This window comes from Streptomyces sp. NPDC001880, from assembly GCF_053594575.1.
In genome coordinates this window covers 1-56,933 of record NZ_JBSFET010000026.1, presented here as the reverse complement: position 1 = coordinate 56,933, position 56,933 = coordinate 1, and the positions used below count along the sequence as shown (strand labels likewise).

Genomic DNA, 56,933 nt, shown 5'->3' with positions numbered 1-56,933 from the left:
GGCATGCGCCGCGGTCTTGCCACCTTTCTGGTCTTCCTCGCGGTGCTGATTGCCGGGGTGGGCTTCGTCGTACTGCTGGGCTCGATGCTCGCGGGCCAGATCGTCGACATGGTCGAGGAGTTCCCGAATTATCTGGACTCACTGATCAACTGGGTCAACCAGACTTTCCACACCGAGCTCTCCAGGGTCGAGGTCCAGGACAGCCTGCTCCACTCCGACTGGCTGCAGAAGTACGTCCAGAACAGCGCGACCGGAGTGCTCGATGTCTCCACCACCGTGCTCGGCGGGCTGTTCCGGCTGCTGACGATCTTCCTGTTCTCCTTCTACTTCGCGGCCGACGGCCCCAGGCTGCGGCGCGCCCTGTGCTCCGTGCTGCCGCCCGCCAAGCAGGCAGAGGTCCTGCGGGCCTGGGAGATCGCGGTCGACAAGACCGGCGGCTACCTCTACTCGCGGGGTCTGATGGCCCTGATCTCCGGGGTCGCGCACTACATCCTGCTGGTGATCCTCGGCGTTCCGTACGCGCCCGCGCTGGCCGTCTGGGTCGGACTGGTCTCCCAGTTCATTCCCACGATCGGCACGTACCTGGCAGGCGCCCTGCCGATGCTGATCGCGTTCACCATCGACCCCTGGTACGCGGTGTGGGTGCTCGGCTTCGTCGTGGTCTACCAGCAGTTCGAGAACTACGCCCTGCAGCCCAAGCTCACCTCCCGGACCGTCGACATCCATCCGGCGGTCGCCTTCGGATCGGTCATCGCGGGCACGGCCCTGATGGGCGCCGTGGGCGCGCTGATCGCGATCCCGGCCGTCGCCACGCTCCAGGCGTTCCTCGGCGCGTACGTGAAGCGGTACGACGTGACGGACGACCCGCGGATGCACGGTCGGAGCCGTCGGCGCGGCGAGCCGGTGCTCACACGGCTGCGCAGTTTCTGGCGGGCTTCCGGCGCCGACGGGGGCGCGGGCGGAGTGGGAGGCGTCGGGGAGCGTGAAGAGCCGGGGCGTGCCTGACCCTCCCGTCTGCAGGGCTGTCCGGGACTGCTCGAGGCGTCGCGGCCCGTGCCGCCCCGGCGGCCGGAGCCACCATTTCCGGGGGTGCACGGGCTCGGTGTGGTGCGCTTGACACCAAAATCGAACATCCATTCTCATGGGATTCCGGCCGGGTTTTCCCGGGCCCGACCGTGGAGTTGTCCACAGGCCGGGAGGACGTCGAGGCCCATTGTCAGTGGCAGGGGTTAGCGTCTTTGACGTGAAGCGATCGACTCAAGCAAATCGGGTGGAACCCATGGCAGGAACCGACCGCGAGAAGGCGCTGGACGCCGCACTCGCACAGATTGAACGGCAATTCGGCAAGGGCGCGGTGATGCGCCTCGGTGAGCGGCCGAACGAGCCCATCGAAGTGATCCCCACCGGGTCGACCGCCCTCGACGTGGCCCTCGGAGTCGGCGGCCTGCCGCGCGGCCGTGTGGTGGAGGTGTACGGACCGGAGTCCTCCGGTAAGACGACGCTGACGCTGCACGCCGTGGCGAACGCGCAGAAGCTCGGCGGCTCGGTCGCCTTCATCGACGCGGAGCACGCTCTCGACCCCGAGTACGCGAAGAAGCTCGGCGTCGACATCGACAGCCTCATCCTGTCCCAGCCGGACAACGGCGAGCAGGCCCTTGAGATCGTGGACATGCTGGTCCGCTCCGGCGCCCTCGACCTGATCGTCATCGACTCCGTAGCGGCGCTCGTGCCGCGTGCGGAGATCGAGGGCGAGATGGGTGACTCGCACGTGGGTCTGCAGGCCCGTCTGATGAGCCAGGCGCTCCGCAAGATCACCAGCGCGCTCAACCAGTCCAAGACCACTGCGATCTTCATCAACCAGCTCCGCGAGAAGATCGGCGTGATGTTCGGCTCGCCGGAGACCACGACCGGTGGCCGGGCGCTCAAGTTCTACGCCTCGGTGCGCCTCGACATCCGCCGGATCGAGACGTTGAAGGACGGCACCGAAGCCGTCGGCAACCGCACCCGCGTCAAGGTCGTCAAGAACAAGGTCTCGCCGCCCTTCAAGCAGGCCGAGTTCGACATCCTCTACGGTCAGGGCATCAGCCGTGAGGGCGGCCTGATCGACATGGGAGTGGAGCACGGCTTCGTCCGCAAGGCGGGCGCCTGGTACACCTACGAGGGCGACCAGCTCGGCCAGGGCAAGGAGAACGCCCGCAACTTCCTCAAGGACAACCCCGATCTCGCCAACGAGATCGAGAAGAAGATCCTGGAGAAGCTGGGCATCGGCGTCCGGCCCGAGGACGGCGCCGCCGAGCCCGGTGCGGACGCGGCAGCCGGTGCCGCGGCACCGGCCGACAGCGCGAAGCCGGCGGCCGCTCCGGCCGGCAAGGCCAAGCCGGCCAAGACCGCGGCGGCCAAGAGCTAGACCGTGACGCGTCGTACGGAGTGGCCGGTCAGCGCCACTGACCATCACACCGGCCCCGGCCATGGATTCGCCGCCGGGCACATGGCCGAGTCCGAGGATGCGTACGAGCCGGAGGCCGAACCCGGTCGCGGCACGGGCGCGGGCGCCGGATTCGGCGAGGGGGCGGGCCGTGCCCACTCCCGCACCAGGAGCAGCGGTTCCCCCTCCTCGTCGAGGGCCGAGAAGGGGGAGCCGCGAGACCCGGTCGAGCAGGCGCGCAACATCTGCCTGCGGCTGCTCACCGGGACCCCGCGTACCAGGAAGCAGCTCGCGGACGCCCTGCGCAAACGGGAGATCCCGGACGAGGCGGCAGAGGAAGTGCTCTCGCGCTTCGAGGACGTCGGGTTGATCGACGATGCGGCATTCGCGGACGCCTGGGTGGAGTCCCGGCATCACGGACGCGGACTGGCTCGCCGCGCGCTCGTCCGTGAGCTGCGCACCAAGGGGGTGGACTCCGCGCTGATCGACGAGGCCGTGGGGCAGCTGGACTCCGAGCAGGAGGAGGCGACCGCCCGTGAGCTGGTCGCGCGCAAGCTGCGCTCCACTCGTGGCCTGGACCGCGACAAGCGGCTGCGCCGCCTCGCGGGCATGCTCGCACGCAAAGGGTACGGGGAGGGCATGGCCCTGCGCGTCGTGCGGCAGGCGCTGGAGGAAGAGGGGGAGGACACGGAGGGGCTGGACGAGCCCTTCTGACCGGGGTCGTACCGGGCAGCGGGCATGCGGGGCGCTTCCGGGAAAGCGCCGGTCGCAGGGGCGGACAGTACGGGGCGGTGCGATGCCGAGGGCTGGGGAGCCGGGGTGTGGGGAGTACCTCGGGTACGGCCGCCGGGTGTCGGGCGGGCTCTGGGGGAGGCACGGTGATCACTGCCCGGCGTGGGCGGCGCGGATGATGGTGGCGTCGATCAGGTCGAGCGCATCCGCGGCGGTGCGGCCGGGGCAGCGGTTCCAGGGGCCGATCAGCCCGGTCCAGCCCCGGGAGCGGAGCTCGGCGACCAGCCAGGCGCCGGCCCGGTCCACGGTGTCGAGGGAGCCGTAGCCCAGTCGGTGCGCGGTGAGGAGGGCGCCGCAGATGCACCGTGCGCCGCGGGCGTTGCGGAGCCGGTACGGCGTGTTCTGCCAGCCCCATTCGGTCAGGATCTGCCTCGCGTAGGCGAGATGAGTGGAGGGCCGCACCTCGGGCCGGCCGATGCGGCGCCAGGAGTGGAGCCGGTCCGGGAGGACCGCGCCCAGGCGCCCGGGAAGCGGCCGTTCGCGCGGCGCGGTCGCGGGCAGGGCGCGCACGGAGTCGGCGATGAGCTGGTCGACCGGCACGGACAGCAGGCCGCGCCAGTCGGCCGGCCGGCGGTCCGGCAGGTGCTCCGCGGCGCCGGCGGAGGAAGGCAGTCCCGGGGCGGGGGAGGAAGGCAGCACGGGGTCGGGGGCCGTGGTCTCCCAGCCGGTGATGATCTGCTGCCACGCCTCGGTGTCATGGAGACGAACGGCCTGGGCGTCCAGCTGGTCGGGGGTGAGGGTGGGGGTCGGCATGGGTGCGAGGCCTCCGTCACGTCGGTCCTTGGCGTTGAGGTGAATGTCCGTCGGCCAGGGGGATCGCTCCACCGGAGTGTGGCGTTCGGGTGTGTCGCGGCGGATTCGGGGGAACCGCCGGCGGCATCCGGGGGACAGCACCCGCACGGACACACAGGAACGCGCCAGTGCGTGGGCACTCATGCACAGAGCACTGCGTGACGCATGACGGAGCAGCCGAACACCCGCGCCCCGCCCGGGAGTCCGGCGCCGCCAGCGGCCGTGATGCCGAAGCGCGACCACAGAAGAGCCGGACGCGCGATGATGCTGCGCTGTGCCTTGCAGACGATCCGGGACCGCAAGGGCGGGTTCCTCGGTGCCTTCCTGGCCCTCCTGTGCGCCGCCGCTCTGATCACCGCCTGCGGCACGCTGCTGGAGACCGGTGCCTGCGCGGAAGGACCACCACCGAGCGCTACGCCGCCGCGTCGTCCGTGGTCTTTGCCGACCAGAACGTCCACCACACCACGGTCAAGCACAAGGGCAATGGAAAGACCGAGGTCAAGCACAAGGCGAAGCCGGGGCGCCGAGCGTGCCTGGCTCCCCGCCACCGTCGCCGACCGGGTCGGTGACCTGGAAGGCGCGGGCAGGGGCGTGCCCGAACCGACCTTCCTGGCCCGGTCTATGGCCCGGCCCCTGGGACCGGCCCGGCACACCGAGCCCCGTCCGTTCCCCGCTCGACCGGCAGTCCCGCGGCACGCCATGCCTGGAACCCGCCGATCAGATCCGTCGCCCGGTCCAGCCCCAACTGCCGCAAGGACGCGACCGCGAGGCTCGACGCGTAACCCTCGTCGCAGACCACCACGATCCGCAGATCGTGGCTCACGGCCTGCGGGACCCGGTGGCTTCCCTGCGGGTCGAGCCGCCACTCCAGTTCGTTGCGCTCGACGACCAGCGCCCCCGGGATCAGCCCGTCCCGTTCCCGCAGCTCCGCGTAACGGATGTCCACGAGCAGCGCACCGTCCGCAGCGGCGGCGGCCGCTTCCCGCGGACCGACCCTGACGAACCCCGCCCGGACCCGTTCCAGCAGCTTGTCGATCCCGACCGGCTCCGTACCGCCCCGACCGCCGGCGCTCAATTCCAGTCCTCCGGCCGCTCGACCTGTTCGAGGCGGAGCAGGCCGCCGGTGCGGCTGTAGCGCCGGATGCGCGGCAGCGGCGGGTAGTACGCGTGGACGGAGACGGCATGCTCCGTGGCGGACTCGTTCAGCACCTCGTGGACGTGGTGGCGGCCGAACGCCCGGCCCTGGCCGGTGGCCAACTCCCGGGACCGGTCGATGCCTTCGGTGAGTTCGAGGGTCTTCCAGCCGTCGGTGGGCAGCCGGGCCGCCAGCGACAGCTCCCTGAGGGCGCCGGCCGCGGTGGTGAAGGCGCCGATCGACTCGGCGTGGTCGTGCCAGCCGGTTCCGGTCCCCGGCGGCCAGCCGATCAGCCAGGTTTCGCTGCCGCCGGGGCCGTCGAGCCGGATCCAGGTGCGGCCCTCGGGATCGAGGGGGAGCGAGGCGACGATCTCGGCGTCGGCGGCGACGTGGCGCACGAAATCGAGCAGTTCCGCAGCCGTCGGACCGGAGCCGACGACGGAGGCAGCCCTCGGACCGGAGCCAACGGAGGGGGACGTGTTTGCGGACGCGGGCCCGGACTCGGGCGCAGGCGTGGGTACAGGAAGTGAAGCAGGGGTGGACACGGAGACCGTCCTGAGGGTTCGCGCGGATGGCCGTCCGTGCGACAGCGCGCACGGACGGGCAGGGGGGAGAGCGATTCAGCAGGACGGCCGACACACGCAGCCCGCATAGCGGACGAGGTCCATATGGACCCTCCGCCACAGGCGCACATCGGTGTCGGTCACGGTTCGGAGTACACCATGCACGTCCGCAGCGGTCAATTGATGCCAGCAGTCCGGTCGGAGCGTACGGCGGCGCGCACCGCACCGCCCCGCACCGCGTCCGCCGCCGCGAAGAGCTCCCGGGGCCGTACCCCGCCGAACGACGCCACGAGGTGCCCGTCCGGCCTGACCAGCAGCACGGTGTGGGCCGACGCCCCCGGGTAGCTCTCGGTCACCAGCAGCTCGCCCTTCACCGGCAGCGCGTCGACGGCCGCGGCGAGGCGGGGCATGACGCCGGCGGTCATCCAGTGCCGCCGGTCCCACACCCCCGTGCCGGGCGCCACCAGAACCACCAGCAGATTCCCCTGCCCCAGCCGCTCCCGGAGCCGCGCGGTCGTGCCGTCGGGCGCCGTCACCCGCACATCGGCCACCGGCGCACCGGGGGGCGTACCCACAGAGGTGTGCGCCTCGGTGGGTGGGGGCGCAAGGGGCGAATGCGAGTACGAGGGGGGCGCACCGAGGGGGCCGCAGCCCAGATGTCCGTCGGTGAGCAGCGAATCGTGCCCCCGTGCGCTCCCCGGGACCAGCGTCCGCAGCGCGCTGCCGCCCCGCAGTATCGGCAGCGACTGGTCCGCGGCGCGCAGCCGCGAGGCGACCGCGGCCCGGCGCTCGGCCTGGTAGCTGTCGAGCAGCACGTCGGAGGCGCCGTGGTGCCAGTCCTGGGCCAGCTTCCAGGCCAGGTTCTCGACGTCCCGCAGCCCCTCGTCCAGGCCCTGGGTGCCCAGTGCGCCCAGCAGATGCGCGGCGTCCCCGGCCAGGAAGGCACGGTCGACCCGCCAGCGCAGGGCGAGCCGGTGGTGCAGCGTGTACACGCCCGTGTCCAGCAGCTCGTACGGCGGCGTCTCGCCGCACCAGCCCGCCAGCGTGTCCCGGACCCGGGTGATCAGGGCGTCCGGGGTGACCAGTTCGCCGCGTGGCGGCAGCAGCCAGTCCAGCCGCCAGACGCCGTCCGGCAGCGGCCGCGCCGTCACCTCGGCGCCACCGGTGCGCCACGGCGGCAGCCGGTGCAGCACGGCCTGACCGGGCCAGGGAAGTTCGGCGCGCAGCGCCGCGACGGCATGCCGCTCCACCGCCGTACGCCCGGGGAACCGGATGTCGAGCAGCTTGCGCACGGTGGACCTGGCGCCGTCGCAGCCCACCAGGTAACTCCCCCTCCACCGGGTCGCGTTCGGCTCCCTGGTGTGCACGGTGACACCGGTGGGGTCCTGCTTCAGCGTGTCGATCCGGCCGTACGGGGCCACCCGCACCAGCTCCTGCGCGGCCACCGCGTCCCGCAGCCCGCGCGTCAGGACGTGCTGCGGCAGATGGACGGGGGCCGGCGACGCATCGCCCTCGGGGGAGTCCTCGCCGAGCGGCAGCTCACGCACCAGCTGCCTGCGCCGCATCGACCGCCACCCGGACCAACGCATCCCCTCGTGCCGGAGCGCCTTGCACCCCAGCCGCTCCACCATGGCCGCGGTGTCCTCGCGCAGCACCACGGTGCGGGCAGGACGTGTCTCGTCCTTGCCCGGGTCCTCGTCGAGCAGGACGGAGGGTACGCCCTGCGCCGCCAGGGCGAGCGACAGCGCCAGGCCGACGGGCCCGGCGCCGACGATGATCACCGGGTCCACGGGGCGGCTCCTCGCATCCGTGCGAACGAGGCCGAGTGCGCGAACGAGGAAGCGAACGAGGCCGAGGACGCGAACGGAACGAGCGCGCGGCTCGAAACGGGGGCAGGCGGCGGAGGAGGAAGTGTGGCGGCGGGGGCAGGGGGCGCGATCACAGAACGTATGCAACCTACTGCCGGTGCTTGCGTCAAGCGACACCGAAGAGCGGCGAGGGGCGGTGGCAGACCTGCCACCGCCCCTCGGGCGTTCGATGCGCTGAGCCGTCAGACGGCGCGCTTGTCGACGACGAGCGACGGCGTACCGGTGGGCTCCGGTGCGCCCCCGGGCGCGGTGCCCTTCCCCTTCTTGTTGCGCCGGAGCCACCGCTCCAGTCGACTGGCGAATGAGGTGAGCGCGAAGTTCAGCGCGACGAAGATCACGGCCACGATCGTGAAGCACGCGATGGTGTTGGCGCCGTAGTTGGCGCTCATCGGGCGGACCGACGCCAGCAGCTCGGGGAAGGTCATCATGGCGCCGCCGAGCGCGGTGTCCTTCACGATGACGACGAGCTGGCTGACGATCGCCGGCAGCATGGCGGTCACCGCCTGCGGCAGCAGCACGGACAGCATGATCTGGCCCTTGCGCATGCCGAGCGCCTTGGCCGCCTCCGCCTGGCCCTTCGGCAGGTTCTCGATTCCGGCCCGCACGATCTCGGCGAGGACCGAGAAGTTGTACAGCACCAGTCCGGTCACCACGGCGTACAGCGGACGCACTTCGGTGTCGATGGTGGTGTACTCCGCGTACACCGCGTTCGCGGTGATCATCAGGATCAGTACCGGGACGGCGCGGAAGAGCTCCACGACGAAGCCGGCCGGCATCCGCACCCAGCGGTGGTCCGAGAGCCTGCCGATACCGAACAGGGCGCCCAGCGGCAGCGCGATGATCAGGGCGAAGAACGCCGCCTTGAGCGTGTTCTGGAAGCCCGGCCAGATGTACGTCTCCCACGGCAGGGAACTGGTGAAGAAGGGCTTCCACTTGATCCAGTCGAGCTGGTGCTTCTCGGCCAGGCCGTCGTACACCCACCACACCACGGCGGCGGCGCACAGCACGAACAGCACCGTGTAGAGGATGTTGCGCTGCTTGGCACGGGGGCCCTGGGCGTCGTAGAGGACGGAACTCATCGCTTCACCGCCACCTTCTTGCTCACCCAGCCGAGGATCAGGCCGGTCGGGAGGGTCAGGACGACGAAGCCGAACGCAAAGACGGCGGAAATCAGGATCAGTTGGGCTTCGGCCTCGATCATGTCCTTCATCAGGTAGGAGGCCTCGACGACACCGATCGCGGAGGCGACCGTGGTGTTCTTCGTCAGTGCGATCAGCACGTTGGACAACGGGTTGACCACCGCACGGAACGCCTGAGGAAGGATGATCAGCCGCAGTACCTGCGTGAAGCTCAGCCCGAGTGCGCGCGCTGCCTCGGCCTGGCCGACCGGCACCGTGTTGATGCCGGAGCGCAGCGCCTCGCAGACGAAGGCGGCCGTGTAGGCGACCAGGGCGAGTACGGCCAGCCGGAAGTTGGCGTCGTCGATGACATCGGTGCCGAGCGAGATGTTCAGCGTCTGGTTCAGGCCCAGCGACGAGAACACGATGATCACGGTCAGCGGAATGTTCCGGACCACGTTCACGTACGCGGTGGCGAAGCCGCGCATCAGGGGGACCGGGCTGACCTTCATGCCGGCCAGCAGCGTTCCCCATATGAGGGAGCCGAGGGCGGAGCAGACGGTGAGCTGCACCGTCACCCAGAAGGCCCCCAGCAGGTCGTAACCTTCAAGAAAGTCGAACACGATCTCCCGCGCTTTCGCGTGTAGGAGGGCACGGCGCGCCGCCGTTCACGGACGGCGCGCCCGGTCAGCCCTGCTTCACTTGACGATGTTGCCGATCTTCGGGGCGGGCTCGTTCTTGTAGTTCGCCGGGCCGAAGTTGTCCTTCACGGCCTTGTCCCAGGAGCCGTCCGAGACCATCTTGGTGAGCGCGGCATCGACCTTCTTCTTGAGGTCGGCGTCGCCCTTCTTCAGACCGATGCCGTAGTTCTCGTTGGTCATCTTGAAGCCGGCCAGCTTGAACTTGCCCTGGAAGTTCGCTTGCGAGGCGTAGCCCGCCAGGATGCTGTCATCCGTGGTCAGCGCGTCGATGGCCTTGTTCTCCAGGCCGGTCAGGCACTCCGAGTAGCCGCCGTACGTCTGGAGGCCGGCCTTCGGGGCCAGCTTGTCCTTGACGTTCTTCGCCGAGGTCGAGCCGGCGACCGAACACAGCTTCTTGTTGTTCAGGTCGGCCGGGGACTTGATCGAGTCGTCGTCGGCGCGGACCAGGATGTCCTGGTGTGCCAGCAGGTACGGACCGGCGAAGTCGACCTTCTGCTGGCGCTCGTCGTTGATCGAGTAGGTGGCGGCGATGAACTTGACGTCACCGCGCTCGATCGCCGTCTCACGGTCCTGGCTCTTGGTCTCCTTGAAGACGATGTCCTTGGCGTCGTAGCCGAGTTCCTTGGCGACGTATGTGGCGACATCGACGTCGAAGCCGGTGTACTTGCCGTCCGGGGTCTTCAGGCCGAGGCCGGGCTGGTCGATCTTGATGCCGATCGTGATCTTCTTGCCGTCGCCCGAGCCGCCGTCCTCCTTGTCGGAACCACAGGCGGTGGCGGTGAGGGCGAGAGCGAGCACGGCGGCCGAGGCGGCGGTGACCTTACGAAGCTGCATGGTGGTTTTCCCTAGAGTTGACGCGATGTGAGTGATCAGCCGGTCCGGGGGCCGGCAGTGCAGGATCAATCAGTGGTGAAGGATCTTCGACAGGAAGTCCTTGGCCCGGTCACTGCGCGGGTTGCTGAAGAACTGGTCGGGCGTGGCCTCTTCGACGATCTTTCCGTCGGCCATGAAGACGACCCGGTTCGCGGCCGAGCGCGCGAAGCCCATCTCATGGGTGACGACGACCATCGTCATGCCGTCCCGGGCGAGCTGCTGCATGACCTCCAGCACCTCGTTGATCATCTCCGGGTCGAGCGCCGATGTCGGCTCGTCGAAGAGGATCACCTTCGGGTCCATCGCCAAGGCCCGTGCGATGGCCACGCGTTGCTGCTGACCGCCGGAGAGCTGGGCGGGGTACTTGTCGGCCTGCGTCGCCACGCCCACCCGGTCGAGCAGTGAACGGGCCTTGTCCTCGGCGGCCTTCTTGTCCGTCCTGCGGACCTTGATCTGACCCAGCATCACGTTCTCGAGCACCGTCTTGTGCGCGAAGAGATTGAACGACTGGAAGACCATGCCGACATCGGCGCGCAGCCTGGCCAGCTCCCTGCCCTCCTGGGGCAGCGGCTTGCCGTCGATCGAGATGGCGCCCGAGTCGATCGTCTCCAAGCGGTTGATCGTGCGGCACAGCGTGGACTTCCCGGACCCTGAGGGCCCGATGACGACCACGACCTCGCCACGGGCGATCGTCAGGTCGATGTCCTGGAGCACATGCAGCGCGCCGAAGTGCTTGTTGACGTTGCTCAGTACGACAAGGTCGTTCGCCGCGGGCGCGGCGTCCTCGGCGCCCTTGGTCACTGAAACTCCGCTCATCGGCTTCTTGCTCCGTCCTCCTCGGTTGGGAAGGACCCTAGTGACGGGGTGCTACCAGCGTCATTACATCTGAGCGGAAATTGAGGATAACGATCCGGCAGCAACCGGACACTCCGTGTGAACGGGGCGAGGGGCGTGACGCCTGTGGCGTACCGGGTGGATAACAGATGGCCGGATGCGGCGGGCGGGCCTTGACTGACCTGCCTCTCATCGGGATGGATGCCCTGGTACGCCATGACCTGAAACGCCTCGGTACGGGGAAGTGACGGGGGGCGTACGGGAGAGAGCACCGAACATCTGCTGCCGCGTACCGGCACCGCACGACGAAACCGACGGAGAACCGGAGAGGGAGGCCATGAGACTGCTGCTCGTCGAGGACGACAACCATGTCGCGGCCGCCCTCTCCGCGATCCTCGCCCGGCACGGCTTCCGGGTCGTGCACGCGCGCAGCGGCGAGGAGGCGCTGCAGGCGCTGCTGCCCGCGGACACGGAACCGTTCGGTGTGGTGCTCCTCGATCTCGGCCTGCCCGACCAGGACGGCTACGAGGTGTGCGGGAAGATCCGCAAGCGCACCTCCACCCCGGTGATCATGGTGACCGCGCGCGCCGACGTCCGGTCGCGGATCCACGGCCTCAACCTCGGCGCCGACGACTACGTGGTCAAGCCGTACGACACCGGCGAACTCCTCGCCCGTATCCACGCCGTCAGCCGGCGCAACGCGACCGGCGAGGACACCGTGTCCACGCCCGTCGCCGCACTGCGCCTCGGGCACGTCCACATCGAGCTGCCGACCCGCCGGGTCAGCGTCGACGGGGCGGAAGTCCAGCTCACCCGCAAGGAGTTCGACCTGCTCGCGCTGCTCGCCCAGCGCCCCGGAGTGGTGTTCCGCCGGGAACAGATCATCAGCGAGGTGTGGCGTACCAGCTGGGAGGGCACGGGGCGCACGCTCGAAGTGCACGTCGCGTCCCTGCGGTCCAAGCTGCGGCTGCCCGCACTGATCGAGACGGTGCGCGGGGTCGGCTACCGGCTCGTCGCCCCGTCCGCGTAGAGGCGTACGTCCCAGGTGCGCACCCGGCTGCTTCCCCTGCTCATCATTCTCATGGCGGGCGTGCTGCTCGCTCTCGGCTTCCCGCTGGCCGTCAGCGTGGCGGCGGCCCAGCAGCAACGCGTCGTCGTCGACCGCATCGACGACACGGCGCGCTTCGCCGCACTCGCGCAGTTCATCACCGAGCGGGAGGCCGGTTACGACGAGCGCCGGCGCACCCTGCGCAGCGAACTCGACACCTACGCGTCGGTGTACGGCATCCGCGCCGGTGTCTTCTACCGCGACGACAGCGCCATGGCGAAGGCCCCCGCCGCCTGGCAGCTCCCGATCGAGGGGGAGGGGCGCGAGGCCTTCAAGGAGGCCCTGCTCGGCCGGCGCAGCCATGATCCGCCGCAGGTCTGGCCGTGGCAGGACGGCAGGGTCGTCGTCGCCTCACCCGTCGTACGGGACGGCGATGTGGTCGCCGTCGTCGTTCTCGACTCGCCCACCGAGGAGATGCGCGCGCGCACGCTGCGCGGCTGGTTGCTGATCGCGGCCGGCGAAGCGGTCGCGATGCTGGTCGCGGTCGGCGCCGCGATCCGCCTCACCGGCTGGGTGCTGCTGCCCGTACGGACCCTGGACGCGGCCACCCACGACATCGCCAGCGGGCGGATGAGGTCGAGGGTCGCGGCCTCCGGCGGGCCGCCGGAACTGCGGCGCCTGGCCCGGTCGTTCAACGAGATGGCCGACAACGTCGAGGACGTGCTGGAACAGCAGCGCGCCTTCGTCGCCGACGCCTCGCACCAACTGCGCAACCCCCTCGCCGCGCTGCTGCTCCGCATTGAGCTCCTCGCACTGGAACTCCCCGAGGGCAACGAGGAGATCGCCTCCGTGCGCACGGAGGGCAAGCGTCTCGCGCAGGTTCTCGACGACCTGCTCGACCTGGCGCTGGCCGAACACGCCGCGGCCGATCTCCAGCTCACGGACATCGGCGCGCTCACCGCGGAGCGCGTCGCCTCCTGGCGGCCGCTCGCCGAGGAGAAGGGGGTACGGCTCAGGGCGGACGGCTCGTCCGCGGTGACCGCCTGGGCGGACCCCATCGCGCTGTCGAGCGCCCTGGACGCGATCATCGACAACGCCCTGAAGTTCACCCCTGCCGAGGAAGAGGTCGTCGTCACGGTCGCCTCCGGCCCCGACGACGTCACGGTCGTCGTCGCAGACCGCGGACCGGGCCTCACTCCGGCGGAGATGGAACGCGTCGGTGACCGCTTCTGGCGCAGCACCGGGCATCAGAACATCCGGGGATCCGGCCTCGGGCTCTCCATCTCGCAGGCGCTCCTGGCGGCCGGCGGCGGCTCCCTGAGCTACGCGGCCCATGAGCCGCACGGGCTGCAAGTGACGGTCTCGGTGCCGCGCAACAGCCCGCAGGGCTGAGCGCGACGGGACCGAGGCGGACGGTCAGGGCTTGACCGAGCGGTAGTAGCGGCTGGCCCCCTCGTGCAGTGGCAGCGGATCGGTGTAGATCGCCGTGCGCAGATCCACCAGCTGGGCCGCGTGCACCTCGCGCCCGATCCGGTCCCGGCTGTCGATCACGGTCCGGGTGAACGCCTCCGTCAGCGCCGGATCCGAACGGTCCGTGGTGACCAGCACATTGGCGACCGCGACCGTCGGCACCGCCTGGTCCTGCTGCGCGTTGCGGTAGGCGTCGGCGGGCATCAGCGCCGAGCGGTAGTAGCGGGCGGCCCCGCCCGCCGCCTGGAGCTCCTCGACCAGCGAAGCCTCCAGCGGCACCAGCCGGATCGCGAACCGGTCCGACAGTTCCTGCACGGCGGACGTGGGCAGCCCTCCGGACCAGAAGAAGGCGTCGAGCCGGTCCTCCTCCAGCTGCTTCGGCATGGTGTCGATACCGGAGGGCACCGGTTCCACGTCGTTGGCGGGGTCGAGACCCGCGGCCGTCATCAGCCGGTCGGCGACCAGCCGTACGCCGGAACCGCGCTGTCCCACCGCGACGCGCTTGCCGCGCAGATCCGCGACCTTCCGTATCTCCGAGTCGCGGGGCACGACCAGCTGGATGTAGTCGTCGTACAGCCGCACACAGCCCCGCAGCCGCTCGGCGCCCGGCTTGCCGCCGCGCAGATAGGTGGCGAGGGCATCGGCGGTGGCGATGGTGAAGTCGGCCTTCCCGGTCGCCACCCGTGCGATGTTCTGCTGCGAGCCCTCACTGGTCCGGAGCCGTATCGACACCTCGGGCAGATCCCTGGCCAGGTCCCCCTTGAGGCGCTCGCCGTAACGCTGGTAGACCCCGCTGCGCACACCGGTGCTGAAGGTCAGCGTTCCGGTCGGTGACGGCTGTCCGAGCGGCAGCAGCCACCACAGCAGCAGCCCGAGCACGACGGCGACGGCGGCGCACGCCTGAAGAACGCGTCGCCTGCCGATACGGGAGAGTGCCTGGAGCATGGCGGCGATCCTGCCAGCCCGCTCCGGCGATGACCAGGGCCGGATGCCTGCTCACGACGGACCGGCCGGTGATCGCGGTGGGCGTACCACGCTCCCGGAGGGATCGGTGCGGCCTGCTGTCCCGCTCCGGGCACGGGCCGGGCCGGCAGCCGGCCGGCCGTCCGGGGACCCGAGGCGCTCTCGCTCCGGCTCCCACGGCGTTCCACCGCGCGGCCGCCCGCCGGGGACCCTCCCCGGACCACCTACCCTGGAGGGCATGACCAGCAGCAGCGACCGGAGCCCCGCAGTGAGCGTCGAGGGACCCAAGACCTACGAAGTCCGCACCTACGGGTGCCAGATGAACGTTCACGACTCCGAGCGGCTGTCGGGGCTGCTGGAGGGCGCGGGCTACGTCCGTGCGGCCGAGGGTTCCGACGGCGACGCGGACGTCGTCGTCTTCAACACCTGCGCGGTGCGGGAGAACGCCGACAACAAGCTCTACGGCAACCTGGGCCGGCTCGCTCCGATGAAGACCAGGCGGCCCGGCATGCAGATCGCCGTCGGCGGCTGCCTGGCGCAGAAGGACCGCGACACCATCGTCGAGCGGGCCCCCTGGGTCGACGTCGTCTTCGGTACGCACAACATCGGCAAGCTGCCCGTGCTGCTGGAGCGCGCCCGTATCCAGGACGAGGCGCAGATCGAGATCGCCGAATCCCTGGAAGCCTTCCCCTCCACACTCCCCACCCGACGCGAGTCCGCCTACGCCGCGTGGGTCTCGATCTCCGTCGGCTGCAACAACACCTGCACCTTCTGCATCGTCCCGGCGCTGCGCGGCAAGGAGAAGGACCGCCGCACCGGCGACATCCTCGCCGAGATCGAGGCCCTGGTCGCCGAGGGCGTCTCGGAGATCACCCTGCTCGGCCAGAACGTGAACGCGTACGGCTCCGACATCGGCGACCGCGAGGCCTTCTCCAAGCTGCTGCGCGCCTGCGGGAAGATCGAAGGGCTGGAGCGGGTCCGCTTCACCTCGCCGCACCCCCGCGACTTCACGGACGACGTGATCGCGGCCATGGCCGAGACGCCCAACGTGATGCCGCAGCTCCACATGCCGATGCAGTCGGGCTCCGACACGATCCTCAAGGCGATGCGGCGCTCGTACCGGCAGGAGCGTTTCCTCGGCATCATCGAGAAGGTGCGCGCCGCGATGCCGGAGGCCGCCATCTCCACCGACATCATCGTGGGCTTCCCCGGCGAGACCGAGGAGGACTTCGAGCAGACCATGCACGCGGTCCGCGAGGCGCGCTTCGCGAACGCCTTCACCTTCCAGTACTCCAAGCGTCCCGGGACCCCCGCCGCCGAGATGGAGGGGCAGATCCCCAAGGAGGTCGTCCAGGAGCGGTACATGCGCCTGTCCGCCCTCCAGGAGGAGATCTCCTGGGAGGAGAACAAGAAGCAGGTCGGCCGGACGCTGGAGATCATGGTCGCGGAGGGCGAGGGCCGCAAGGACGGCGCCACCCACCGCCTCTCCGGCCGCGCCCCCGACAATCGCCTGGTCCACTTCACCAAGCCGGACCAGGAGGTGCGACCGGGCGACGTGGTGACCGTCGAGATCACCTACGCGGCCCCGCACCACCTCCTCGCCGAGGGCGCACCGGTGGCCGTGCGGCGGACCCGGGCCGGGGACGCCTGGGAGAAGCGCACCACCGCTCAGGCCGCAAAGCCGGCCGGAGTGATGCTGGGACTGCCGGGCATCGGAGCCCCGGCGCCGCTGCCGGCCGCGGCGGCCCCCGGCTGCGGCTGCGACTGACGCCGCGGAGCCCGACGGCGGCCGAGCTGCGTGCGGGGGCCACGCAGTACGCTGCCCTCCATGCTTGTCGCCGCCGCTGTCTGCCCCTGCCCACCCCTGCTGGTACCCGAGGTCGCCGCCGGTGCCGCGCCCGAGCTCGACGCCGCGCGGGACGCCTGCGCCGAGGCTCTCGGTGTGCTCGCCGCCGCGCGCCCCGATCTGCTGATCGTGGTCGGGCCCGCGGACCTGCCGGGGCGCGGCCCGCACCCCGAGGGGGCCACCGGCACCTTCGAGGGATTCGGCGTCGACCTCGGCGTCCGGCTCGGGCGCGAGTGCGGACCGGTGGCGGACGACATGCTCCCGCCGTCCCTCTCCGTCGGCGCCTGGCTGCTGGCCCGCGCGGGGTGGGACGGTGCGCCGGTCGAGGGGCTGGGCGTGGGGGAGTCGCTGGAGACCGACCGCTGTACGAGCGCCGGACGGGACCTGGCCGCCGGGGCGGACCGGGTCGCGCTGCTCGTGATGGGCGACGGCAGCGCCTGCCGCACGCTCAAGGCCCCGGGCTATCTGGACGAGCGGGCCGAAGCCTTCGACTCGGCGGCCGCCCGCGCGCTGGGCGCGGCGGACACCGACGCGCTGACCGCGTTGGACGCGTCACTGGCGTACGAGCTGAAGGCGGCGGGCCGGGCGCCCTGGCAGGTGCTCGCGGGCGCGGCGCAGGGGGCGGGGCTGACCGGGCGGCTGCTGTACGAGGACGCTCCGTACGGCGTGGGCTACCTGGTCGCCGCCTGGTCCTGAGCCCCTGCCGCTTCAGGACGTACGGCCGACGGCCGGGCAGCGTCGTCGCTCCGCGGCCGTCCGCCGGGCTTGATCAGTTCATGGTCAGGAAGCGGGCGGCGTACCACCCTCGTCCTTGGAAGCGGGCGGCGTACCGCCGTCGTCCTTGGAAGCGGGCGGCGTACCACCTTCGTCCTTGGAAGCGGGCGGCGTACCACCCTCGTCCTTGTGGGTCAGGCGCTCGACCGCGTCCTTGGCTTTCCTCGTACCGGACTCGATCTTGTCGCTGTACTTTCCTTTGGTCTTTTGGTCGACCGTCCGTGCGGCCTTGTCGAGTCCCTGGTCGATCCTGCCCCCGTGCTGATGCGCGAGTTCGCCGACCTTTTCCTTGGCGGGGCTCAGCTTGGCCTTCAAATTGTCCAGGAAGCCCATCGGGCACCTTCCCTGCTGGGGGACTACGGCCGGGCGCCTCCTCAAACCATGAAAAAACGCCCATACTTCAATTTGGATTCTACTGTCGTGAGAGAAGATCCGCGCCGTTCGGCGTGCCTGCGGTGCGATGGGGCAAACTCACTCGTTCGGGAAGAGGCGCGGAGGTTTGCGAGACTGTGGCGGTGAGAAGTTCAGTTCCCGCACCGCGGGTCATCACCGTCGTCGGTCCCACTGCAGCCGGAAAGTCCGATCTGGGGGTATTCCTTGCTCAGCAGCTCGATGGCGAAGTGGTCAACGCCGACTCCATGCAGCTCTACCGGGGGATGGACATCGGCACCGCGAAGCTGACGCTCGCCGAACGCGGATCCGTCCCGCACCACCTGCTGGACATCTGGGACGTCACCGAGACCGCCAGCGTCGCCGAGTACCAGCGGCTGGCCCGCGCCGAGATCGACCGGCTGCTCGCCGCAGGCCGTACCCCGGTCCTGGTCGGCGGCTCCGGGCTCTACGTGAAGGGCGCCATCGACGCCCTGGAGTTTCCCGGCACGGACCCGGGCGTACGGGCCAGGCTGGAGGAGGAACTGGTCGAGCACGGCTCCGGAGCGCTGCACGCCCGGCTCGCCGCCGCCGACCCCGAGGCGGGCCGGGCCATCCTGCCGAGCAACGGCCGCCGGATCGTCCGGGCCCTCGAAGTCATCGAGATCACCGGCAAGCCCTTCACCGCCAATCTCCCCGGTAACGATGCGGTGTACGACACCGTCCAGATCGGCGTCGACGTGGCCCGCCCCGAACTCGACGAGCGCATCGCCCTGCGGGTCGACCGGATGTGGGCGGCCGGACTCGTGGACGAGGTCCGCGCCCTGGAGGCACAGGGGCTGCGCGAAGGGCGGACCGCGTCCCGGGCGCTCGGCTACCAGCAGGTCCTGGCCGCGCTGGCCCGGGAATGCACCGAGAAGGAGGCGCGTGCCGAGACCGTGCGTGCCACCAAGCGCTTCGCGCGCCGGCAGGACTCGTGGTTCCGTCGAGACCCGCGGGTCCACTGGCTGAGCGGCGCCGCGGAGGACCGCGGGGAACTCCCGCGCCGGGCGCTGGCGTTGGTCGAACGAGCGGTTACAGCCTGATCACGTGATGGCATCGGGAAGCCCTGCCCGTCATTTCGGTGACCTGGAGCGTGCCATCATCGAGCATCGATCGACCAGTGGAGTCCGAGTTGGGAGGGCGCGTGGCGATGGAGGCCGGCCCTCGCGACACTGAACAAGACGTACCGGACGCGCTGCACGGGGCAGGAAGTCTCAGCCCCGACGGGCCGGACGAGCTCGAAGCGACCCCCGAGGTCGAGGTCGAGCTGCGGCCCGCGCGCCGGCTGCGGATCTGGCAGCTGGCACCGATCGTCATGCTTGCCGCGGTGGGATCGCTGATGTTCGCCTTCCCGCTGGCCTTCGAGTTCGGCGACGGCGGCGCGGTCGTGGCCATGCTGGGCCTGCTGATCAGCTGCTGCGCGGCGGGCTGGGGCATGATGGCCGCCCGCCGCGTGGGATACACCTGGCCCGGGTTGCCGCAGCGGGGCTCGGGCGAGCGGTCCGACTGGCGGGTGATCGCCCTGTACGTCGTCGCCGTCGGCGCGCTGGTGGCGCTGGCCATCTGGCGCGTGGCGCGGCTCCGCTGACGCCGGGCCGTCACGCCGGGGCCGGCGGGACCGGGGCCGTCGGCTGTCGGCGCCGTTTCGTACAGTTGCCCTGTGAGCACCTCGCAGATCGCCTTCCTCAAGGGTCACGGCACCGAGAACGACTTCGTGATCGTTCCCGACCCGGACAACACCATCGACCTGCCCGAGTCCGTCGTGGCCCGGCTCTGCGACCGCCGTGCCGGTATCGGCGGTGACGGACTGCTGCACGCCGTACGGTCCGCTGCGCACCCCGAGGCGCAGGCGATGGCGGGCGAGGCCGAGTGGTTCATGGACTACCGCAACGCGGACGGTTCGATCGCCGAGATGTGCGGCAACGGCGTACGGGTCTTCGCCGCGTACCTCCAGCGCGCCGGACACGTCGAGGAGGGCGACCTCGCCGTCGCGACCCGGGGCGGCGTGAAGAAGGTGCACATCGCCAAGGGCGGCGAGATCACGGTCTCCATGGGGCGCGCGCTCCTGCCCGAGGACGGCGTCACGGTCACCCTCGACGGCCGCAGCTGGGACGCCCGCAACGTGAACATGGGCAACCCCCACGCGGTGGCCTTCGTCGAGGACCTGACACACGCCGGCGATCTCCTCTCCGTACCGCCCTACAGCCCCGCGGCCGTCTACCCCGAGGGCGTCAACATCGAATTCGTCGTGGACCGCGGACCGCGCCATGTCGCCATGCGGGTCCACGAACGCGGCTCCGGCGAGACCCGTTCCTGCGGCACGGGCGCCTGCGCCGTCGCCGTCGCCGCGGCCCGCAGGGACGGCGCGGACCCTTCGGAGACCGGCTCCCCCGTCACGTACACGGTCGATCTGCCCGGCGGCACCCTCGTGATCACCGAGCGGCCGGACGGCGAGATCGAGATGACCGGTCCGGCCGTGATCGTTGCCGAGGGACTGATCGACTCCGCCTGGCTCGAAACGGGAGGCGCCCACGCCACTTGCGCACCGTGTTCACGCTGATCTCCAGCTCCCGGGCGATGGCCCGGTTGGCGAGCCCGTCCGCCGCCGCGAGCACGATCCGGGCCCGAAACACCGCCCGCACCTCGGACTTCGCGGAGGCCACCGTCCGCACGAAACGTTCGCGAACCTTCGCCTCCAGCATCACCGCAACCGCCGTCCCCGCCCGCTGCCCACCCGTCACGGTCACGGTCAACGATCATGGCGGGTCGGTGCAGCACCCGGCAGGATGGCCCCCGTGCCGAAGAACCCCCCGGAATCGATGCAGCACCATCTGCGCCAGCGCCTGAGCCGCCACGCCTGCGAGCGGTGGCCGCAGGTGGACGCCATCACGGTCCGCTTCCGCGCCGGATTCGCTTACGTCGCAGCCGAATTGCCCGGCGGGCACAGCCTCCCGCTGTGTCGCCTGCGCTTCACCGGAGTGCTGCACACCTGGGGCTTCGCGCTCTACCTGACCAGCAGTGACAGCTACAAGGACAACATCCTGCCCAGCGGACTACCCGTCGGCTCTCCAGAGGAAGTCCTCGACTGCGCGGGCGACCTCTACCTCACGGCACTGGCCAGCTGACCAACGCCCCCAACGAACTCCTGGAGAGCCGGAGTTCCGCAGGTTGGGCGGGCGGTGCAGGCCGGTCCGGCCGTCCCTGTTCCCCCGACTACCGGCCGCCCCGGGGTCAGGCCTCGGAGTTCGGAAGCCGCCAGCCGAAGGGCATCAGATCCCGCTCCCAGGCGGGCGATCCGGCCAGTGCGTCGGCGATCTCGGGCGCGCGCAGGAGGCAGCGGTGGCGCAACAGCTCGCGCCGGCCGCCGGGCGTCAGGAGCCTCTCCTCGGGGCTGAGATTCTTGGGGTGGTCGGGGTGCAGGTCGGCACTGCCGTCGATCGGGCGGCCCCCCGCCACGTTGAGCCGATCGCCGGCCGGGGTCCGGTAGTCGAGGCGGAAGTCGGTGCGCCACTGGGAATTGCTGCCCCAGCCCTGGGACAGGTCGACCGTTGGCCGGTGGCGGCGCAGGAAGGTCCAGTACAGCGGCGAGCGGTCCGCGACGCCGCGCTGCGCGTGCTCGACGCCGGCGCGGATCCGCGCGCCGGCCCGGTTGAACAGCAGTTGGCCCAGCATCAGGCCGGGCCAGAGGACCTCGGTGATCTCGATCGGCGCGTGCGGGTCGTCGGCCTGTTCGACCTCGACGATCTCGTGGAGGAACGGGTCGAATGCGTCGCCGTCCTCGAACGGCGTCATGCCGAGCGAGGTGAACATGTCGAGGTACTCGTGCTCGGAGAGCAGGGGCCGGGGGTCCGGGGAACCGGGCTCGTCGGAGGGAGGCTGAAAGGTGAGCAGCAGCCGGTCGCTGACCCGGTGCAGGGCGTAGAGCTCCCACACGAGTTCCTGGCCGTCGGGCTCCGTTCCCTTCTCGGCCCACCATGAGCCGTCTTCGGCCGCCGTGGCCAGCCAGGCGCGGTAGCCGCCCTGGGCACGATCAAGCCAAGGCACGACGATCGTCTTGTACGGCTCCACCCCCTCGTACCACGCCAGGGCTTCGTACAGTTCCCGCGCTTCCACCCCGTAAGACATGCCAGGAGCCTACGGGAGGCGCCGGGGGCTGTCCGGAATACCTATCCCGGACGACGGCCGCCGGCGCGGAGGCATACCGAGAGGTCAGGGGCACTATCGGCCCCTGGCGCTGCTCCGCAGAGGTTTCGGCAAGGAGATCCACATCGTGCTCGACAACGGGTCCCCACACACCGCCAGGCACACCAAGACCTGGCCGGCCGCGCACCCGCGCCGGCACGTTCGCTGGACCCCGCCGCACGCTTCCTGGCTCAACCAGGTCTAACTGCTCTTCTCCGCCCTGACCCGCCGGGTCCTGCGGCACGGCGACTTCGCCAGTCGCGACGACCTGATCGACAAGCTGGAGGCGTACGTGATCGGGTACAACGAGACCGCCAAGCCCTACCGCTGGACCTACGAAGGCACCCCACTCAAGGCCGCCTGATCAACACCCCTCGACGAACTTCCGCGGAGCAGCACCAGGCAGGGTCTTTCGTCCGGATCAGGCCCGATCAGGCCGGATCGGGCACCGGGGCGGGCGAGCCCGGCATGATCCAAACGAGAGGCCCTGGAGCTTCGCTCGAATGGGTGATCCGTTTCACGCTGGGCGAGAGCCGGACTCCGCCACGTGGTGGGCTCGGTAGCATCAAGCACCGGCCCGGAGGCGCGACCGCACCTTCCCACCGCCGGTCGACGCCGCCGGAGGTGCCCCCATGAGTGCAGAGGCCACCAGCCCAGGTGCCCCCATCCGCAGACGGGGCCGCCCCCGGATCGATCTGCGCAGGCTCGGCCGCGTCGCGCTGCTCGGCCCCGTCTCCCGTGACCGGCTGCCCGACGCCATCGGCCATGTCGCCGAGGCCCACCGGGCCCACCACCCGGACGCCGACCTCTCGATCCTGCGTCGGGCCTACGTACTCGCGGAGTCCTCGCACCGCGGCCAGATGCGCAAGAGCGGCGAGCCGTACATCACACACCCGCTCGCGGTCACGCTGATCCTCGCCCAGCTCGGCGCCGAGACGACGACGCTCACCGCGTCGCTGCTCCACGACACCGTCGAGGACACCGACGTGACCCTCGACCAGGTGCGGGACCAGTTCGGCGACGAGGTCTGCTATCTCGTCGACGGCGTCACCAAGCTCGAAAAGGTCGACTACGGAGCGGCCGCCGAGCCGGAGACCTTCCGCAAGATGCTCGTCGCCACCGGGGACGACGTCCGGGTCATGTCGATCAAGCTCGCGGACCGGCTGCACAACATGCGCACCCTCGGCGTGATGCGGCCCGAGAAACAGGCCAGGATCGCCAAGGTCACCCGCGACGTACTGATCCCGCTGGCCGAACGGCTCGGCGTACAGGCCCTCAAGACCGAGCTGGAGGACCTGGTCTTCGCGATCCTCCACCCCGAGGAGTACGAACGGACACGCGCGCTGATCGCCGCCGCGTCGGCGCGGCCGGACGGCTCCGGCACCGACCGCCAGGACCCGCTCGCGGCCATCGCCGAGAACGTCACGACGGTGCTGCGGGAGGCCGGCATCCCCGCCGAAGTCCTCATCAGGCCACGCCACTTCGTCTCCGTGCACCGGGTCGGCATCAAACGCGGCGAGCTGCGCGGCACCGACTTCGGCCGGCTGCTGGTGCTCGTCGGCGAGGACGCCGACTGCTATGCCGTTCTGGGGGAGCTGCACACCTGCTTCACCCCGGTGATCTCCGAGTTCAAGGACTTCATCGCCGCTCCCAAGTTCAACCTGTACCAGTCGCTGCACACCGCCGTCGTGGGCGAGGACGGGGCGGTCGCCGAAGTCCTCATCCGTACCCACCGGATGCACAAGGTCGCCGAGGCCGGAGTCATCGCCCTCGGCAATCCGTACGCCGCGGACAGCGGCACCGGCCTCCAGGCGGCCGAACCCGCGGACGGCGAGCGCGCCGACCCCACCCGACCCGGCTGGCTCTCCCGGCTCCTCGAATGGCAGCAGTCCGCCCCGGACCCCGACACCTTCTGGACCACGCTCCGCGCCGACCTGGCCCAGGACCGGGAGATCACGGTTTTCCGGACGGACGGCGGCACGCTCGGACTGCCCGCCGGAGCCAGCTGCGTCGACGCCGCCTACGCGCAGTACGGGGACGAGGCGCACAACTGCATCGGCGCCCGGGTCAACGGCCGGCTGGCCACTCTCGGCACCGTGCTCAGCGACGGCGACACCGTGCAGCTGCTGCTCGCCGAGGACGCCGCCTCGGGCCCCTCACCCGACTGGCTCGACCACGCCCGGACCCCCGCCGCCCGCATCGCCATCGCCGGCTGGCTCGACGCCCACCCCGAAGACACCCCGAGCCCGCACGGCGGCCGGCCCGGGCCCGGCCGGCCGTCGCACAGCCACTCCAGACCCGGACCGCAATATCCGGTCGGAGCCGGGCTCGCCATGGCCCGGACCGCCGTGGTGGACCGGCCGGACGCCACCGTACGGCTCGCGGGCTGCTGCACCCCCGCACCACCCGACGCCGTCACCGGATTCGTGGTGCGCGGCGGCGCCGTCACCGTCCACCGGCTGGAATGTCCCGCCGTCGCCCGGATGCAGTCGGTCGGCCGGTCGCCGGTCGGGGTGAGCTGGGAAGACTCCACCGAGTGCCGGGTCACGCTGATCGCCGAGTCCTTCGGGCGCCCCCGGCTGCTCGCCGATCTCACCGAGGCCATCGCGACGGCGGACGCGGCGATCATCGCCGCCACCGTCGAACCGCCCAGCGAACAGCGTGTCCGGCACACCTACACCCTGCAACTCCCCGACGCGGCCGGGCTGCCCGCCCTGATGCGCGCCATGCGTGATGTGCCCGGGGTGTACGACGTGAGCCGCGCCCGGCATCCCGCAGCCACCGTCTGACGCCGACGGGCGGGGGCCGTCCGCCGTGCGCCGCCAGCCGTCCGCCATGCGCTCTCATTCGGGTGGCGCGGCGCGCGCCGCGCCTGCCCAGCGGGAAGTCGCTGGTAGCGGTAGTCCATGCCGTTCATCTCGCGCCGTCTGCGGGCCGCCCTGCTGGTCACCGCATCAGCCACCCTCGTCGCAGCCACCCTCCCCTCACCCGTGCCGCTCGGTATCGGTGATCCGCTCTTCCCCCATCTCGGCAACCCCGGGTACGACGTCCGCGCCTACGACATCGGACTGACCTACCACGGCGACAACAGCAAGCCGCTGGACGCCGTCACCAGGATCGACGCGCGGACCACCGAGCCGCTCGACCGGATCAACCTCGACTTCACCCGGGGCACCGTCCGCGGCGTCGAAGTCAACAGTCTGCGCACCGACTTCGCCGTCAAGGACGAGGACCTGGTCATCGAGCCAACGGGCCGTCTCCCCGCCGGGGTGCCGCTGCGCATCACCGTCCGGCACACCAGCGACCCCAGCGGCGACCCCGGCAGCGGCGGCTGGCTGCGTACCGCCGACGGCCTCGCCATGGCCAATCAGGCCGACGCCGCGCACCGGGTCTTCCCCAGCAACGACCACCCAGCCGACAAGGCCTACTTCACCTTCCGGGTCACCGCGCCCAAGGACCTCACCGTCGTGGCCAACGGACTGCCCACCGGCACGGCCAGGCACGGCGCCGGCACCACCTGGACCTACCGGACCGAACACCCCATGGCCACCGAACTGGCCCAGGTCTCCATCGGGCACTCCTCCGTCCTGCGCCGGACCGGCCCGCACGGACTGCCGGTACGCGACGTGGTGCCCGCCGCAGATCGCAAGCGCCTCGAACCCTGGCTCAGCAAGACCCCAGCCCAGCTGGAGTGGATGGAACAGCAGGTCGGCCGCTACCCCTTCGAGACGTACGGACTGCTCGTCGCCGCCACCGACACCGGCTTCGAACTGGAGACCCAGACGCTCTCGCTCTTCGAGCGGTCCCTGTTCACCGGGACCGGCCATCCCGAGTGGTACCTCGACTCGATCATGGTCCACGAGCTCGCCCACCAGTGGTTCGGCGACAGCGTCTCCCCGCGGAACTGGTCCGACCTGTGGCTCAACGAAGGACACGCCGTCTGGTACGAGGCCCGCTACGCCGAAGAGCACGCCGACCAGCCGCTGGAGAGCCGGATGCGAGAGGCATACACCAGGTCCGACGGCTGGCGCGCGGCCGGCGGCCCGCCGGCCCGTCCCGACGTCCCGGAACCCGGCCAGAAGCTCAGCCTGTTCCGGCCGGTGGTGTACGACGGCAGCGCACTGATCCTCTACGCGCTGCGCCAGGAGATCGGCGCGAGCGCGTTCGACCGGCTGGAGCGCAGCTGGGTGCGCGAGCACCGGGACTCCAACGCCACCACCGAGGACTTCGTCCGGCTGGCCTCCCGGACCGCGGGCCGCGACCTGACCTCCTTCCTCGACGGCTGGCTGTACGGGGAGAAGACCCCGCCGATGCCGGGGCACCCGGACTGGCAGAGCACCGCGCCCGCCGCACGGCGATAAACCCGGGTGACTGCTGAGGCGCGGCCGTGCCACTATCGACGGGTCGCCGCGGCGGCCGGACCGGAGATCCCCGACAGCGGGAATCATCGGAAGGGGTCACGCGTTGTGACTTGTGTAACGGACTTCCAACGACGTAAGGATCCAATGACCTCCTCTTCCTCCCTTCCCCAGGACGCGCAGGATGCGCGGAGCGCTACGGAGAATGTCACCGAAAGCCTCACCGAGAGCCTTCGGGCCGACGCCCTGATGGAAGAGGACGTCGCCTGGAGCCACGAGATCGACGGAGAGCGGGACGGCGAGCAGTTCGACCGCTCCGAGCGTGCCGCGCTGCGGCGTGTGGCAGGACTCTCCACCGAGCTCGAAGATGTCACCGAGGTCGAGTACCGACAGCTGCGCCTGGAGCGCGTGGTGCTGGTCGGCGTCTGGACATCGGGGACCGTGCGTGACGCGGAGAATTCCCTCGCGGAGCTGGCCGCACTGGCGGAGACGGCGGGCGCCCAGGTGCTCGACGCCGTTTTCCAGCGCCGCGACAAGCCGGACCCGGCCACCTACATCGGTTCGGGCAAGGCGCTGGAGCTGCGCGACATCGTCCTCGAATCGGGGGCCGACACCGTCGTCTGCGACGGTGAGCTCAGCCCCGGCCAGCTGATTCACCTGGAAGACGTCGTCAAGGTCAAGGTGGTCGACCGGACCGCCCTGATCCTCGACATCTTCGCCCAGCACGCCAAGTCCCGAGAGGGCAAGGCGCAGGTCTCGCTGGCACAGATGCAGTACATGCTGCCGCGGCTGCGCGGCTGGGGCCAGTCGCTCTCCCGGCAGATGGGCGGCGGCGGTTCCAGCGGTGGTGGCGGCATGGCCACCCGTGGCCCCGGTGAGACCAAGATCGAGACGGACCGGCGCCGGATCCGCGAGAAGATGGCGAAGATGCGCCGGGAGATCGCGGAGATGAAGACGGGCCGCGAGATCAAGCGTCAGGAGCGCAAGCGCAACAAGGTGCCGTCGGTCGCCATCGCCGGCTACACCAATGCGGGCAAGTCCTCGCTGCTGAACCGGCTCACCGGTGCGGGTGTCCTGGTGGAGAACGCACTGTTCGCCACCCTGGACCCGACCGTGCGCCGGGCCGAGACGCCGGGCGGCCGGCTCTACACTCTGGCCGACACCGTCGGGTTCGTACGGCATCTGCCGCACCACCTCGTCGAGGCGTTCCGCTCCACCATGGAGGAGGTCGGCGAGTCCGACCTGATCCTGCACGTGGTGGACGGTTCCCACCCCGCTCCGGAGGAGCAGCTCGCCGCGGTGCGCGAGGTGATCCGCGAAGTGGGTGCGGTGGACGTGCCCGAGATCGTGGTGATCAACAAGGCGGACGCGGCCGATCCTCTGGTGCTCCAGCGACTGCTGCGCATCGAGAAGTACGCGATCGCCGTCTCGGCGCGCACCGGTGCCGGTATCGACGAGCTGCTCGCGCTCATCGACACCGAGCTGCCGCGGCCGTCGGTCGAGATCGACGCGCTCGTGCCGTACATCCAGGGCGGACTCGTCTCCCGGGTGCATGCCGAGGGCGAGGTGATCTCCGAGGAGCACACGTCGGAGGGCACCCGCCTCAAGGCGCGGGTGCACGAGGAACTGGCTGCCGAGCTCTCCTCGTTCGTCCCCGTGGCGCACTGATCGCGGCGCAAGACGCTCAGCAGAAGGCCCGCCCCCGGCCGGGGGCGGGCCTTCGGGCTTCACCGGGTGCCGGTGGCCGTCAGCGACCGGAGAACTTCTCGCTCATCGTGGTGAAGACGTCCTTCGCGCCCGGACCCAGGTGGGGACCGGCGAGCCAGCCGGCGGTCACCGGTCCGATGGAGGTGTTGGAAACCGGCACTGACTTGCCGTCGCTGCCCTTCCTGAACCAACCACCGCCGGACGACCCACCCGTCATGGTGCAGCCGATGCGGGTCCGCCGCCGAAAATTTCCATGAACGTGTCATGCGGCTCGGTGGCCGGACCGGCGGCCACCGAAGATGCAGGGCCCCACCCTATGACGGTCCGGAGCGTGCTCCCCGCCACCACGGAGAGGGGCCCTGGGCGCTCAACTGCCGCGCCCAGGGCCCCTGATGTTCCGTACCGGAACCGTCGAACGTCACCGGAAACGGGCCGGGTGACGGTCCGTCGTCACTCTCCCGCGTACTTCTTGCTGACCGACTCGTAGACGCCCTTGGCCTCCTTGCCGAACCGCGGCCCCGCCAGCCAGCCGGCGGTCACCGGTCCGATGGAGGTGTTCGAGACCAGCGCGGGCTTGCCGTCCTGCCCCTGCGCGACCCAGCCACCGCCCGAGGAACCGCCGGTCATGGTGCAGCCGATGCGGTACATCGTCGGGTCCTGCGCCGTCAGCGAGAGCCGGCCCGGTGTGTCCGCGCACTGGAAGGCCTTCTGACCGTCGTACGGCGGAGCGGCCGGGAAACCGGTCGCCGTCATGCTGTCGATCTTCGGCACGGCCGGAGCGTTGAACTCTACGGGCAGCGCGGAACCGACCGTCTCCTCCAGGGACTTGCCCGTCGAACCCTTCTCCGGCGTCACGTGCAGCACCGCGAAGTCGTACGGCGCGCCCAGTCCGCCCGTCGAGGAACCCTGCGAGATCCACTGGTCGGACGTCTGCGCCCAGGTGCCCCACCACACGCCGTAGGGGGCGATCTCCTGCTTGGTCGCCTTCTTCAGCTCGGCCAGGGAAAGGCCCTGGTTGTTGTACGAGGGCACGAAGGCGATGTTGCGGTACCAGCCGCCCTTCTTGCCCGCGTGCACACAGTGCCCGGCGGTCCACACCAGGTTGGACTTCCCGGGGTGCGCCGGGTCCTTCACCACGGTCGCGGAACAGACCATGGAGCCCTCGGGGCCGTCGAAGAGCAGCTTCCCGGACTCGGCGGCATTGGCGTGGTACGGCGTTCCGACGCCCGCGGCGCGGACCGGCGCGGGCGTCGGGTCCGTCACGCCCTCGTCACCCGAGATGTCGTTGTCGACCGGCCTCTCGGGCGACTTGTCCGCATCGCGCATCCGGTCCGGGTCCCAGAGGTCCTCGATGATCGGGTTGACGTAGTCCTTGGCCTCACGCAGCCATTTGTCCCTGTCCCAGTTCTTCCACTCGCCGTTCCTCCACTGGTCGAGGTCGATCCCGTGTTCCTTGAGCCGGTCCTTCAGATCGTCAGGAATCGTGATCTTGCCGTCCGACGGCTGGCCGGCCGGGACGCCGGCCTTGTCGCTCGCGTTGTCCTCCTCGGGCCCGCAGGCCGTGGCGGTGAGCGCGAGGACCGCGGTGACCGCGGCCACGGCGAGCACCGACGAACGCCGACGGCCCGGCCTCCCCCGGCGTGCGGAGAGAACCGGTCGAATGAGTCGCATGTGGTGATCCCCCTGGGACTTCGTAACTCAACACTTCTGTACTGCACTGCGGTATTGCTCCGAGCCGTCCGCTCCGAACACCCTGCGGACTCCCGGACAGCTGTCCGGGGTCCTGTGCGGCCCCCACTATGCCGGTGCCGATGGGGACGGTGAGCGGCAGGGCCGCGGTTCCGCCCCCGCAAGGATCTTCGGATTTACCCGTGATCCGCCGCGCCCGGCGTCGTTGGTACGTGCGAGGGACCCGGGGAGAGCGTTCAACCCCGAACTCCGTCCGCGCACCGACGTACTGAGGTGCAACGCAACCGTTACCGCGGGAGGACCGACAGCCGTGGCCGTGACCGAACCAGCCCCGGTGGCAGCACCGGCGGTGCACGAGGGGATCCTGCGCCGCCAGTCCCTGCGCGAATCCGCCGCCCGTACCTATGCGCGGTCACTGCCGATCGTGCCGGTGCGGGCCCGCGGACTGACCATCGAGGGCGCGGACGGGCGGCGGTATCTCGACTGCCTCTCCGGAGCCGGCACCCTGGCACTCGGCCACAACCACCCGGTCGTCCTGGAGGCGATCAAGAAGGTCATCGACTCGGGTGCGCCGCTGCATGTGCTCGACCTCGCCACCCCGGTCAAGGACGCCTTCACCACGGAGCTGTTCGCCACCCTGCCGCCGCGGTTCGCCGACAATGCCCGGATCCAGTTCTGCGGACCGGCGGGCACGGACGCGGTCGAGGCGGCGTTCAAGCTGGTCCGCGGCGCGACCGGCCGCAGCGGCCTGCTCGCCTTCACCGGCGCCTACCACGGAATGACCGCGGGAGCCCTCGCCGCATCGGGCGGCGCCGAGGACGTACGGGTGACCAGGCTGCCCTTCCCGCGCGACTACCGCTGCCCCTTCGGCATCGGCGGCGAGCGCGGCGCGGAGCTCGCTGCCCGGTGGACCGAGAACCTCCTGGATGACCCCAAGGCGGGCACACCCGCACCTGCCGGGATGATCCTCGAACCGGTACAGGGGGAGGGCGGCGTGAACCCCGCCCCCGACGGCTGGATGCGCCGGATGCGGGAGATCACCGAGGCCCGCTCCGTCCCGCTGATCGCCGACGAGGTCCAGACGGGGGTCGGCCGCACCGGTGCCTTCTGGGCGGTCGAGCACAGCGGAATCGTGCCCGATGTGATGGTCCTCTCCAAGGCGATCGGCGGTTCCCTCCCGCTCGCTGTGATCGTCTACCGCTCCGAACTCGACACCTGGCAGCCGGGCGCCCACGCCGGCACCTTCCGGGGCAACCAGCTCGCGATGGCGGCGGGCACGGCCACCCTGGCCTTCGTACGGGAGAACCGCCTCGCCGAACGCGCCGCGACCCTCGGCGCCCGCATGCTCGCCCGTCTCCAGGCGCTGGCCACCGACCACCCCGCGATCGGCGACGTACGCGGACGCGGCCTGATGATCGGGATCGAGCTGGTCGACCCGGAGGCCACCGCTCCGGGTGACGGCCCCGAGCCCCCGCCGGCGCCCGCCCTCGCCGCCGCCGTCCAGCAGGAGTGCCTGCGCCGCGGGCTCATCGTCGAACTCGGCGGACGCCACTCCACCGTCGTACGCCTCCTGCCTCCCCTCACACTCACCGACGAACAGGCAACAGCGGTCGTTGACCGCCTCGCCGACGCCCTGGCAGCCGCCGAGCGGCTGCCGCACCACCGCACCACGACCGGGTCGATCCGCTGACCCCGGACACCCTTACAAGAAAGACCGCCGTGAACCCCACCCCCGCGCCCCAGGCCGACGGCTCTCCCCCCACCCAGCAGCTCGCCGGCCCCCTCGTCGTCGAACAGTCCACCGTGCCGCGCCAGATGACGGCACCGCCCGACGAGCGGTACACCCAGCACTGCACGGCCACCGGCAGGGCGACGGCCGACCCGCTCGACCACCCGGATCCGCTGCGGGCCGCCGACACCGCGGGCTCGGAGAGTCTGCTGCGCTGCTGGGTCCGGGAGACCGGTCAACCCGGCCCGGACGGCCGCACGCTGCGGATCCCCCTCCCCACCAGCGGAACGGCCCTGCTCGTCCCCGTGCTCTACTGGTCGGTCACGGGCTGCCACCGCTTCGGCCCGCCCGTCCTGGAGGGCGCGCCAGAAGGAGCACCGCCCGCCGACGCCGTCACCGTCGCCGCTCTCCTGGGCCGCGAGGCCGACTGCGAGGAGGGCACCGACACGGTGGCCCGGGTGGCCGACTCGGTACGGCGCACCGCCGGCTTCATCGCCGAACGGCGCCGCGACCCCCACGCCCCGGCCGAGGCGGACCTCTTCCTCACCGCGGAGCAGTCGCTGCTGCTCGGACACCCGCTGCACCCCACCCCCAAGAGTCGCGAAGGGCTCTCCGACGCCGAGTCCCGCCTCTACTCACCCGAGTCGCACGGCTCCTTCCCGCTGCACTGGATGGCCGTCGACCGGTCCGTGCTGGCCACCGACTCCGCATGGACCTACGGGGGCCGCCCCGTGCCGGCCACCGAGCTGCTCACCTCCCACGTCGCGGGTCTGCGCCTTCCCGGCAACACCGCACCGATTCCGCTCCACCCCTGGCAGGCCCGCGAGCTCGCACACCGCCCCGAGGTGGCTGCCCTGCTCGACGCCGGACTCCTCCACGACCTGGGACCGCACGGCGGCCGCTGGCACCCCACCTCCTCGGTCCGTACCGTGCACCGGCCCGGTGCCGAGGTCATGCTCAAGCTCTCCCTGGGTGTACGCATCACCAACTCCCGCCGGGAGAACCTCCGCAAGGAACTCCACCGCGGCGTGGAGGTACACCGGCTGCTCCGCACCGGGCTCGCCACGCGGTGGCACGCCGCCCACCCGGGCTTCGACATCGTCCGCGACCCGGCCTGGCTCGCCGTCGACGGCCCGGACGGCGAACCCGTGCGGGGGCTCGATGTGATGCTCCGTCACAACCCCTTCGGGCCGCACGACGACGCGGTCTGCATCGCGGCCCTGACCGCCCCGCGTCCTTGGCCGGGCAGGGCCGGCATGCACTCGCGCCTCGCCGAGATCGTTCACTCGCTGGCCGCCTTCACCGGAAGGACCGCGGGCGCGGTCGCCGCGGAGTGGTTCCTGCGCTACCTGGACCGCGTCGTGCGCCCCGTGCTCTGGCTCGACGGCCACGCGGGCGTTGCGCTCGAAGCGCACCAGCAGAACACCCTGGTGCTGCTCGGCCCCGAGGGCTGGCCGGTCGGCGGCCGATACCGTGACAACCAGGGCTACTACTTCCGTGAGTCCCACCGCGCGGCGCTGGAGCACCGGCTCCCCGGCATCGGATCGGTCAGCGACACCTTCGTCTCCGACGCGGTCACCGACGAACGCTTCGCCTACTACCTCGGCATCAACAATGTGTTCGGCCTGATCGGAGCGTTCGGCGCCCAGCACCTCGCCGACGAACGCGTACTCGTCGCGGCCTTCCGCCGATTCCTCGGCTCGGCCACCACCCTGGGCTCGCCGCTCTCCACCCACCTGCTGGAAAAGCCCCATCTGCGGTGCAAGGCCAACCTGCTGACCCGGATGCACGGCCTGGACGAACTCGTCGGCCCCGTCGACACCCAGTCCGTCTACGTCACCATTGCCAACCCCCTGTGTACCTGAGGAACATGACCCCCTCCTGACCCGCCGAGAGGAGAGCGACACCGTGGCCAGCGCCGATGCTCAGCCCGACGCCACTGCCGGCCCTGCCCCACCGGCCGACACGAGTGCCGAGGACACCCTGGACCTGGAGCTCCCCGAGGAACTCCTCGCCCTGTTCGGGGAGGACCCCCCGGTCACCGAGGGCGACGCGGGCCGGGCAGCAGGTGCGCGGCCGGCCGTGAGCGGGGCCGCCTCCTCCGATCTGCTCGACCGCCCGGCCGACTGGCGACCGGTCACCACCCCCGCCGGAGTCCTCCAACTCGTGCCTGTGCGACTGGAACGCGACCTCGCCGTACTGAGCCGCTGGATGAACGACCCCGCGGTCGCGGCCTTCTGGGAACTCGCCGGACCCGAAGCCGTCACCGCCGCCCATCTGCGCCCTCAACTCGACGGCGACGGACGCAGCGTCCCCTGCCTCGGCGTGCTGGCGGGCGTCCCCATGAGCTACTGGGAGATCTACCGCGCGGATCTCGATCCGCTGGCACGCCACTACCCGGCCCGTCCGCATGACACCGGAATCCACCTGCTCATCGGCGGTGTGAACAACCGCGGACGCGGCCTCGGTACCACCCTGCTGCGCGCCGTCGCCGACCTCGTGCTCGACAACCGCCCCCGGTGCGCACGTGTGGTCGCGGAACCCGACCTTCGTAACACCCCGTCCGTCTCCGCCTTCCTGAGTGCCGGCTTCCGCTTCTCTGCGGAACTCGACCTCCCCGACAAACGAGCCGCCCTGATGGTCCGCGACCGAACCCATCGTGCCCAGCTGTGAACGAACTGCCACCCACCTCACACCGCTCGAACCCCATCGGTTCCATCCCGAGGAGTCCCCGTGCCGAAATATCCCGAGAGCCATGATGAAGCGAAGTCCGCCGAGCTGCTCAGCACACCGGAACTGAACCGGGCGGTCTGGGACCGGGCCGCCGCCCGACTGCTCGCGAAGATGCTCGCCCAGTTCGCCTACGAGGAAGTCGTCGTGCCGGTCCGGCAGGCCGGCGGAGGCGATGGGTACACCCTCGGCCTCGACGACGGCGGAACACTCGGCTTCAGCGCCCGGCGGGGCGTGTACGGGAGCTGGCACATCGCCCCGGACTCGATCCTGGAGATGCCCGGGAGCACACCCGGAGCAGCGGTCGAGTCGGGGTGTACCGACGACGAGCGGCCGGGCGGCCGGAGCACCGAGGCCGTCCCCTTCCACGATCCCCTCCAGTTCCTCGTACGCGCCCGCCGGCTCCTGGACATCGACGGCGCCACCCTCGGCCACCTCATCCGTGAGATCACCACCACCCTCACCGCCGACGCCCGGCTCGACCACACCGCGCTCCCCGCCGCCCGGCTGGCCGAGCTCGACTACGCCGAGTTGGAAGGGCACCAGACCGGCCACCCCTGGCTCGTCGCCAACAAGGGCCGCCTCGGTTTCTCCGCCGCCGACGCCTCGCGCCACGCCCCCGAGGCCCGCAAGCCCCTCACGCTGCCGTGGATCGCGGTCTCCACGAGGATCGCCGCCTACCGCGGAGTGGCCCGCCTGGCCGGACCGGAACAGTTGTACGCCCAGGAGCTCGACCCGCCGGTCCGCGACTCCTTCGCCGCCGTGCTCCGCACCCGCGGCCTCGACCCCGCCGGCTACCTCTGCCTTCCCGTACACCCCTGGCAGTGGGACGAATGGATCGTTCCGGTCTTCGCCCCCGCCATCGCCGCCGGTGACATCGTTCCGCTGCACGCCGACGCGGACCTCAGGCTGCCGCAGCAGTCCATCCGCACCTTCAGCAATGTGGCCCGCCCCGACCGGCACACCGTCAAGCTGCCCCTGTCGATCCTCAACACACTGGTCTGGCGGGGACTGCCGAGCGAACGCACCCTAGCCGCCCCCGCCGTCACCAACTGGGTCCACGGCCTGCGCGACCAGGACGCCTTTCTGCATGACACCTGCGGGGTCATCCTGCTCGGCGAGGTGGCCTCGGTGGCGGTCGAGCATCCGCTCTACGACCACCTTCCCGAGGCCCCGTACCAGTTCAAGGAGATCCTCGGCGCGATCTGGCGCGAACCCCTCCAGCCCCGGCTCGCGCCCGGCGAGCGGGCCCGGACCCTCGCCTCGCTGCTCCACACCGATCCGCAGGGCCGCGCCTTCACGGCCGAGCTCGTCGACCGGTCCGGTCTGACGCCCACCGCCTGGCTGACCCGCCTCTTCGCCGCGCTGCTGCCGCCACTGCTGCACTTCCTCTACCGGTACGGCACGGTGTTCTCCCCACACGGCGAGAACGCCATCGTGGTCTTCGACGACCAGGACGTGCCGGTGCGCCTGGCGATCAAGGACTTCGTCGACGACGTGAACGTCAGCGCCCGGCCGCTGCCGGAGCACGAGTCGATGCCCGAGGACGTACGCCGCGTCCTGCTCACCGAGGAACCTTCTTTCCTCACCCAGTTCATCCACGCCGGACTGTTCATCGGGGTGTTCCGCTTTCTGTCGCCGCTCTGCGAGGAACAGATGGGGGTTGCGGAGGACGATTTCTGGTCACTCGTCCGCGCCGAGATTCTGCGCCACCACGCCCGTTTCCCCGAGCTCAAGGAGCGGTTCGAGATGTTCGACCTGCTGACCCCCCGCATCGCACGCCTCTGTCTGAACCGCAACCGCCTGCACGTCGACGGGTACCGGGACCGCCCCCAGCGCCCGCACGCGGCCATCCACGGGACCGTTCCCAATCCGCTGCACCCCTCCGCCGGAGTCCGGGAGTGACCGCTGTTGTCAGTGCGGCACCGTACGCTGGTCGCGCTATGACGAAGCCATCCCTCCCCGAGCTCCTGCACGCCGCCGTGACCGCCGTCGGCGGTACGGAACGACCAGGCCAGGCCGCCATGGCCGGGGCCGTTGCCGAGGCCGTCGACGACAATTCCCATCTGCTCGTCCAGGCCGGCACCGGCACCGGCAAGTCGCTCGGCTACCTGGTGCCCGCGCTGGCCCACGGGGAGCGGGTGGTGGTGGCCACGGCGACGCTGGCGCTCCAGCGCCAGCTCGTGGAGCGCGACCTGCCGCGCACGGTCGACGCCCTGCATCCGCTGCTGCGGCGGCGCCCTCAGTTCGCCATGCTCAAGGGCCGGTCGAACTACCTCTGTCTGCACCGGCTCCACGAAGGGGTGCCGCAGGAAGAGGAGGAGGGGCTCTTCGACCAGTTCGAGGCCGCAGCCCCGTCGAGCAAGCTCGGCCAGGATCTGCTCCGGCTCCGTGACTGGTCCGACGAGACCGAGTCCGGCGATCGTGACGACCTCACTCCCGGGGTCTCCGACCGGGCCTGGGCCCAGGTCTCGGTCTCCTCCCGCGAATGCCTGGGTGCAAGCAAGTGCGCGTACGGCGCGGAGTGCTTCGCCGAGATGGCCCGTGAGCGGGCCAAGCTCGCCGATGTCGTCGTCACCAACCACGCCCTCCTCGCCATCGACGCCATCGAGGGCGCCCCGGTGCTCCCGCAGCACGAGGTGCTGATCGTCGACGAGGCCCATGAGCTGGTCTCCAGGGTCACCGGAGTGGCCACCGGCGAGCTCACCCCCGGCCAGGTCAACCGCGCGGTGCGCCGCGCCGCGAAGCTGGTCGACGAGAAGGTCGCCGACGCGCTGCAGACCGCGTCGGAAGGGTTCGAGCGGGTCATGGAGCTGGCGCTTCCCGGCCGTCTGGAAGAGGTCCCCGAGGACCTCGGCTACGCACTGCTGGCGCTGCGCGACGCCGCGCGCACCGTGATCTCGGCCCTGGGCGCCACGCGCGACAAGTCCGTCCAGGACGAGGACGCCGTCCGCAAGCAGGCCCTGGCATCGGTGGAGACGATCCACGGCGTCGCCGAGCGGATCACCCAGGGCTCGGAGTACGACGTCGTCTGGTACGAGCGCCATGACCGCTTCGGCGCCTCCCTGCGGGTCGCACCGCTCTCCGTCTCGGGGCTGCTGCGCGAGAAGCTGTTCACCGAGCGCTCCGTCGTCCTGACCTCGGCCACGCTCAAGCTCGGCGGGGATTTCAACGGGGTGGGGGCCTCGCTCGGCCTGGCTCCCGAAGGCACCGGGGGCGACGACATGCCGCAGTGGAAGGGGCTCGATGTCGGCTCGCCGTTCGACTACCCCAAGCAGGGCATCCTGTACGTCGCCAGGCATCTGGCCACACCGGGGCGGGACAGCTCCCGCACCGACATGCTGGACGAGCTCGCCGAGCTGGTGGAGGCGGCGGGCGGGCGCACCCTCGGGCTCTTCTCCTCCATGCGCGCGGCCCAGGCCGCCGCCGAGGAGCTGCGCGGCCGGCTGGACAAGCCGATCCTGCTGCAGGGCGAGGAGACGCTGGGCGAGCTGATCAAGAATTTCGCCGCCGACCCCGAGACCTGTCTCTTCGGCACGCTGTCGCTCTGGCAGGGCGTCGATGTGCCGGGGGCCAGCTGCCAGCTGGTGGTCATGGACCGGATCCCGTTCCCACGTCCCGACGATCCGCTGATGAGCGCGCGCCAGAAGGCGGTCGAGGAGGCGGGCGGCAATGGCTTCATGGCCGTCGCGGCGACGCACGCCGCGCTGCTGATGGCCCAGGGCGCCGGCCGACTCGTCCGGGCCACGGGCGACAAGGGCGTGGTCGCCGTGCTCGACCCGCGCCTGGCCAACGCCCGGTACGGCAGCTATCTGCGCGCCTCGCTGCCCGACTTCTGGCACACCACCGACCGCAATCAGGCGCGCCGCTCACTCGCGGCGATCGATGCGGCGGCCAAGGCGGACGGCAAGTAGTCGGCCCCGGGAGGTCGGCTGCATGGCAGGACCCCGGGATCGGCGCAGTGGATCCCGGGGCCCTGGTCGGAAGCAGCGGGCTTCACACCCGCCGCAGTACCGCCACCACCTTGCCGAGGATCGTCGCCTCGTCGCCCGGGATCGGCTGGTACGCGGAGTTGTGCGGGAGCAGCCAGACATGGCCGTCCTCCCGCTTGAAGCGCTTGACGGTGGCCTCGCCGTCCAGCATGGCCGCCACGATGTCGCCGTTCTCCGCGACGGGCTGGCGGCGTACGGTGACCCAGTCGCCGTCGCAGATGGCCGCCTCGATCATCGAGTCACCCACGACCTTCAGCACGAACAGCTCGCCGTCACCGACGAGCTGGCGGGGGAGGGGGAAGACATCCTCGACGGACTCCTCGGCGAGGATCGGGCCACCGGCGGCGATCCGGCCCACCAGCGGCACGTACGACGCCGCGGGCTTGCCGGTCGTATCGGTGGGCTGCGAGCTGGGCTGGTCCGAACCGCGGACCTCGTACGCCCGCGGGCGGTGGGGGTCGCGACGCAGGAAGCCCTTCCGCTCCAGGGCCATCAGCTGGTGGGCGACGGAGGACGTGCTGGACAGGCCCACCGCCTGACCGATCTCCCGCATCGAGGGCGGGTAACCGCGCCGCTGCACGGAATCCCGGATCACCTCGATCACTCGCCGCTGCCGGTCCGTGAGCCCCGAGCTGTCCGCCCGGATTCCAGGAGGCCGGCCGGGCAACGAGCGCGCTGGGCGCGCGGGCTCTGGCCCCTCCATGTTCGTGACTGCGTCATTCATGGCATGCACCGGCTCGAATCGGCTCTGGGAGCGGTCCTGGGCAGTGATGGTGGCACTGTCTGCGGTGGTGGTCACGTCGGCCCCTCTCGAATGGTCTCCCTAGCTGGACAACGGTAGTAGCTTTCGAAAGGTTGCGCCAAACACACGTTCGAGTGAAAAACGAATAAAAGTCTGCCGTGTGTTCTCTGCCGGGTGTATGTGCGATGACCGAGTGACTGGCAATCCAGCCGCGGACCGACCCTCAATTCGCGCTTTTACGGTAGCGGTCGACGGGGTCGCGCCGTCCTGCGGGGTGGCCGCCGGGCCATTGTCCGGGTCCGACAAGGAGAGCCCCGCGATCCTGGCGGCCCTGCGGTTCCCGTAACCTCTTGGGCGGTCGTACGCTGCCTGCCGGTCGCTCGTACTGCGCGACACGCGGTAGGGCCGAATGCGCGACCAAACCCAAGATCTAGTGGTTGGATTGCTCCAGCCGCCCAGAAGTTGTGGTCCCCGGTCCGCCGAGGGGTGTGGCCATCGCCTATGCTTGTGACAGCTTCGCAGGGCCCCGACGGGCCCTGGAGAGGCTATTGAGTCGTGCTGTGAAGGAGGGTTGGGAGCCATGCACTGCCCCTTCTGCAGGCACCCCGACAGCCGGGTCGTCGACAGTCGCACCACCGACGACGGCACGTCGATCCGTCGCCGCCGCCAGTGCCCCGACTGCTCCCGCCGTTTCACGACGGTGGAGACCTGTTCGCTGATGGTGGTGAAGCGCAGCGGTGTGACCGAACCCTTCAGTCGCACCAAGGTCATCTCCGGCGTGCGCAAGGCGTGTCAGGGCCGACCGGTCACCGAGGACGCCCTCGCCAAGCTCGGCCAGCGGGTCGAGGAGGCGGTGCGTGCCACCGGCAGCGCCGAGCTGACCACTCATGACGTGGGCCTGGCCATTCTCGGCCCCCTGCAGGAACTCGACCTCGTCGCGTACCTGCGCTTCGCGTCCGTGTACCGGGCGTTCGACACACTCGAAGACTTCGAGGCCGCCATCGCGGAACTCCGTGAGCGGTGGCCTTCGGCGGAGGAACGCGGGAAGGGCGAGATCGTTGAGGTCCCCGTTCCCGCCGTCGCCGCCGACTGATCGGCGCCGGCCGGTCGGCACGGTTCCGTGGATCGGCGGCAGGGCGGCTGCATAGACCTGCTCCGGGCGCTCCGCGTGGCGTCCGAGGCATCAGAGACAGACTGTGCCCCGGGAAGTTCTGGGCACTTCAGGGCGTTTTTGCCCACATATGGGAGGCGGCATGACAGAGACGGCGAGCGGCCCGGCACGAGGTTCCCGAGCCAAGGGAGCCAAGTCGAGCAAGGGTCTGCGTATCGAGCGCATCCACACCACCCCCGGCGTACATCCGTACGACGAGGTGGCGTGGGAGCGCCGTGACGTCGTCATGACCAACTGGCGCGACGGCTCGATCAACTTCGAGCAGCGTGGCGTCGAGTTCCCCGACTTCTGGTCGGTGAACGCGGTCAACATCGTCACCAGCAAGTACTTCCGCGGGGCCGTCGGCACCCCGCAGCGCGAGACCGGTCTGCGCCAGCTCATCGACCGGATCGTGAAGACGTACCGCAAGGCCGGTGAGGACAACGGCTACTTCGCCTCTCCCGCGGACGCCGAGATCTTCGAGCACGAGCTGGCCTACGCCCTCCTGCACCAGATCTTCAGCTTCAACTCGCCGGTCTGGTTCAACGTCGGAACGCCCCAGCCGCAGCAGGTCTCCGCCTGTTTCATCCTGGCCGTCGACGACTCCATGGAGTCGATCCTCGACTGGTACAAGGAAGAGGGCATGATCTTCAAGGGCGGCTCCGGCGCCGGCCTGAACCTCTCCCGTATCCGTTCCTCCAAGGAGCTGCTGTCCTCCGGGGGCAACGCCTCCGGCCCGGTCTCCTTCATGCGCGGTGCCGACGCCTCCGCCGGGACGATCAAGTCCGGTGGCGCCACCCGGCGTGCGGCCAAGATGGTCATCCTCGATGTCGATCACCCCGACATCGAGAACTTCATCGAGACCAAGGTGAAGGAGGAGGAGAAGATCCGCGCCCTGCGTGACGCGGGCTTCGACATGGACCTGGGCGGCGACGACATCACGTCCGTCCAGTACCAGAACGCCAACAACTCGGTCCGGGTGAACGACGAGTTCATGAAGGCCGTCGAGTCCGGCGGCAAGTTCGGACTGCGCGCCCGCATGACCGGCGACGTCATCGAAGAGGTCGAGGCCAAGGCCCTCTTCCGCAAGATGGCCGAGGCTGCCTGGGCGTGCGCCGACCCGGGCATCCAGTACGACGACACCATCAACGCCTGGCACACCTGCCCGGAGTCCGGCCGGATCAACGGCTCGAACCCGTGCTCCGAGTACATGCACCTGGACAACACCTCGTGCAACCTCGCCTCGCTGAACCTGATGAAGTTCCTCAAGGACGACGGCAAGGGCAACCAGTCCTTCGAGTCCGAGCGCTTCGCCAAGGTCGTCGAGCTGGTCATCACCGCGATGGACATCTCCATCTGCTTCGCCGACTTCCCGACCCAGAAGATCGGCGAGAACACTCGCGCCTTCCGCCAGCTCGGCATCGGCTACGCCAACCTCGGCGCCCTGCTGATGGCGACCGGTCACGCCTACGACAGCGACGGCGGCCGTGCCCTCGCCGGTGCCATCACCTCGCTGATGACCGGTACCTCGTACAAGCGCTCCGCCGAGCTCGCCGCGGTCGTCGGCCCGTACGACGGCTACGCCCGCAACGCCGAGCCGCACCAGCGCGTCATGAAGCAGCACGCCGACGCCAACGCCGCGGCCGTCCACATGGACGACCTGGACAGCCCGATCTGGGCCGCCGCGACGGAGGCCTGGCAGGACGTCGTCCGCCTCGGCGCGAAGAACGGTTTCCGCAACGCGCAGGCCTCGGTCATCGCGCCCACCGGCACCATCGGTCTCGCGATGTCCTGCGACACGACCGGTCTTGAGCCCGACCTCGCCCTGGTCAAGTTCAAGAAGCTGGTCGGCGGCGGCTCGATGCAGATCGTCAATGGCACCGTCCCGCAGGCCCTGCGCCGCCTGGGCTACCACGAGGAGCAGATCGAGGCGATCGTCGCCCACATCGCCGAGCACGGCAATGTGATCGACGCCCCCGGCCTGAAGACCGAGCACTACGAGGTCTTCGACTGCGCGATGGGCGAGCGTTCCATCTCCGCGATGGGCCACGTGCGCATGATGGCCGCGATCCAGCCGTGGATCTCCGGCGCGCTCTCCAAGACGGTGAACCTGCCGGAGACGGCCACCGTCGAGGACGTCGAAGAGGTCTACTTCGAGGCGTGGAAGATGGGCGTCAAGGCGCTCGCGATCTACCGCGACAACTGCAAGGTCGGCCAGCCGCTCTCCGCGAAGACCAAGGAGAAGGAGGCGGTCACCGCCAAGGCCGAGGAGACCATTCGTACCGCGGTCGAGAAGGTCGTCGAGTACCGCCCGGTCCGCAAGCGCCTGCCCAAGGGCCGTCCCGGGATCACCACCTCCTTCACGGTCGGCGGCGCCGAGGGCTACATGACCGCCAACTCCTACCCGGACGACGGTCTCGGCGAGGTCTTCCTGAAGATGTCCAAGCAGGGCTCCACCCTCGCAGGCATGATGGACGCCTTCTCCATCGCTGTCTCGGTCGGTCTGCAGTACGGCGTTCCGCTGGAGACGTACGTCTCGAAGTTCACCAACATGCGCTTCGAGCCGGCCGGCATGACGGACGACCCGGACGTGCGGATGGCGCAGTCGATCGTCGACTACATCTTCCGCCGCCTCGCGCTGGACTTCCTGCCCTTCGAGACCCGCTCGGCACTCGGCATCCACTCGGCCGAGGAGCGTCAGCGCCACCTCGACACGGGTTCCTACGAGCCCTCCATCGAGGACGAGGAGCTGGACATCGAGAGCCTGGCCCAGTCCGCCCCGGTGCGGACGGAGCCGCTGAAGGCGGTGGCCGCGGTGCAGGAGGTGGAGAAGCCCGCCCCGAAGACCGCGCACACCTCGGCGGAGCTCGTCGAGATGCAGCTGGGCATCAGCGCGGACGCGCCGCTCTGCTTCTCCTGCGGTACGAAGATGCAGCGCGCCGGATCCTGCTACATCTGCGAGGGCTGTGGCTCGACCAGCGGTTGCAGCTGACCGGCCGACCAGCCGCCCGACGGCACGGGGCGCGTCGTCACGTGATGTGTCCGGGTAGCTGAACCGCAGCTCAGGAAGGGCGTCGACTTCCCGTCGGCGCCCTTCGTGGTGGTGCGGTCCCCGGTCGGCGCGCGGTGGTCCCCGCGGTGTGGCACCATCTCGCAGATGACCAGCAGACCCGATGAGGCGCAGCGCCTGCGCGACCTTGCGCGCCTGCGCCGCGTCCGTGACCGGATCGACCGGGAGTTCGCGCAACCGCTGGATGTCGAGGCGCTCGCCAGTGGCGTGCACATGTCGGCGGGGCACCTGAGCCGCGCGTTCCGGCAGGCGTACGGCGAGTCGCCCTACGGATACCTGATGACGCGGCGCATCGAGCGGGCGATGGCGCTGCTGCGGCGCGGCGATCTCAGCGTCACCGAGGTCTGTTTCACGGTCGGTTGCTCGTCGCTGGGCACCTTCAGCACGCGCTTCACGGAGCTGGTGGGCACGCCGCCCAGCGTCTACCGGCGCGAGGCCGCGCGTGCGACGGCGGGGATGCCGTCCTGCGTGGCGAAACAGGTCACCAGACCGATCAGGAATCGAGAAGCGCGGTCTCCCGGCCGCGATCTAGCGTGACGTCCATGGACATCACGATTCACTCCAGCTTCCTTCCGCACGAGGACCCGGAGGCCTCCGTGGCCTTCTACCGCGACATCCTGGGCTTCGAGATCCGCAAGGACGTCGGGTTCGGCGGGATGCGCTGGATCACGGTCGGCCCCGCCGGTCAGCCCGGCACGTCCGTCGTGCTGCATCCGCCGGCCGCGGATCCGGGTGTCACGGAGGAGGAGCGGCGCACCATCACCGAGATGATGGCCAAGGGCACCTACGCCTTCATCACCCTGGCCACCGCCGACCTCGACGGCACCTTCGACCGGCTCCGGGCCGGCGGCGCCGAGGTCGTCCAGAAGCCGACCGAGCAGCCGTACGGGATTCGCGACTGCGCCTTCCGCGATCCCGCCGGCAACCTCATCCGCATCAACGAGGTGCGCTGAACCGTCCGGCGATCGCGGTCGTGAGCCGCATGGACGAAGCAGAACCGGACGTACCGCTCGAAGCCCAGGACGCGGAGCCAGGCGACGCAGACGGAGACCGCGAGGGCGGCTCCGCCCGACAGATGGAGAAACGATGAGCATGGCCAAGAGGGCGGACACGCAGTCGCCTGCGCCGCACGCCGCCGACAGCCACGATCTGATCCGCGTGCACGGCGCGCGTGTGAACAACCTCAAGGACGTCAGCATCGAGATCCCGAAGCGCCGTCTGACGGTGTTCACCGGTGTCTCCGGCTCGGGCAAGAGCTCACTGGTGTTCGGTACCGTGGCCGCCGAGTCGCAGCGACTGATCAACGAGACGTACAGCGCCTTCGTGCAGGGCTTCATGCCGACCCTCGCGCGGCCCGAGGTCGACGTGCTCGACGGACTGACGACCGTGATCACCGTCGACCAGCAGCGCCTCGGCGCCGACCCCCGCTCCACGGTCGGCACCGCGACCGACGCCAACGCGATGCTGCGCATCCTCTTCAGCCGGCTCGGCAAGCCGTACATCGGCTCGCCCCAGGCGTTCTCCTTCAACGTCGCCTCGGTCCGGGCCAGCGGCGCGTTCAAGGTCGACCGCGGCGCCGACCGGACCAAGACCGTCAAGCGGACCTTCACCCGTACCGGCGGCATGTGCACCCGCTGCGAAGGCCGCGGCACGGTCTCCGACATCGACCTCACCCAGCTCTACGACGACTCCAAGTCGATCGCCGAGGGCGCGTTCACCATCCCCGGCTGGAAGTCGGACAGCTTCTGGACCGTGCGGGTCTACGCCGAGTCCGGCCTCCTCGACCCGGACAAGCCGATCCGCAGGTTCACCAAGAAGGAGATGCAGGACTTCCTCTACCGGGAGCCGACCAAGGTGAAGGTCGAGGGCGTCAATCTCACCTACGAGGGACTGATCCCCAAGATCCAGAAGTCCTTCCTGTCCAAGGACAAGGAGGCGTTGCAGCCGCACATCCGGGAATTCGTGGAGCGGGCGGTCACCTTCACCGCCTGCCCCGAGTGCGACGGCAGCCGGCTCAGCGAGGAAGCCCGCTCGTCGAAGATCGAGAAGCTGAGCATCGCCGATGCGTGCGCGATGCAGATCAACGACCTGGCCAAGTGGGTGCGCAGCCTCGACGACCCGTCGGTGGCACCGCTGCTCGCCGCGCTCCAGCGGACCCTCGACTCGTTCGTGGAGATCGGCCTCGGCTATCTTTCGCTCGACCGGCCGTCGGGCACGCTGTCGGGCGGCGAGGCGCAGCGCGTCAAGATGATCCGCCACCTCGGCTCCTCGCTCACCGATGTCACCTACGTCTTCGACGAGCCCACCATCGGTCTGCACCCCCATGACATCCAGCGGATGAACAACCTGCTGCTGCGGCTGCGGGACAAGGGAAACACCGTGCTCGTCGTGGAGCACAAGCCGCAGACGATCGCCATCGCCGACCATGTCGTCGACCTCGGCCCCGGCGCGGGCACGGCGGGCGGCACCGTCTGCTTCGAGGGCACCGTCGAGGGACTGCGGGCCGGCGACACCATCACCGGCCGCCATCTCGACGACCGGGCGGTCGTCAAGGAGACGGTGCGCGAGCCCACCGGGGTGCTGGAGATCCGAGGCGCGACGGCACACAACCTCCGCCACGTCGACGTCGACATCCCGCTCGGCGTGCTGACCGTCGTCACCGGCGTCGCGGGCTCCGGCAAGAGCTCGCTCGTGCACGGGTCGATCCCGGCGGGCGCGGACGTGGTCCCGGTCGACCAGGGGGCCATTCGCGGTTCGCGGCGGAGCAACCCGGCGACGTACACCGGACTGCTCGACCCGATCCGCAAGGCGTTCGCGAAGGCCAACGGCGTGAAGCCGGCGCTGTTCAGCTCCAACTCCGAGGGCGCATGCCCGACCTGCAACGGCGCCGGGGTCGTCTACACCGACCTGGCGATGATGGCGGGCGTCGCCACCACCTGCGAGGAGTGCGAGGGCAAGCGGTTCGAGGCTTCGGTGCTCGACTACCACCTCGGCGGCCGCGACATCAGCGAGGTGCTCGCGATGTCGGTGACCGAGGCCGAGAAGTTCTTCGGCGCCGGCGAGGCGCGCACCCCGGCTGCGCACAGGATCCTGGAGCGGCTCGCCGATGTCGGGCTCGGCTACCTCGGCCTCGGCCAGCCGCTCACCACGCTGTCCGGCGGCGAGCGGCAGCGGCTGAAGCTGGCGACCCACATGGCCGAGAAGGGCGGGGTGTACGTCCTCGACGAGCCGACCACCGGCCTCCACCTCGCCGATGTCGAGCAACTGCTCGGCCTGCTCGACCGGCTCGTCGACTCCGGCAAGTCGGTCGTCGTCGTCGAGCACCACCAGGCGGTCATGGCGCACGCCGACTGGATCATCGACCTGGGGCCCGGCGCCGGTCACGACGGCGGCCGGATCGTTTTCGAGGGCACCCCCGCCGACCTCGTCACCGCCCGCTCCACCCTCACCGGCGAGCATCTCGCGCAGTACGTCGGGGCCTGACCGTAGAGCCTCGCGCGGGCGTACGACACGACCGCGCGAGGCCCCTGGGACCGCGCTCCCGCCCTGCTCGTACGGGACCGCACGCAGCGACGTGTCAGGCGCCGGGCGTACGGCTTCCCATCGTCGCGGCGAACACTTCGGGGTCGCCGTCGAAGCCCTGGACCGTACCGTGGAACTCCCAGGCCCCGGAGGCGCTCCGGACGAACTCGGCCACGATTGCCGCGGTGGCCGCGCCGACCGCGGAGAAGTCGCCCTCCGCCAGGTTCGTATAGCCCTCCCGGACCTGGACACCGGTGTTCGCTATCTCGGCGAATGTCCTGCGGCCGTCACGCTGCTGAATGGCGACCCCGACGACGACCCGGCCGTACGCGGCCGACAACCGCTCCAGTTCCAGCGTCATCACCTCGTCGAAGCCGAAACCCTGGCCGGTCCTGCTGTCGCGGTTGAGGGTGATGGTGCCGTCCGGCGAGCGGCTGTCGAAGTGCACCAGGTACGCGGGGCTGCCGTACGGTGCTTCGGCGAGGTAGGTCGCCGCGACGATGTCGAGGTCGTGGGCCGGTGCCCCCGAAGGGCTGGGGTCCCATTTGAGTCTGACCTCGACCTTGTCGATGTCCTTGTTGGGCGTGCTCATCGGAGGTGCCTCCCTGGCTTTCCGCTTGGCCGTCGGGCCGTTCAGGTCACCCGATCATGTCCGTAACCGGCCGCGGATCCAACCGGCTTGCTTGCCGGCGATGGAATCGGGCCATCGACGGTCGTGCCGGCGTGGCCGCTCCGGGTCAGTGCGGTATGCGGCGCGGTGGTCGCTGCCGGACCTCGTCCCGGAAGATCTCGATGGCGCTGCTGACCTGACGGATGAGCCAGGTGTCCTCGATGCGGTCGAGATAGAGGCAGTTGCGGGCCACTCCGTCCAGCTCGAAGGCGAAGCAGAGCGTCATCAGCGGGTTGATGAACAGCTCGCTGTCGCGGGTGCGCGAGGTGAACTGCACGTCCCCGAAAGCTCCTTGGACGGCGGCGGCGATCGACCCGTTCACGATGCTGGGGTGGTCGGGCGTGTGGTGATGGGCGTGCGCCACGGCATCGACGAAGAGTGCGCCTTCACGGCTCGTACGGGACACGGAGAACGCGCCGAGACAGGCACCGTCGCGTTCGAGCGCGGCGATGTTCTCCAGTACGAGGCCGTGGCTCACCCCGTGGTACGCGTCGATGCCGAAGCCGATGGAGACGACGAGGCGTTCCGGTAGGTCGAGCGCGGCGAGCGCGGCGACGCTGGTCAGGTCCTCCTCCGGTGTGCCGAGGCCGGATTCGTCGCCGCGCATCAGGATGTCCGTACCGCCGTCGACCAGGACGACCGCGTCGATGTCGTACTTCTCGATCAACTCCCGGTAGGCGGCACGCAGCGGTTGCACACCCACCCGGGAGAAGGCGTGGACCGTGCTCGGGTAGCCGTGCAGGCCGAGCCACTGGGCGAGTGTCCGTTCCGGGAAGTACGCCTGGTGGAGGGCCGTTTCGGGGGTGATGACGGCGACGTCCGGCGCGAGCCAGGATTCGGGGGGCAGCCCTTCGAGAGCGCTGAACGAAAGATTGGCGAGCTGTACGTGCTTGCCCTGGTGGAACAGGGAGAGCGCGATGGGCAGTCCGGAGTAGATGTCGAAGCCGCCGCCGGCCCCTGCGACGAGGACACGTTCCGCGGATTCGAGCCGGGCGAACAGGGGGTTGGTGTGCAACGGGGTCATGGAGATCATTCTGCGTTCCACGGCAGTCACTTCGGGACTGCCCCGTCCGGGCGTGACCCGTGCCATGCCCGGCACCGTACGATGGCGCGGTGCTGGTCAAGTGGATTCGTTGCACCGTGGTGGACCGTCGGGGTTTTGAACGGGGGCAGCGGAAGTGGGCGGGGCTGCTCGGCGAGCCCGGATTCAGGGGACAGGGCGGCGGATGGAGCCGGGGGCGTCCGGATGTGGCGCACATCTTCGCCTTCTGGGAGAGCCGCGTCTTCTACGACTCGTTCATGGCGCGCGCGCACGACAGTCTGGCCGCCGCGCAGTTCGGCACGTACAGCGGCATCCAGGTCAAGCTCTTCGAGCACCGCTTCGATGTGAAGACCGGCTTCGAGCCGCGCTTCACCGACGCGGATGTGGTCCGGGTGGCGCACAGCAAGGTGCGCGAGGACCGGGTGGAACACTTCGCGTTGATGCAGGAGAGGGTGTGGAATCCCGCGATGGCCGGCTCGCCCGGCATGCTGCGCGGGGTGTTCGGGGAGGCGCCGGGGCAGGAGTTCCTCGTGCTGTCGATGTGGCAGTCGAGCGCCGAGCGCGGCAAGTACCGGGCGGGGAGCATCGAGCGGCTGTCGCAACGGGCGCAGACCGAGGAGGACGTGGCGGAGCTGGCGGGGGACGTCGTGCAGCTGGAGCCGTCGTGGACGGTGTGACCGGCCCGGCCGGAGCGGTACGGCCGGGACGATGAGCCGGGGGCGCTCCGGGCGGCCCATCAGGCGGATTCGGCAGGGGAGTTGAAGACACCGGCGTGGGCTGCCGCCACGGCCGCGGCGGCGGACCGGTCGGCCAACGCCCCGTCCACGGACTCGCGGGTGATGAACAGTCCGAGGAACAGTGGTGCGACCACGGCCCTGACCGGCGCTCCCGCGTCCGTGCGCCGGTCCAGCTCGTGCCGGGAGACGGCGCGCGCCACGATGCCCTCGCAGCGGGCGAACCGCTCCGTGCAGAAGGCGTTCAGCGCCTTCGCGGCACGCTCGGACCGGAAGGCCGCGGTGATGACCGCGGTCGGTGCGGCCGCTGCGACGGGATCCTCGAAGGAGGCGGCCGTCGTCCGCGCCGGAGCGCGCAGGTCTCCTTCCGGGCTTCCGGTGTCGGGCGGGGCCCAGCTGCCCTCCCCGGCCAGGTCCAGGGCGTCTGCGACGAGCCCTTCGAGGTTTCCCCAGCGGCGGTGGAGGGTCGTCTTGTGGACGCCGGAGTGCTCCGCGACGTACTCGACGGTGAAGCCCGGGTAGCCGTGCTCCACCAGGCCGGTGAAGCACTGGCCCACTGGCCGGGCGCACTGGTCGTGGTCTCGCACGACCGCCTGCTGCGCCGCCGCTTCACCGGCGACATCCGTCGGATGGAGTCCGGGCGACTGCTCGAATGAGCCGCCGCCGTTCGCGAAGCCCTTAGGGTCGGTACATGGCACGACCGCAGCGCATTGTCCTGGTCAGGCACGGGGAGTCCGAGGGAAACGCCGACGACACGGTGTACGAGCGCGTGCCGGACCATGCGCTGAGGCTCACCGCGACGGGGCTGAGGCAGGCCAGGGAGGCGGGCGTACGGCTGCGCGAGCTGTTCGACGGCGAGCGGGTCAGCGTGTACATCTCGCCCTACCGCCGCACCCACGAGAGCTTCAGGTCCCTCGGCCTGGACCTTGAGCGGGTGCGGGTACGGGAGGAGCCGCGCCTGCGCGAGCAGGACTGGGGGAACTGGCAGGACCGCGACGACGTGCGGCTGCAGAAGGCCTACCGGGACGCGTACGGCCACTTCTTCTACCGTTTCGCGCAGGGGGAGTCCGGAGCCGATGTGTACGACAGGGTCGGAGCCTTTCTGGAGAGCCTGCACCGGAGCTTCGAGGACCCCGACCACCCGCCGAACGTTCTGCTGGTCACGCACGGACTGACCATGCGTTTGTTCTGCATGCGCTGGTTCCACTGGTCGGTCGCCGAGTTCGAGTCACTGTCCAATCCGGGCAACGGAGAGACCCGGACGCTGATACTCGGGGAGGACGGGCGCTACACCCTTGACCGGCCGTTCGAGCGCTGGCGTACCCCTGAGCCGTACGGCATCACCGGATAGAGTGGAGGGGCGATGACGACCGCTGACTCTGCCTCCGGGCAACGTTTCGAACGTGCCCTCGCCAGCCTGCGCGGGCTCTCCGTGGGAGACGCACTGGGCTCCCAGTTCTTTGTGCCTGTCAACTATCCGCTGCTGAAACAACGCGAACTTCCACCGGGCCCCTGGCAGTGGACGGACGACACCGAGATGGCGTGTTCGGTGCTGGCCGTGCTGGTGGAGCACGAGCGGATCGATCAGGACGCGCTCGCCCATTCCTTCGCTGGCCACCACGACTTCGACCGGGGATACGGCCCCGCCGTGAACCGGCTGCTCAGGCTGGTCCGGGAAGGCGGTGACTGGCGGGAGCTGGCGTCCGCGCTCTTCAACGGCCAGGGGTCCTGGGGCAACGGCTCGGCGATGCGCATCGCCCCGCTCGGCGCCTGGTACGCGGACGACCCGGAGCAGGCCACGCACCAGGCCGAGATCTCCTCGTACACCACGCACCAGCATCGCGAGGCGGTCGTGGGCGCGATGGCTGTCGCGGCAGCTGCCGCACTCGCGGCGGCGCCGGCCGGGCCGCCCACCCCGGCGGATCTGCTCGACGGCGTCATCGCGCTCGTACCGCGCAGCGCGGTCGGTGCCGGCCTGCGACGGGCACGCGACATGCTCGACTACGGCGACGCCGGGACGGTCGCGGCGGTCCTCGGCAACGGCCGGCGCACCAGCGCACACGACACCGTTCCGTTCGCCCTCTGGTCGGCTGCGCGGAGCCTCGGCGATTTCGAGCAGGCCTTCTGGGTGACCGCCCAGGCCGGCGGGGACGTCGACACGACCTGCGCGATCGTCGGCGGGGTCGTCGCGGCGAGTCCTGCGGGCGCGCCGCCGGCCGACTGGACGGCGCAGACGGAGGAGCTCCCGGGCTGGCTCCCGCGGTAGGGCGGCACCAGGGAACGCCTGCCGGCGGCCGCCCGACTGTCACGGTACTGCCACAGCTCCCTTGCGCACGGCCCGGACCAGCGAGCGCGGGCTACTCTTTCGGCCACGCCGCCGTCGATGATCATCCAGACGGGCGTGCACCGAAATTGAGACGCCGGGGTGCCCCAGCCGCTGTCCTGCGGCCGGTGTGCGCGGACCTCGGTGGGGGAGGGGTCCCATGTCCGATCACACGTCAGAAACACCCCGGCCGGCCGGCGCTCCCGAGCCGTCCGGGCCGTCGGGGCCGGCCGGAACGCCCGAGCAGCCCGCACTGTCGAAGGCCCCGCCGCCGGAGCCCGGGGACACCGTTCCCGAGCCACCGAGAGTGCCGGGATACGCGCAACAGGGCGGGCACCAGCGGCCGGCCGACCCCTGGCGGCAGAGCAGCCCCCAGCCCTCCGCACTGTCGACGCTGCGCCCCGCCGCGCCGGCCGCCGTTCCTGGTGCGACGCTCTGCTGCGCCATCGTCACGGCGATACTGAGCGGCCTGTTGCTGGGCGACGGTCTCGGCCTGAACGCGCTGATTGTCGCGGTCCCCGCGACGCTCGGGGCCTTCTTCGCCGCGCGTACCGCCGGTCGCCGCCTCCGCCCGTGGACGGCCTTCTGGGCGGTCGGAGGACTGGCGCTCCTCGCTGTCCCGGCCCTTCGGGACGCCGGATGGCCCGTCTTCCTGGCCATCGTGTCGGCGATCGCACTGGGCTCGCTCGCCCTGCACGGCAGCCGCAGCTGGCTCGGGGTGTTCCTGGGTTCGCTGGGCCTGTTCAGTGCCATGGCCGACGGTCTCGCCTGGGGCGGGCGCGGCGTGCGCGCGCGGATGTCGGGGTCCCGTGGCCGGCTGGGGGGCGTTCTCCGCAGCTCCGCGGTGGCGGTCGTCCTGCTGATCGTGTTCGGGGCGCTGTTCGCGAGCGCCGATGCCGCCTTCGCCGACGTGCTCGGCAGCCTGATGCCCGATGTGTCGGTCAGCGGCAGCCCGTGGCGGCTCCTCCTCTTCCTGACCGGCCTGGTCGGCGCGCTCGCCGCCGCGTACGCCGCGGCCGCTCCGGTGCGCTGGGACGGCATCACCGTTCGCAGGGGAAAGCCCCGCGGGCGACTGGAGTGGGCCCTTCCGCTCGTCGTGCTGAACCTGTTGTTCGCCGTCTTCATCGCCGTCCAGCTCACCGTGCTGCTCGGTGGGTACGACAAGGTGATGGCCGAGACCGATCTCAGCTACTCCGCATACGCCCGGCAGGGTTTCTGGCAGCTGCTCTGGGCCACACTCCTCACGCTGCTGGTGATCGCGCTCGCCCTGCGCTGGGCCCCTCGCGGGCGGGGGAGCGACCGCACCCTCGTCCGGACCGTGCTCGGCGTGCTCTGCCTGCTCACCCTGACCGTCGTTGCCTCCGCACTGAGGCGGATGGACTTCTACGTCGACGCGTACGGTCTGACGCGGCTGCGGATATCCGTGACCGCGGTGGAACTCTGGCTGGGCGTGGTCCTCGTCCTGATCATGGCCGCCGGGGTGTTCGGTGCCCGTCTGCTGCCACGTGCCGTGGCCGCGAGCGCCGCCGTCGGCGTCCTCGCGTTCGGACTGGCCTCGCCCGACGGGCTGATCGCGGAGCAGAACGTTCAGCGGTACCGCGACGACCACTCGATCGACATCGACTACCTCCGGAGCCTCTCGGCCGATGCCGTACCGGCCCTGGACACGCTGCCCGAGCCCCTGCGCTCCTGCGCCCTCAGGGACATCGAACGGTCGCTGCGATCCGACGACGCCCCCTGGTACGCCACCAGCTGGGGCGAGGCGCGGGCCCGGGACATTCTGCGGAAACGGAGTTCAAAGGGCGCGACGGAGTCCTGCGCCCAGTCGTCGCGTACGGGTGTCGGAGACAGCGATCGCGACGGTGACGAGAGCGATCCGTACGACCCGTACTGACCGGTCCTGGCCGCGCGCGTGCAGACGGTGGGGGCATGAACGGGTCCGGGACGGCCGACGGGCGCCCCGGGGTGTTGCGGGCGCCCCCATCGGCGTACGCTGACAGGCGCCATGCCGTACGAACCACCCACGCACACCGTCGAGCGCTCACTGCGCGCTACCACTGGTGCCAAGACCGTCGCCGGTGTCGACGAGGTCGGACGCGGAGCGTGGGCGGGACCGGTCACCGTGTGCGCGGCCGTCACCGGCCTCCGCAGACCTCCCGCCGGACTCACCGACTCCAAGCTGATCAGCCCCAAACGCCGCGCGGAACTCGCGCCGTTGCTGGAGCGCTGGGTCACCGCGTTCGGTCTCGGCGACGCCTCCGCGCAGGAGATCGACGAGCTGGGGATGACGGCCGCGCTGCGCCTCGCCGCCGTACGCGCCCTCGATGCCCTGCCGGTCCGGCCGGACGCGGTGATTCTCGACGGCAAGCACGACTACCTGGGACAGCCCTGGCAGGTCCGCACGGTGATCAAGGGCGATCAGTCCTGCATCGCGGTCGCGGCCGCCTCGGTGATCGCGAAGGTCCACCGGGACACGGCGATGGCCGAACTGGGCGCGGATTCCGGGGAGTACGCCGATTTCGCCTTCGGGGCCAACGCCGGGTACCCGTCGCCCGTACACAGGGCCGCGCTGGAGGAATGGGGGCCGACACCCCACCACCGGCTTTCGTGGTCCTATCTCGACGCGCTGCCCAAGTGGCAGCACCTCAAGAAGGTCCGCATCTCCGCCGAGGCGGCTGCACTGGAAAGCGGGGGCCAGCTCGGCTTCGACTTCTGATCGCGCGCAAGTACCCACCCGCCGACGCCCCGAGCGCCGGCGTTTGATAGACAACCACCCATGCCTCTCATCCCCGAGGAGCCTCAGATTCACGAGAGCGCCCAGGGTCCCCGCGTCACTCCGGCCGCAGGCCGCACCGCGCCGACCCCCCGTCCTGTACCCGGTCCGCGTTCAGCGGCCACGCCGCGTCCCGGTCGCCCCGGGCCCGGCCCCGCGAGGCCCGCGCCACCGGCGCAGCGCCCGCACCCCGCCTCCGACCGCCCCCGGACGGACCGGCCGGAGAAGCGTTCCGCACCGCAGATCCAGCTGATCCCCGCCTCGGCGGTCGGCGCGCTCGACGCCGCCGACGAAGCCGTGGACCTGCTGCTCGACTCCGGCCGCGCACCGGGCGACATCCTGGTGTTCACCACCGGCGAGCAGCACCCGTGGGCCGCGCACGAACTCTCCTTCGGAGAGGCCGCCTACTGGGCGCAGCACGAGGCCGGCGACGATGTCTTCTTCGCCGGTGCCGCAGCCGCGGACCGGGTGAAGGCCCGTCCGGTGGTGGTCGTCGCCGTCAACGGCGGTGACGCCGTCGCCGGCGCGCTGACCGGGGCGCGGGAACGCGCCGGAGCACTGCTGATCGTGTGCGGGGACCCGCAGCGGATCAACGCAGTGCTCGGTGCCGGCGTCTGATCCGCAGGGCACGCAACACCTTGGTGGCCCGGCTGTCCGACAGGGCGGCCGGGGCCGCGGTCAGCGGCCCACGGGTCAGCGGGCGGCGGTACGCCGCAGCGGCTGCGCCGCGCCACCGCCGGAGCGGGGCGGCGCGGGATCCGGGCCGAGCGAGGTGTCGGCGAGGGCGGACGGCCGCGACGTGGAGCTGGGTCGACGGCCGCCCCGGCCCTCGCCGAGCACCTGCCAACCGCCCCGGGTCAGCGTGATGTACGCGCCGCACCGCAGGCCGTGCAGTGTGCAGGCGTCCCGCAGGCCCCACATCCACGCCCCGTCCTCCTCCGTCCAACGCTCGTCGCCCTCACGGCAGTAGAGAAGTACCGCGGTACGGACCGGCGTACGGCGGCGGAGATCGTGCGGGATGACCCGGCGCAGATGTATCAGCAGTGCGTTGCGGAACTCCCAGCCGTCCGCGGCCGTGGAGCGGCGGGCGAACGAGGCGCTGGCGGTGAGGCGTTCCTCATGGTCGAGCACGGCGACCACAGCGGTCGACGGGGTCGGCCGGTGCCGGGCGTGCAGGCCGCTGACGACCTCGCGGGGGCTGCGCAGCAACGGTATGCCGGCTTCGGCCCACTCGGCCGGTTCGAGCATCCTGGCGAGACGGTTGGCCGAGTCGGCGGACGCCGATGCCGAAGTGGCGGCGGACGGAGCGAATCCGAAGGTCACGGTCCTCCCTTCGCATACGCGCCCATGGTGCGGGCAGGGTCGAGTGAGGGCGCACCGGGGCACAGTTCTTCCGGGCCGCGAAAGGGACTGTGCGGGGAGCGAGTCCAATTCTTGCTGGCGCATCGGCGGGCGGCAACGAGCAATTGATGCAGCTGACGGGAATCAGCCGGAATGACTCTGATATCCCTGCCCACGCCCTGCCCGGACGATGCATCCTGTCCCGCCTGAACGGCGAGGACCAGCGGAAACACCCAGGCCGGCCCCTTCAGCCCCGCAGCCACCGTCCGGCGCCCGGTCGATGCGCGGGTGTGCCGTGGGGGGTGGATTCGCCGATTGTCAGTGCCATCGGGTTGCATGGAGGCATGGACAACCTGGAGCTCCGCGCCGAAGCCGATGCCATCCTCGCCGAGCTCGTCGGCGATCCGGGAGGTTCGGCGCGGCTCCGGGAGGACCAGTGGCAGGCGGTGGCGGCCCTGGTGGAGGAGCGTCGGCGTGCGCTGGTGGTGCAGCGCACGGGCTGGGGCAAGTCGGCGGTGTACTTCGTCGCCACCGCTCTGCTGCGCCGGCGTGGCTCGGGGCCCACGGTGATCGTCTCGCCGCTGCTCGCGCTGATGCGCAACCAGGTCGAGTCGGCGGCGCGGGCCGGTATCCGGGCGCGCACCATCAACTCGGCCAACCCTGAGGAGTGGGAGACCATCTACGAGGAGGTCGAGCGTGGGGACACCGATGTCCTGCTCGTGAGTCCGGAGCGCCTCAACTCCGTGGATTTCCGCGATCAGGTGCTGCCCAAGCTCGCTGCCACCACGGGTCTGCTGGTGGTGGACGAGGCGCACTGCATCTCCGACTGGGGGCATGACTTCCGGCCCGACTACCGCCGGTTGCGGGCGATGCTCGCCGAGCTCGCTCCCGGCGTGCCGGTGCTGGCCACCACAGCGACGGCGAACGCACGGGTCACCGCGGACGTTGCCGATCAACTGGGCACCGGTGCCGGCGAGGCCCTGGTGCTGCGTGGTCCGCTGGAGCGGGAAAGCCTGCGGCTGGGCGTCGTCCGGCTGCCGGACGCCCCGCACCGGCTGGCCTGGCTCGCCGAGCACCTGGACGAGCTGCCGGGCTCCGGGATCATCTACGCCCTCACCGTCGCCGCGGCGGAGGAGGCCACCGCTTTCTTGAGGCAGCGCGGCTTTCGCGTCGCCTCGTACACCGGAAGGACGGAGAACGCCGACCGGCTGCAGGCCGAGGTCGACCTGCAGGAGAACCGGGTCAAGGCACTGGTCGCGACCTCGGCCCTCGGCATGGGTTTCGACAAGCCGGACCTGGGCTTCGTGGTCCACCTCGGCTCGCCGTCCTCGCCGATCGCCTACTACCAGCAGGTGGGGCGCGCGGGGCGCGGAGTGGCCCACGCCGATGTGCTGCTGCTGCCGGGCAAGGAGGACGAGGCCATCTGGCGCTACTTCGCCGATACCGCCTTCCCGCCCGAGGCACAGGTCCGACAGACCCTCGCTGCCCTCGCGAGCGCGGGACGGCCGCTGTCCGTGCCGGCTCTGGAGGCAGCGGTGGACCTTCGGCGCACGCGTCTGGAGTCGA

General features: G+C 70.5%; 50 protein-coding genes and 3 pseudogenes (1 of these 53 running past the window's edge). 33 read left to right on the top strand and 20 right to left on the bottom strand.

The window, feature by feature from the left end; all coding sequences use genetic code 11:
• The 3 genes from ACWCQ6_RS17260 to recX all read left to right on the top strand — a co-directional run.
• Nucleotides 1–1,005: the 3' portion of an AI-2E family transporter gene (locus ACWCQ6_RS17260; RefSeq protein WP_451090013.1), read on the top strand. It extends 168 nt beyond the left edge of the window; only the last 1,005 of its 1,173 coding nucleotides appear in the window; its start codon lies beyond the left edge, outside the window; its stop codon occupies nucleotides 1,003–1,005.
• Nucleotides 1,006–1,279: 274 nt separating this feature from the next.
• Nucleotides 1,280–2,407 carry a recombinase RecA gene (gene recA, locus ACWCQ6_RS17255; protein ID WP_451089979.1) on the top strand — a complete coding sequence of 376 codons (1,128 nt, stop codon included), beginning with the start codon at nucleotides 1,280–1,282 and terminating at the stop codon, nucleotides 2,405–2,407.
• 3 nt (nucleotides 2,408–2,410) lie between these two features.
• Nucleotides 2,411–3,139, top strand: a complete 729-nt coding sequence (gene recX / locus ACWCQ6_RS17250) for a recombination regulator RecX (RefSeq protein ID WP_451089977.1) — start codon at nucleotides 2,411–2,413, stop codon at nucleotides 3,137–3,139.
• A gap of 168 nt (nucleotides 3,140–3,307) precedes the next feature.
• On the opposite strand, the gene ACWCQ6_RS17245 is transcribed toward recX, so the two are convergent.
• A complete protein-coding gene (locus ACWCQ6_RS17245; RefSeq protein WP_451089975.1) occupies nucleotides 3,308–3,970 on the bottom strand; it encodes a DUF6197 family protein in 663 nt (220 codons plus the stop codon).
• A gap of 300 nt (nucleotides 3,971–4,270) precedes the next feature.
• Between ACWCQ6_RS17245 and ACWCQ6_RS17240 the strand changes: the two are divergent.
• A pseudogene (locus ACWCQ6_RS17240) lies at nucleotides 4,271–4,636 on the top strand (ABC transporter permease); the annotation flags it as partial.
• Here ACWCQ6_RS17240 and ACWCQ6_RS17235 read toward each other — a convergent pair.
• The 8 genes from ACWCQ6_RS17235 to ACWCQ6_RS17200 form a co-directional block, all read right to left on the bottom strand.
• On the bottom strand, nucleotides 4,629–5,084 hold the full coding sequence (locus ACWCQ6_RS17235; RefSeq protein ID WP_451089973.1) for a rhodanese-like domain-containing protein: 456 nt from the start codon (nucleotides 5,082–5,084) through the stop codon (nucleotides 4,629–4,631). The pseudogene ACWCQ6_RS17240 and the gene ACWCQ6_RS17235 sit on opposite strands and share 8 nt — an antisense overlap.
• Nucleotides 5,081–5,689, bottom strand: a complete 609-nt coding sequence (locus ACWCQ6_RS17230; protein WP_451089971.1) for a cysteine dioxygenase — start codon at nucleotides 5,687–5,689, stop codon at nucleotides 5,081–5,083. The genes ACWCQ6_RS17235 and ACWCQ6_RS17230 overlap by 4 nt, the downstream gene beginning before the upstream one ends.
• Before the next feature lie 75 nt (nucleotides 5,690–5,764).
• Nucleotides 5,765–5,836, bottom strand: coding sequence for a putative leader peptide (locus ACWCQ6_RS17225; RefSeq protein WP_309544753.1), 72 nt, complete (start codon nucleotides 5,834–5,836; stop codon nucleotides 5,765–5,767).
• 47 nt (nucleotides 5,837–5,883) lie between these two features.
• Nucleotides 5,884–7,497, bottom strand: a complete 1,614-nt coding sequence (locus tag ACWCQ6_RS17220) for an FAD-dependent monooxygenase (RefSeq protein ID WP_451089969.1) — start codon at nucleotides 7,495–7,497, stop codon at nucleotides 5,884–5,886.
• Nucleotides 7,498–7,757: 260 nt separating this feature from the next.
• Nucleotides 7,758–8,654 (bottom strand): amino acid ABC transporter permease, encoded by an 897-nt coding sequence (locus ACWCQ6_RS17215; RefSeq protein ID WP_451089967.1) that lies wholly within the window; start codon nucleotides 8,652–8,654, stop codon nucleotides 7,758–7,760.
• Entirely contained in the window at nucleotides 8,651–9,316 is a 666-nt protein-coding gene (locus tag ACWCQ6_RS17210) for an amino acid ABC transporter permease (protein WP_451089965.1), read from the bottom strand. Before ACWCQ6_RS17210 ends, ACWCQ6_RS17215 begins: the two co-directional genes overlap by 4 nt.
• Before the next feature lie 75 nt (nucleotides 9,317–9,391).
• The gene (locus tag ACWCQ6_RS17205; RefSeq protein WP_451089963.1) at nucleotides 9,392–10,228 is read right to left on the bottom strand and encodes a glutamate ABC transporter substrate-binding protein; all 837 of its coding nucleotides are present in this window, start codon (nucleotides 10,226–10,228) and stop codon (nucleotides 9,392–9,394) included.
• Between the two features lie 69 nt (nucleotides 10,229–10,297).
• Nucleotides 10,298–11,083 (bottom strand): amino acid ABC transporter ATP-binding protein, encoded by a 786-nt coding sequence (locus tag ACWCQ6_RS17200; protein ID WP_342281856.1) that lies wholly within the window; start codon nucleotides 11,081–11,083, stop codon nucleotides 10,298–10,300.
• A gap of 355 nt (nucleotides 11,084–11,438) precedes the next feature.
• On the opposite strand from ACWCQ6_RS17200, the gene ACWCQ6_RS17195 reads away from it, so the two are divergent.
• Entirely contained in the window at nucleotides 11,439–12,131 is a 693-nt protein-coding gene (locus ACWCQ6_RS17195; protein WP_451089961.1) for a response regulator transcription factor, read from the top strand.
• A 15-nt stretch (nucleotides 12,132–12,146) separates the two neighbouring features.
• Nucleotides 12,147–13,541: an ATP-binding protein gene (locus ACWCQ6_RS17190; RefSeq protein WP_451089959.1), complete on the top strand. Its 1,395-nt coding sequence runs from the start codon at nucleotides 12,147–12,149 to the stop codon at nucleotides 13,539–13,541.
• A 24-nt stretch (nucleotides 13,542–13,565) separates the two neighbouring features.
• Here ACWCQ6_RS17190 and ACWCQ6_RS17185 read toward each other — a convergent pair whose 3' ends face one another.
• The gene (locus ACWCQ6_RS17185) at nucleotides 13,566–14,564 is read right to left on the bottom strand and encodes a TAXI family TRAP transporter solute-binding subunit (protein ID WP_451089957.1); all 999 of its coding nucleotides are present in this window, start codon (nucleotides 14,562–14,564) and stop codon (nucleotides 13,566–13,568) included.
• 256 nt (nucleotides 14,565–14,820) lie between these two features.
• On the opposite strand from ACWCQ6_RS17185, the gene miaB reads away from it, so the two are divergent.
• Nucleotides 14,821–16,350: a tRNA (N6-isopentenyl adenosine(37)-C2)-methylthiotransferase MiaB gene (gene miaB / locus ACWCQ6_RS17180; protein ID WP_451089955.1), complete on the top strand. Its 1,530-nt coding sequence runs from the start codon at nucleotides 14,821–14,823 to the stop codon at nucleotides 16,348–16,350.
• Nucleotides 16,351–16,410: 60 nt separating this feature from the next.
• Complete coding sequence (locus tag ACWCQ6_RS17175) at nucleotides 16,411–17,124, top strand: class III extradiol dioxygenase subunit B-like domain-containing protein (RefSeq protein ID WP_451089953.1); 714 nt, start codon at nucleotides 16,411–16,413, stop codon at nucleotides 17,122–17,124.
• An 84-nt stretch (nucleotides 17,125–17,208) separates the two neighbouring features.
• Here the strand turns inward: ACWCQ6_RS17175 and ACWCQ6_RS17170 are convergent, their stop codons facing one another.
• Entirely contained in the window at nucleotides 17,209–17,535 is a 327-nt protein-coding gene (locus tag ACWCQ6_RS17170) for an antitoxin (RefSeq protein ID WP_451089951.1), read from the bottom strand.
• Nucleotides 17,536–17,717: 182 nt separating this feature from the next.
• Between ACWCQ6_RS17170 and miaA the strand changes: the two genes are divergently transcribed.
• The 3 genes from miaA to dapF all read left to right on the top strand — a co-directional run bounded on the left by miaA (nucleotide 17,718) and on the right by dapF (nucleotide 20,173).
• Nucleotides 17,718–18,656: a tRNA (adenosine(37)-N6)-dimethylallyltransferase MiaA gene (gene miaA, locus ACWCQ6_RS17165; protein WP_451089949.1), complete on the top strand. Its 939-nt coding sequence runs from the start codon at nucleotides 17,718–17,720 to the stop codon at nucleotides 18,654–18,656.
• Nucleotides 18,657–18,763: 107 nt separating this feature from the next.
• Nucleotides 18,764–19,201: a hypothetical protein gene (locus ACWCQ6_RS17160; RefSeq protein WP_451090011.1), complete on the top strand. Its 438-nt coding sequence runs from the start codon at nucleotides 18,764–18,766 to the stop codon at nucleotides 19,199–19,201.
• Nucleotides 19,202–19,273: 72 nt separating this feature from the next.
• Nucleotides 19,274–20,173: a diaminopimelate epimerase gene (gene dapF, locus ACWCQ6_RS17155; protein WP_451089947.1), complete on the top strand. Its 900-nt coding sequence runs from the start codon at nucleotides 19,274–19,276 to the stop codon at nucleotides 20,171–20,173.
• Nucleotides 20,174–20,186: 13 nt separating this feature from the next.
• Here the strand turns inward: dapF and ACWCQ6_RS17150 are convergent.
• Nucleotides 20,187–20,315 (bottom strand): annotated as a pseudogene (locus ACWCQ6_RS17150) (hypothetical protein); the annotation flags it as partial.
• A gap of 93 nt (nucleotides 20,316–20,408) precedes the next feature.
• Here ACWCQ6_RS17150 and ACWCQ6_RS17145 point away from each other — a divergent pair.
• On the top strand, nucleotides 20,409–20,738 hold the full coding sequence (locus ACWCQ6_RS17145; RefSeq protein WP_451089945.1) for a hypothetical protein: 330 nt from the start codon (nucleotides 20,409–20,411) through the stop codon (nucleotides 20,736–20,738).
• Nucleotides 20,739–20,844: 106 nt separating this feature from the next.
• Here the strand turns inward: ACWCQ6_RS17145 and ACWCQ6_RS17140 are convergent, their stop codons facing one another.
• The gene (locus ACWCQ6_RS17140; RefSeq protein WP_451089943.1) at nucleotides 20,845–21,738 is read right to left on the bottom strand and encodes a hypothetical protein; all 894 of its coding nucleotides are present in this window, start codon (nucleotides 21,736–21,738) and stop codon (nucleotides 20,845–20,847) included.
• Between ACWCQ6_RS17140 and ACWCQ6_RS17135 the strand changes: the two genes are divergently transcribed.
• The 4 genes from ACWCQ6_RS17135 to hflX all read left to right on the top strand — a co-directional run bounded on the left by ACWCQ6_RS17135 (nucleotide 21,737) and on the right by hflX (nucleotide 27,821).
• Nucleotides 21,737–22,000 carry a transposase gene (locus tag ACWCQ6_RS17135; protein ID WP_451089941.1) on the top strand — a complete coding sequence of 88 codons (264 nt, stop codon included), beginning with the start codon at nucleotides 21,737–21,739 and terminating at the stop codon, nucleotides 21,998–22,000. The two genes, ACWCQ6_RS17140 and ACWCQ6_RS17135, sit on opposite strands and share 2 nt — an antisense overlap.
• 427 nt (nucleotides 22,001–22,427) lie before the next feature.
• Nucleotides 22,428–24,584, top strand: coding sequence for a RelA/SpoT family protein (locus ACWCQ6_RS17130; protein ID WP_451089939.1), 2,157 nt, complete (start codon nucleotides 22,428–22,430; stop codon nucleotides 24,582–24,584).
• Between the two features lie 117 nt (nucleotides 24,585–24,701).
• Entirely contained in the window at nucleotides 24,702–26,156 is a 1,455-nt protein-coding gene (locus ACWCQ6_RS17125) for a M1 family metallopeptidase (protein WP_451089937.1), read from the top strand.
• A gap of 144 nt (nucleotides 26,157–26,300) precedes the next feature.
• Nucleotides 26,301–27,821, top strand: coding sequence for a GTPase HflX (gene hflX / locus ACWCQ6_RS17120; protein ID WP_451089935.1), 1,521 nt, complete (start codon nucleotides 26,301–26,303; stop codon nucleotides 27,819–27,821).
• Nucleotides 27,822–27,900: 79 nt separating this feature from the next.
• On the opposite strand, the pseudogene ACWCQ6_RS17115 reads toward hflX, so the two are convergent.
• Together ACWCQ6_RS17115 and ACWCQ6_RS17110 are read right to left on the bottom strand one after the other, a co-directional pair.
• Nucleotides 27,901–28,092 (bottom strand): annotated as a pseudogene (locus ACWCQ6_RS17115) (hypothetical protein); the annotation flags it as partial.
• A gap of 218 nt (nucleotides 28,093–28,310) precedes the next feature.
• Nucleotides 28,311–29,531, bottom strand: coding sequence for a trypsin-like serine peptidase (locus ACWCQ6_RS17110; RefSeq protein WP_451089933.1), 1,221 nt, complete (start codon nucleotides 29,529–29,531; stop codon nucleotides 28,311–28,313).
• Nucleotides 29,532–29,859: 328 nt separating this feature from the next.
• Between ACWCQ6_RS17110 and ACWCQ6_RS17105 the strand changes: the two genes are divergently transcribed.
• Genes ACWCQ6_RS17105 through ACWCQ6_RS17085 form a run of 5 tightly spaced genes read left to right on the top strand, consistent with a single transcriptional unit; the run spans nucleotide 29,860 to nucleotide 37,922 of the window.
• Nucleotides 29,860–31,239, top strand: a complete 1,380-nt coding sequence (locus tag ACWCQ6_RS17105; RefSeq protein WP_451089931.1) for a diaminobutyrate--2-oxoglutarate transaminase family protein — start codon at nucleotides 29,860–29,862, stop codon at nucleotides 31,237–31,239.
• Between the two features lie 29 nt (nucleotides 31,240–31,268).
• Nucleotides 31,269–33,143: an IucA/IucC family protein gene (locus ACWCQ6_RS17100; protein WP_451089929.1), complete on the top strand. Its 1,875-nt coding sequence runs from the start codon at nucleotides 31,269–31,271 to the stop codon at nucleotides 33,141–33,143.
• A gap of 43 nt (nucleotides 33,144–33,186) precedes the next feature.
• A complete protein-coding gene (locus ACWCQ6_RS17095) occupies nucleotides 33,187–33,951 on the top strand; it encodes a GNAT family N-acetyltransferase (RefSeq protein WP_451089927.1) in 765 nt (254 codons plus the stop codon).
• 60 nt (nucleotides 33,952–34,011) lie between these two features.
• Complete coding sequence (locus tag ACWCQ6_RS17090) at nucleotides 34,012–35,913, top strand: IucA/IucC family protein (protein WP_451089925.1); 1,902 nt, start codon at nucleotides 34,012–34,014, stop codon at nucleotides 35,911–35,913.
• Between the two features lie 38 nt (nucleotides 35,914–35,951).
• A complete protein-coding gene (locus tag ACWCQ6_RS17085) occupies nucleotides 35,952–37,922 on the top strand; it encodes an ATP-dependent DNA helicase (protein WP_451089923.1) in 1,971 nt (656 codons plus the stop codon).
• Nucleotides 37,923–38,004: 82 nt separating this feature from the next.
• Here ACWCQ6_RS17085 and lexA read toward each other — a convergent pair whose 3' ends face one another.
• On the bottom strand, nucleotides 38,005–38,799 hold the full coding sequence (lexA, locus tag ACWCQ6_RS17080) for a transcriptional repressor LexA (protein WP_451089921.1): 795 nt from the start codon (nucleotides 38,797–38,799) through the stop codon (nucleotides 38,005–38,007).
• A 523-nt stretch (nucleotides 38,800–39,322) separates the two neighbouring features.
• Here lexA and nrdR point away from each other — a divergent pair.
• From nrdR to ACWCQ6_RS17055, 5 genes are all read left to right on the top strand, one after another.
• Nucleotides 39,323–39,835, top strand: a complete 513-nt coding sequence (nrdR, locus tag ACWCQ6_RS17075; RefSeq protein ID WP_451089919.1) for a transcriptional regulator NrdR — start codon at nucleotides 39,323–39,325, stop codon at nucleotides 39,833–39,835.
• A gap of 160 nt (nucleotides 39,836–39,995) precedes the next feature.
• Nucleotides 39,996–42,884 (top strand): vitamin B12-dependent ribonucleotide reductase, encoded by a 2,889-nt coding sequence (locus ACWCQ6_RS17070; protein ID WP_451089917.1) that lies wholly within the window; start codon nucleotides 39,996–39,998, stop codon nucleotides 42,882–42,884.
• A gap of 165 nt (nucleotides 42,885–43,049) precedes the next feature.
• Nucleotides 43,050–43,499 carry a helix-turn-helix transcriptional regulator gene (locus ACWCQ6_RS17065; protein WP_451089915.1) on the top strand — a complete coding sequence of 150 codons (450 nt, stop codon included), beginning with the start codon at nucleotides 43,050–43,052 and terminating at the stop codon, nucleotides 43,497–43,499.
• A 5-nt stretch (nucleotides 43,500–43,504) separates the two neighbouring features.
• Entirely contained in the window at nucleotides 43,505–43,915 is a 411-nt protein-coding gene (locus ACWCQ6_RS17060; protein ID WP_451089913.1) for a VOC family protein, read from the top strand.
• Between the two features lie 133 nt (nucleotides 43,916–44,048).
• The gene (locus tag ACWCQ6_RS17055; RefSeq protein ID WP_451089911.1) at nucleotides 44,049–46,445 is read left to right on the top strand and encodes an ATP-binding cassette domain-containing protein; all 2,397 of its coding nucleotides are present in this window, start codon (nucleotides 44,049–44,051) and stop codon (nucleotides 46,443–46,445) included.
• Between the two features lie 94 nt (nucleotides 46,446–46,539).
• Here the strand turns inward: ACWCQ6_RS17055 and ACWCQ6_RS17050 are convergent, their stop codons facing one another.
• Both ACWCQ6_RS17050 and ACWCQ6_RS17045 read right to left on the bottom strand, forming a co-directional pair.
• Nucleotides 46,540–47,076, bottom strand: coding sequence for a TerD family protein (locus ACWCQ6_RS17050; protein WP_451089909.1), 537 nt, complete (start codon nucleotides 47,074–47,076; stop codon nucleotides 46,540–46,542).
• Between the two features lie 145 nt (nucleotides 47,077–47,221).
• Complete coding sequence (locus ACWCQ6_RS17045; protein ID WP_451089907.1) at nucleotides 47,222–48,178, bottom strand: DUF1152 domain-containing protein; 957 nt, start codon at nucleotides 48,176–48,178, stop codon at nucleotides 47,222–47,224.
• 89 nt (nucleotides 48,179–48,267) lie between these two features.
• Between ACWCQ6_RS17045 and ACWCQ6_RS17040 the strand changes: the two genes are divergently transcribed.
• Entirely contained in the window at nucleotides 48,268–48,873 is a 606-nt protein-coding gene (locus ACWCQ6_RS17040; protein ID WP_451089905.1) for a YdbC family protein, read from the top strand.
• A 59-nt stretch (nucleotides 48,874–48,932) separates the two neighbouring features.
• On the opposite strand, the gene ACWCQ6_RS17035 is transcribed toward ACWCQ6_RS17040, so the two are convergent.
• A complete protein-coding gene (locus tag ACWCQ6_RS17035) occupies nucleotides 48,933–49,628 on the bottom strand; it encodes a TetR-like C-terminal domain-containing protein (protein WP_451089903.1) in 696 nt (231 codons plus the stop codon).
• Between ACWCQ6_RS17035 and ACWCQ6_RS17030 the strand changes: the two genes are divergently transcribed.
• The 5 genes from ACWCQ6_RS17030 to ACWCQ6_RS17010 all read left to right on the top strand — a co-directional run bounded on the left by ACWCQ6_RS17030 (nucleotide 49,622) and on the right by ACWCQ6_RS17010 (nucleotide 54,644).
• Nucleotides 49,622–50,281, top strand: a complete 660-nt coding sequence (locus tag ACWCQ6_RS17030; protein WP_451089901.1) for a histidine phosphatase family protein — start codon at nucleotides 49,622–49,624, stop codon at nucleotides 50,279–50,281. The two genes, ACWCQ6_RS17035 and ACWCQ6_RS17030, sit on opposite strands and share 7 nt — an antisense overlap.
• A gap of 12 nt (nucleotides 50,282–50,293) precedes the next feature.
• Nucleotides 50,294–51,196 (top strand): ADP-ribosylglycohydrolase family protein, encoded by a 903-nt coding sequence (locus ACWCQ6_RS17025; RefSeq protein WP_451089899.1) that lies wholly within the window; start codon nucleotides 50,294–50,296, stop codon nucleotides 51,194–51,196.
• Between the two features lie 217 nt (nucleotides 51,197–51,413).
• Nucleotides 51,414–53,147 (top strand): DUF4153 domain-containing protein, encoded by a 1,734-nt coding sequence (locus tag ACWCQ6_RS17020; protein ID WP_451089897.1) that lies wholly within the window; start codon nucleotides 51,414–51,416, stop codon nucleotides 53,145–53,147.
• A 111-nt stretch (nucleotides 53,148–53,258) separates the two neighbouring features.
• Nucleotides 53,259–53,969: a ribonuclease HII gene (locus tag ACWCQ6_RS17015; RefSeq protein ID WP_451089895.1), complete on the top strand. Its 711-nt coding sequence runs from the start codon at nucleotides 53,259–53,261 to the stop codon at nucleotides 53,967–53,969.
• A gap of 60 nt (nucleotides 53,970–54,029) precedes the next feature.
• Nucleotides 54,030–54,644, top strand: coding sequence for a hypothetical protein (locus tag ACWCQ6_RS17010; protein WP_451089893.1), 615 nt, complete (start codon nucleotides 54,030–54,032; stop codon nucleotides 54,642–54,644).
• Between the two features lie 75 nt (nucleotides 54,645–54,719).
• On the opposite strand, the gene ACWCQ6_RS17005 is transcribed toward ACWCQ6_RS17010, so the two are convergent.
• A complete protein-coding gene (locus tag ACWCQ6_RS17005; RefSeq protein WP_451089891.1) occupies nucleotides 54,720–55,349 on the bottom strand; it encodes a hypothetical protein in 630 nt (209 codons plus the stop codon).
• A gap of 362 nt (nucleotides 55,350–55,711) precedes the next feature.
• On the opposite strand from ACWCQ6_RS17005, the gene ACWCQ6_RS17000 reads away from it, so the two are divergent.
• On the top strand, nucleotides 55,712–56,933 hold a 1,222-nt coding region (locus tag ACWCQ6_RS17000; protein WP_451089889.1), incomplete at its 3' end, for a RecQ family ATP-dependent DNA helicase.

Bases quoted from the DNA above. Each gene is read 5' to 3' on its own strand.
- recA (WP_451089979.1), top strand. From the start codon at position 1,280: ATGGCAGGAACCGACCGCGAGAAGGCGCTGGACGCCGCACTCGCACAG.
- ACWCQ6_RS17245 (WP_451089975.1), bottom strand. From the start codon at position 3,970: ATGCCGACCCCCACCCTCACCCCCGACCAGCTGGACGCCCAGGCCGTT.
- ACWCQ6_RS17215 (WP_451089967.1), bottom strand. From the start codon at position 8,654: ATGAGTTCCGTCCTCTACGACGCCCAGGGCCCCCGTGCCAAGCAGCGC.
- ACWCQ6_RS17205 (WP_451089963.1), bottom strand. From the start codon at position 10,228: ATGCAGCTTCGTAAGGTCACCGCCGCCTCGGCCGCCGTGCTCGCTCTC.
- ACWCQ6_RS17200 (WP_342281856.1), bottom strand. From the start codon at position 11,083: ATGAGCGGAGTTTCAGTGACCAAGGGCGCCGAGGACGCCGCGCCCGCG.
- ACWCQ6_RS17195 (WP_451089961.1), top strand. From the start codon at position 11,439: ATGAGACTGCTGCTCGTCGAGGACGACAACCATGTCGCGGCCGCCCTC.
- ACWCQ6_RS17185 (WP_451089957.1), bottom strand. From the start codon at position 14,564: ATGCTCCAGGCACTCTCCCGTATCGGCAGGCGACGCGTTCTTCAGGCG.
- miaB (WP_451089955.1), top strand. From the start codon at position 14,821: ATGACCAGCAGCAGCGACCGGAGCCCCGCAGTGAGCGTCGAGGGACCC.
- ACWCQ6_RS17175 (WP_451089953.1), top strand. From the start codon at position 16,411: ATGCTTGTCGCCGCCGCTGTCTGCCCCTGCCCACCCCTGCTGGTACCC.
- ACWCQ6_RS17170 (WP_451089951.1), bottom strand. From the start codon at position 17,535: ATGGGCTTCCTGGACAATTTGAAGGCCAAGCTGAGCCCCGCCAAGGAA.
- ACWCQ6_RS17160 (WP_451090011.1), top strand. From the start codon at position 18,764: ATGGAGGCCGGCCCTCGCGACACTGAACAAGACGTACCGGACGCGCTG.
- ACWCQ6_RS17135 (WP_451089941.1), top strand. From the start codon at position 21,737: ATGCCAGGAGCCTACGGGAGGCGCCGGGGGCTGTCCGGAATACCTATC.
- ACWCQ6_RS17140 (WP_451089943.1), bottom strand. From the start codon at position 21,738: ATGTCTTACGGGGTGGAAGCGCGGGAACTGTACGAAGCCCTGGCGTGG.
- ACWCQ6_RS17130 (WP_451089939.1), top strand. From the start codon at position 22,428: ATGAGTGCAGAGGCCACCAGCCCAGGTGCCCCCATCCGCAGACGGGGC.
- ACWCQ6_RS17125 (WP_451089937.1), top strand. From the start codon at position 24,702: ATGCCGTTCATCTCGCGCCGTCTGCGGGCCGCCCTGCTGGTCACCGCA.
- hflX (WP_451089935.1), top strand. From the start codon at position 26,301: ATGACCTCCTCTTCCTCCCTTCCCCAGGACGCGCAGGATGCGCGGAGC.
- ACWCQ6_RS17110 (WP_451089933.1), bottom strand. From the start codon at position 29,531: ATGCGACTCATTCGACCGGTTCTCTCCGCACGCCGGGGGAGGCCGGGC.
- ACWCQ6_RS17085 (WP_451089923.1), top strand. From the start codon at position 35,952: ATGACGAAGCCATCCCTCCCCGAGCTCCTGCACGCCGCCGTGACCGCC.
- nrdR (WP_451089919.1), top strand. From the start codon at position 39,323: ATGCACTGCCCCTTCTGCAGGCACCCCGACAGCCGGGTCGTCGACAGT.
- ACWCQ6_RS17070 (WP_451089917.1), top strand. From the start codon at position 39,996: ATGACAGAGACGGCGAGCGGCCCGGCACGAGGTTCCCGAGCCAAGGGA.
- ACWCQ6_RS17065 (WP_451089915.1), top strand. From the start codon at position 43,050: ATGACCAGCAGACCCGATGAGGCGCAGCGCCTGCGCGACCTTGCGCGC.
- ACWCQ6_RS17060 (WP_451089913.1), top strand. From the start codon at position 43,505: ATGGACATCACGATTCACTCCAGCTTCCTTCCGCACGAGGACCCGGAG.
- ACWCQ6_RS17055 (WP_451089911.1), top strand. From the start codon at position 44,049: ATGAGCATGGCCAAGAGGGCGGACACGCAGTCGCCTGCGCCGCACGCC.
- ACWCQ6_RS17050 (WP_451089909.1), bottom strand. From the start codon at position 47,076: ATGAGCACGCCCAACAAGGACATCGACAAGGTCGAGGTCAGACTCAAA.
- ACWCQ6_RS17045 (WP_451089907.1), bottom strand. From the start codon at position 48,178: ATGACCCCGTTGCACACCAACCCCCTGTTCGCCCGGCTCGAATCCGCG.
- ACWCQ6_RS17030 (WP_451089901.1), top strand. From the start codon at position 49,622: ATGGCACGACCGCAGCGCATTGTCCTGGTCAGGCACGGGGAGTCCGAG.
- ACWCQ6_RS17025 (WP_451089899.1), top strand. From the start codon at position 50,294: ATGACGACCGCTGACTCTGCCTCCGGGCAACGTTTCGAACGTGCCCTC.
- ACWCQ6_RS17020 (WP_451089897.1), top strand. From the start codon at position 51,414: ATGTCCGATCACACGTCAGAAACACCCCGGCCGGCCGGCGCTCCCGAG.
- ACWCQ6_RS17015 (WP_451089895.1), top strand. From the start codon at position 53,259: ATGCCGTACGAACCACCCACGCACACCGTCGAGCGCTCACTGCGCGCT.
- ACWCQ6_RS17010 (WP_451089893.1), top strand. From the start codon at position 54,030: ATGCCTCTCATCCCCGAGGAGCCTCAGATTCACGAGAGCGCCCAGGGT.